This is a genomic window from Kitasatospora sp. NPDC041917 (genome assembly GCF_055589745.1).
Genome location: NZ_JBVJBI010000016.1, coordinates 1 through 57,671 on the forward strand (window position 1 = coordinate 1; position 57,671 = coordinate 57,671).

Annotated in this window: 42 protein-coding genes and 2 pseudogenes (1 of these 44 running past the window's edge); 24 read left to right on the forward strand and 20 right to left on the reverse strand. The window is 71.5% G+C overall.

Annotated features, from left to right (window positions below; genetic code table 11):
- Positions 1–132: 132 nt before the first annotated feature.
- From ACZ6EM_RS20650 to ACZ6EM_RS20675, 6 genes are all read right to left on the reverse strand, one after another.
- Positions 133–1,650 carry an MFS transporter gene (locus ACZ6EM_RS20650; protein WP_401051750.1) on the reverse strand — a complete coding sequence of 506 codons (1,518 nt, stop codon included), beginning with the start codon at positions 1,648–1,650 and terminating at the stop codon, positions 133–135.
- A 295-nt stretch (positions 1,651–1,945) separates the two neighbouring features.
- Positions 1,946–2,734 (reverse strand): SDR family oxidoreductase, encoded by a 789-nt coding sequence (locus ACZ6EM_RS20655; RefSeq protein WP_401051747.1) that lies wholly within the window; start codon positions 2,732–2,734, stop codon positions 1,946–1,948.
- 85 nt (positions 2,735–2,819) lie between these two features.
- Positions 2,820–3,188 carry a YciI family protein gene (locus ACZ6EM_RS20660; RefSeq protein ID WP_401051745.1) on the reverse strand — a complete coding sequence of 123 codons (369 nt, stop codon included), beginning with the start codon at positions 3,186–3,188 and terminating at the stop codon, positions 2,820–2,822.
- Between the two features lie 136 nt (positions 3,189–3,324).
- Positions 3,325–4,695, reverse strand: coding sequence for an FAD-dependent oxidoreductase (locus ACZ6EM_RS20665; RefSeq protein ID WP_452178525.1), 1,371 nt, complete (start codon positions 4,693–4,695; stop codon positions 3,325–3,327).
- A 41-nt stretch (positions 4,696–4,736) separates the two neighbouring features.
- Entirely contained in the window at positions 4,737–5,546 is an 810-nt protein-coding gene (locus ACZ6EM_RS20670; protein WP_452178526.1) for a TIGR03084 family metal-binding protein, read from the reverse strand.
- Between the two features lie 290 nt (positions 5,547–5,836).
- Positions 5,837–7,345 (reverse strand): MFS transporter, encoded by a 1,509-nt coding sequence (locus ACZ6EM_RS20675; RefSeq protein WP_465772945.1) that lies wholly within the window; start codon positions 7,343–7,345, stop codon positions 5,837–5,839.
- Between the two features lie 208 nt (positions 7,346–7,553).
- Between ACZ6EM_RS20675 and ACZ6EM_RS20680 the strand changes: the two genes are divergently transcribed.
- Together ACZ6EM_RS20680 and ACZ6EM_RS20685 are read left to right on the forward strand one after the other, a co-directional pair.
- Entirely contained in the window at positions 7,554–8,228 is a 675-nt protein-coding gene (locus tag ACZ6EM_RS20680) for a TetR/AcrR family transcriptional regulator (RefSeq protein ID WP_401044340.1), read from the forward strand.
- Between the two features lie 467 nt (positions 8,229–8,695).
- Positions 8,696–9,421 carry a helix-turn-helix transcriptional regulator gene (locus ACZ6EM_RS20685; RefSeq protein ID WP_359915572.1) on the forward strand — a complete coding sequence of 242 codons (726 nt, stop codon included), beginning with the start codon at positions 8,696–8,698 and terminating at the stop codon, positions 9,419–9,421.
- 142 nt (positions 9,422–9,563) lie between these two features.
- Here the strand turns inward: ACZ6EM_RS20685 and ACZ6EM_RS20690 are convergent, their stop codons facing one another.
- Positions 9,564–10,940, reverse strand: coding sequence for an MFS transporter (locus ACZ6EM_RS20690; protein ID WP_465772946.1), 1,377 nt, complete (start codon positions 10,938–10,940; stop codon positions 9,564–9,566).
- Between the two features lie 666 nt (positions 10,941–11,606).
- Here ACZ6EM_RS20690 and ACZ6EM_RS20695 point away from each other — a divergent pair.
- The 13 genes from ACZ6EM_RS20695 to ACZ6EM_RS20755 all read left to right on the forward strand — a co-directional run bounded on the left by ACZ6EM_RS20695 (position 11,607) and on the right by ACZ6EM_RS20755 (position 39,203).
- Positions 11,607–17,645, forward strand: a complete 6,039-nt coding sequence (locus ACZ6EM_RS20695) for an acyltransferase domain-containing protein (protein ID WP_465772947.1) — start codon at positions 11,607–11,609, stop codon at positions 17,643–17,645.
- Positions 17,642–19,468, forward strand: coding sequence for a non-ribosomal peptide synthetase (locus ACZ6EM_RS20700; RefSeq protein WP_465772948.1), 1,827 nt, complete (start codon positions 17,642–17,644; stop codon positions 19,466–19,468). The genes ACZ6EM_RS20695 and ACZ6EM_RS20700 overlap by 4 nt, the downstream gene beginning before the upstream one ends.
- Before the next feature lie 37 nt (positions 19,469–19,505).
- On the forward strand, positions 19,506–21,290 hold the full coding sequence (locus ACZ6EM_RS20705) for a beta-ketoacyl synthase N-terminal-like domain-containing protein (protein WP_452178529.1): 1,785 nt from the start codon (positions 19,506–19,508) through the stop codon (positions 21,288–21,290).
- Positions 21,287–22,528 (forward strand): cytochrome P450, encoded by a 1,242-nt coding sequence (locus ACZ6EM_RS20710; protein WP_401044325.1) that lies wholly within the window; start codon positions 21,287–21,289, stop codon positions 22,526–22,528. Before ACZ6EM_RS20705 ends, ACZ6EM_RS20710 begins: the two co-directional genes overlap by 4 nt.
- The gene (locus tag ACZ6EM_RS20715) at positions 22,525–22,722 is read left to right on the forward strand and encodes an MbtH family protein (protein ID WP_359906749.1); all 198 of its coding nucleotides are present in this window, start codon (positions 22,525–22,527) and stop codon (positions 22,720–22,722) included. The genes ACZ6EM_RS20710 and ACZ6EM_RS20715 overlap by 4 nt, the downstream gene beginning before the upstream one ends.
- A gap of 50 nt (positions 22,723–22,772) precedes the next feature.
- A complete protein-coding gene (locus ACZ6EM_RS20720; RefSeq protein WP_359906746.1) occupies positions 22,773–23,468 on the forward strand; it encodes a formyltransferase family protein in 696 nt (231 codons plus the stop codon).
- A 278-nt stretch (positions 23,469–23,746) separates the two neighbouring features.
- The gene (locus tag ACZ6EM_RS20725; RefSeq protein ID WP_401049518.1) at positions 23,747–24,169 is read left to right on the forward strand and encodes an XRE family transcriptional regulator; all 423 of its coding nucleotides are present in this window, start codon (positions 23,747–23,749) and stop codon (positions 24,167–24,169) included.
- 109 nt (positions 24,170–24,278) lie between these two features.
- The gene (locus ACZ6EM_RS20730; protein ID WP_359906740.1) at positions 24,279–24,794 is read left to right on the forward strand and encodes a ParH-like protein; all 516 of its coding nucleotides are present in this window, start codon (positions 24,279–24,281) and stop codon (positions 24,792–24,794) included.
- Positions 24,787–26,058 carry an MAB_1171c family putative transporter gene (locus ACZ6EM_RS20735; protein ID WP_465772949.1) on the forward strand — a complete coding sequence of 424 codons (1,272 nt, stop codon included), beginning with the start codon at positions 24,787–24,789 and terminating at the stop codon, positions 26,056–26,058. The genes ACZ6EM_RS20730 and ACZ6EM_RS20735 overlap by 8 nt, the downstream gene beginning before the upstream one ends.
- A gap of 580 nt (positions 26,059–26,638) precedes the next feature.
- Entirely contained in the window at positions 26,639–31,027 is a 4,389-nt protein-coding gene (locus tag ACZ6EM_RS20740) for a LamG-like jellyroll fold domain-containing protein (RefSeq protein ID WP_465772950.1), read from the forward strand.
- A gap of 91 nt (positions 31,028–31,118) precedes the next feature.
- Positions 31,119–37,526, forward strand: coding sequence for an RHS repeat domain-containing protein (locus ACZ6EM_RS20745; RefSeq protein ID WP_465772951.1), 6,408 nt, complete (start codon positions 31,119–31,121; stop codon positions 37,524–37,526).
- A gap of 141 nt (positions 37,527–37,667) precedes the next feature.
- Positions 37,668–38,357 carry a hypothetical protein gene (locus tag ACZ6EM_RS20750; protein WP_465772952.1) on the forward strand — a complete coding sequence of 230 codons (690 nt, stop codon included), beginning with the start codon at positions 37,668–37,670 and terminating at the stop codon, positions 38,355–38,357.
- 447 nt (positions 38,358–38,804) lie between these two features.
- The gene (locus ACZ6EM_RS20755; protein ID WP_465772953.1) at positions 38,805–39,203 is read left to right on the forward strand and encodes a hypothetical protein; all 399 of its coding nucleotides are present in this window, start codon (positions 38,805–38,807) and stop codon (positions 39,201–39,203) included.
- A 91-nt stretch (positions 39,204–39,294) separates the two neighbouring features.
- On the opposite strand, the gene tgmC is transcribed toward ACZ6EM_RS20755, so the two are convergent.
- Positions 39,295–40,443, reverse strand: a complete 1,149-nt coding sequence (gene tgmC, locus ACZ6EM_RS20760) for an ATP-grasp peptide maturase system methyltransferase (RefSeq protein WP_465772954.1) — start codon at positions 40,441–40,443, stop codon at positions 39,295–39,297.
- 129 nt (positions 40,444–40,572) lie between these two features.
- On the opposite strand from tgmC, the gene ACZ6EM_RS20765 reads away from it, so the two are divergent.
- The gene (locus ACZ6EM_RS20765) at positions 40,573–41,166 is read left to right on the forward strand and encodes a DUF4291 domain-containing protein (RefSeq protein ID WP_465772955.1); all 594 of its coding nucleotides are present in this window, start codon (positions 40,573–40,575) and stop codon (positions 41,164–41,166) included.
- Between the two features lie 31 nt (positions 41,167–41,197).
- Here the strand turns inward: ACZ6EM_RS20765 and ACZ6EM_RS20770 are convergent, their stop codons facing one another.
- The 3 genes and pseudogenes from ACZ6EM_RS20770 to ACZ6EM_RS20780 form a co-directional block, all read right to left on the reverse strand.
- Positions 41,198–41,395 carry a DUF397 domain-containing protein gene (locus tag ACZ6EM_RS20770; protein ID WP_465772956.1) on the reverse strand — a complete coding sequence of 66 codons (198 nt, stop codon included), beginning with the start codon at positions 41,393–41,395 and terminating at the stop codon, positions 41,198–41,200.
- The gene (locus tag ACZ6EM_RS20775; RefSeq protein ID WP_465772957.1) at positions 41,392–41,622 is read right to left on the reverse strand and encodes a DUF397 domain-containing protein; all 231 of its coding nucleotides are present in this window, start codon (positions 41,620–41,622) and stop codon (positions 41,392–41,394) included. Before ACZ6EM_RS20775 ends, ACZ6EM_RS20770 begins: the two co-directional genes overlap by 4 nt.
- Before the next feature lie 13 nt (positions 41,623–41,635).
- Positions 41,636–42,433: pseudogene (locus ACZ6EM_RS20780) on the reverse strand (helix-turn-helix domain-containing protein); the annotation flags it as partial.
- 186 nt (positions 42,434–42,619) lie between these two features.
- Here ACZ6EM_RS20780 and ACZ6EM_RS20785 point away from each other — a divergent pair.
- Together ACZ6EM_RS20785 and ACZ6EM_RS20790 are read left to right on the forward strand one after the other, a co-directional pair.
- The gene (locus ACZ6EM_RS20785) at positions 42,620–43,030 is read left to right on the forward strand and encodes an ATP-binding protein (RefSeq protein ID WP_465772958.1); all 411 of its coding nucleotides are present in this window, start codon (positions 42,620–42,622) and stop codon (positions 43,028–43,030) included.
- 15 nt (positions 43,031–43,045) lie between these two features.
- The gene (locus ACZ6EM_RS20790; RefSeq protein ID WP_465772959.1) at positions 43,046–43,600 is read left to right on the forward strand and encodes a hypothetical protein; all 555 of its coding nucleotides are present in this window, start codon (positions 43,046–43,048) and stop codon (positions 43,598–43,600) included.
- A gap of 281 nt (positions 43,601–43,881) precedes the next feature.
- Here the strand turns inward: ACZ6EM_RS20790 and ACZ6EM_RS20795 are convergent, their stop codons facing one another.
- A complete protein-coding gene (locus ACZ6EM_RS20795; RefSeq protein WP_452179971.1) occupies positions 43,882–44,628 on the reverse strand; it encodes a phosphotransferase family protein in 747 nt (248 codons plus the stop codon).
- A gap of 363 nt (positions 44,629–44,991) precedes the next feature.
- On the opposite strand from ACZ6EM_RS20795, the gene ACZ6EM_RS20800 reads away from it, so the two are divergent.
- From ACZ6EM_RS20800 to ACZ6EM_RS20810, 3 genes are all read left to right on the forward strand, one after another.
- Entirely contained in the window at positions 44,992–46,200 is a 1,209-nt protein-coding gene (locus tag ACZ6EM_RS20800; protein ID WP_401054545.1) for an alpha/beta hydrolase family protein, read from the forward strand.
- Between the two features lie 236 nt (positions 46,201–46,436).
- On the forward strand, positions 46,437–46,742 hold the full coding sequence (locus ACZ6EM_RS20805) for a hypothetical protein (RefSeq protein ID WP_465772960.1): 306 nt from the start codon (positions 46,437–46,439) through the stop codon (positions 46,740–46,742).
- A gap of 148 nt (positions 46,743–46,890) precedes the next feature.
- Positions 46,891–47,100, forward strand: coding sequence for a hypothetical protein (locus ACZ6EM_RS20810; protein ID WP_401045781.1), 210 nt, complete (start codon positions 46,891–46,893; stop codon positions 47,098–47,100).
- A gap of 110 nt (positions 47,101–47,210) precedes the next feature.
- Here ACZ6EM_RS20810 and ACZ6EM_RS20815 read toward each other — a convergent pair whose 3' ends face one another.
- The 4 genes from ACZ6EM_RS20815 to ACZ6EM_RS20830 all read right to left on the reverse strand — a co-directional run bounded on the left by ACZ6EM_RS20815 (position 47,211) and on the right by ACZ6EM_RS20830 (position 51,046).
- Entirely contained in the window at positions 47,211–48,710 is a 1,500-nt protein-coding gene (locus ACZ6EM_RS20815; protein ID WP_401045783.1) for a glycoside hydrolase, read from the reverse strand.
- Positions 48,711–49,028: 318 nt separating this feature from the next.
- Positions 49,029–49,571 (reverse strand): GNAT family N-acetyltransferase, encoded by a 543-nt coding sequence (locus ACZ6EM_RS20820; RefSeq protein ID WP_465773006.1) that lies wholly within the window; start codon positions 49,569–49,571, stop codon positions 49,029–49,031.
- A gap of 130 nt (positions 49,572–49,701) precedes the next feature.
- On the reverse strand, positions 49,702–50,007 hold the full coding sequence (locus ACZ6EM_RS20825) for a GNAT family N-acetyltransferase (protein WP_465772961.1): 306 nt from the start codon (positions 50,005–50,007) through the stop codon (positions 49,702–49,704).
- A gap of 532 nt (positions 50,008–50,539) precedes the next feature.
- Complete coding sequence (locus ACZ6EM_RS20830) at positions 50,540–51,046, reverse strand: hypothetical protein (RefSeq protein ID WP_401045788.1); 507 nt, start codon at positions 51,044–51,046, stop codon at positions 50,540–50,542.
- A gap of 180 nt (positions 51,047–51,226) precedes the next feature.
- Between ACZ6EM_RS20830 and ACZ6EM_RS20835 the strand changes: the two genes are divergently transcribed.
- The gene (locus tag ACZ6EM_RS20835; protein WP_401045791.1) at positions 51,227–51,805 is read left to right on the forward strand and encodes a hypothetical protein; all 579 of its coding nucleotides are present in this window, start codon (positions 51,227–51,229) and stop codon (positions 51,803–51,805) included.
- A gap of 286 nt (positions 51,806–52,091) precedes the next feature.
- On the opposite strand, the gene ACZ6EM_RS20840 is transcribed toward ACZ6EM_RS20835, so the two are convergent.
- Both ACZ6EM_RS20840 and ACZ6EM_RS20845 read right to left on the reverse strand, forming a co-directional pair.
- Positions 52,092–52,562 (reverse strand): DIP1984 family protein, encoded by a 471-nt coding sequence (locus ACZ6EM_RS20840; RefSeq protein WP_359911388.1) that lies wholly within the window; start codon positions 52,560–52,562, stop codon positions 52,092–52,094.
- Between the two features lie 130 nt (positions 52,563–52,692).
- Positions 52,693–52,801, reverse strand: a pseudogene (locus tag ACZ6EM_RS20845) (AraC family transcriptional regulator); the annotation flags it as partial.
- A 432-nt stretch (positions 52,802–53,233) separates the two neighbouring features.
- On the opposite strand from ACZ6EM_RS20845, the gene ACZ6EM_RS20850 reads away from it, so the two are divergent.
- Positions 53,234–54,475: a hypothetical protein gene (locus ACZ6EM_RS20850; RefSeq protein WP_465772962.1), complete on the forward strand. Its 1,242-nt coding sequence runs from the start codon at positions 53,234–53,236 to the stop codon at positions 54,473–54,475.
- A 51-nt stretch (positions 54,476–54,526) separates the two neighbouring features.
- Complete coding sequence (locus ACZ6EM_RS20855; RefSeq protein WP_465772963.1) at positions 54,527–54,961, forward strand: hypothetical protein; 435 nt, start codon at positions 54,527–54,529, stop codon at positions 54,959–54,961.
- A gap of 3 nt (positions 54,962–54,964) precedes the next feature.
- On the opposite strand, the gene ACZ6EM_RS20860 is transcribed toward ACZ6EM_RS20855, so the two are convergent.
- Both ACZ6EM_RS20860 and ACZ6EM_RS20865 read right to left on the reverse strand, forming a co-directional pair.
- Positions 54,965–56,044, reverse strand: coding sequence for an NAD-dependent epimerase/dehydratase family protein (locus ACZ6EM_RS20860; protein WP_465772964.1), 1,080 nt, complete (start codon positions 56,042–56,044; stop codon positions 54,965–54,967).
- Positions 56,041–57,671, reverse strand: partial view of a DUF362 domain-containing protein gene (locus ACZ6EM_RS20865; RefSeq protein WP_465772965.1) — the 3' portion only. 487 nt of this gene lie beyond the right edge of the window; the window shows 1,631 of its 2,118 coding nt (coding positions 488–2,118); the start codon falls outside the window, past its right edge — the gene reads right to left on this strand; the stop codon is at positions 56,041–56,043. Before ACZ6EM_RS20865 ends, ACZ6EM_RS20860 begins: the two co-directional genes overlap by 4 nt.

The window sequence follows — 57,671 nt, forward strand, 5'->3', positions numbered from 1 at the left end:
AGGATGGCGGGAGGGGAGTACCAGACCCACATCCTGCCCTGAAACGAGAAGTAGAATTTTCCGGGAGAACCGGACGGGACGGGCGCGGCCCCCTTGCTCCCCCCCCCGGCCCCGTCGGGTCGGCCGGTCAGGTCACTGACCGCTGTTGCGGCCCGCCCGCTGGAAGTAGACCCCGGCCAGCACGGCCAGCAGGACGAAGACCCCGGTGGAGACGGCGGCGACGGCGTTCAGCCCGCTGACGAACGCCGCGTGCGCCGTCTTCAGCAACGCCGCGGAGGCGTCGGCCCCGAGCTGCGCGGCCTCGGCGGCGGCGCCGGCGACGGTCTCCCGGGCGCGGTCGGAACCGACGCCGTTCATCTCGCTGCTGTAGACCGCGGAGCCGATCGTGCCGAGGACGGCCAGACCGAGCGCACCGCCGAGGTAGTTCGCGGTCTCCGCCATCGAGGCGGCCGAACCCGCGCGCTCCGGCGGCACCGAGCCGACCACCAGACCGATGCCGAGCGCGAACATCGGACCGGCGCCCAGACCGATGACCGCGGTGCCGAGCACGATCGGCCAGGGGCCGTGCTCACCGTTCACCAGGATCAGCACCGCCGCGCCGATCGCGGAGAGGAACATGCCGCCGACGATCGCGGTCCGCGGCGTGATCGAACGGATCAGGGCCGGCGTGGACATCGTCCCCACCGCCATGCACAGGCCCATCGGGACGAACCACAGCGCCGAGGCCAGCGGGGAGTAGCCGAGCACCGTCTGCAGCAGCTGGGTGACGTTCAGGGCGGTGCCCGCGAGGATCATCCCGGCCAGCGCGAGCGCGGTCAGCATGACCGTGAACGAGCTGTTGGCGAAGAGCCGCAGGTCGAGCAGCGGGTCCTCGCCCTTCAGCTGACGGCGCACGAACACGGTGCCGAACAGCAGGCCCACGACCAGCGCCGCCACACCGGTGACGGTGCTCGCGGTGCCCAGCGTGAGGACCTTGATCGCGTACACCACCGGGAGGATCCCCAGCAGGGAGAGCACGACGCTGGTGAGGTCCAGGCGGCGGGACTGCTCGGGGCGGAACTCCGGGAGCAGGATCGGCCCGGCGATCAGCACCACGGCCGCGACCGGGACGGCCAGCAGGAACACGGCGCCCCACCAGAACGGCGCGAGCAGCACGCCGCCGAGCACGGGCCCGAGCGCGGCACCCGTGAAGGTGCAGGTGGCCCAGATCGAGATGGCCTTCCCGCGCTGCTTGTCGTCACGGAAGATGTTGGTGATCAGGGCGAGGGTGGAGGGCATCAGCGTGGCGCCCGCGATGCCCTGCACGCCGCGCGCCGTGATCAGCATGATCGGGCTGGTCGCCCAGGCGCAGGCCAGCGAGGCCAGGGCGAACACCGCCATGCCCGCCATGAGGAGTCGGCGGCGCCCGATCCGGTCGCCGATGGTCCCCATGGTGATCACCAGACCGGCGACCATGAATCCGTAGGCATCGGTGATCCACAACTGCTGGACACTGCTGGCGCCCAGGTCGGCGGTGAGCTTGGGCAGCGCCAGGAACAGGACGTTCGCATCCAGCGCGACCAGCAGGGTCGGCAGGGCGAGAACCGCCAGTGCCAGCCAGGGCCGCGCGCTCGTGCGAGGGAGGTCGGTTTCCGCTGTAGTGACGGACATGGCCGTGATGCGTCCTTTCGATCATTTCGGAATGTCGCTCACTACGTTGTCGAAGCAGCGGGCCGATTCTTGCGCCGGTTCGCGGAACTTTTTTGAGAAGACTTCCGCGACGCCCGGCGAATCCACGGTCTTCGCTGGTCAGACGCGTGGAGCCGATGGTGATCGACACCATCGGCTCCACGTGAGGACACTTGTTCGAATGTTCTCGGACACCTGGGTCCGTCGGGAGCGTCAGGGTGCTCCGGCCGGCGCTCCGGCCTGCGGTCCATGGGTCGCCTGCGGGACGGACGCGGGATCAGTGGTGGTACTCACCGCAGTTGACGTCGAGGCAGTGGCCCGTGACGGCGCGCGCCAGGTCCGAGGCGAGGAAGAGCACCGCGTCGGCGGTCTCCTCCGGGGTCTGCAGGCGGCGCAGGTCCATGTCGGCGGCCACCTCCTGGTAGCCCTCCTCCAACGACAGGCCGCGCATGGCCGCGAGTTCGCCGATGAACCCCTTCACCTTGTCGGTCCACATCGGCCCGGGCGCCACGGTGTTCACCCGGATGCCCTCCGGGCCCAACTCGGTGGCGAGCATCTGGGCCGCCGCGAGCAGGCCCGACTTGGCGATCTTGTAGGCCCCGCAGGCACGCTTGGAGTGCCGCAGGACGGAGGAGTTGACCATGACGATCGAGCCGCGACTGTCCCTCAGCGCCGGGGTGAACAGCTTCGACAGCCGCAGCGCCGCGTAGACGGTCACCTCCATGCCGAGGCGCACGTCGTCCAGGTCGGTGTCGTGGAGTTCCGTGTGCGGCGGCTCCACGAGCGCGTTGTTGATCAGGGTGTCGACCCGGCCGAACGCGTCGAGCGCGGCGGCGACGAGTGCGCCGGCGGCATCCGGATCGGTGATGTCGGTGGGAACCGCCAGCGCGCGGCGACCGGTCTCCTCGACGGCCTTGGCCACCTCGTCGAGGTAGGACGCGGTGCGCGCCACGAGTACGACGTCGGCGCCCGCCTCGGCACACCGCACGGCGAGCGTCCGGCCGAGACCGGATCCCACGCCCGACACGACGACGACCTTGTCGCGGAGCAACTCCGGAACCTTCATGTGTTCGTCCTCTCGATGCACAGCACACGGACTGGCGAGGGCGCGGGGCGGAGCCCGGGGGCCGCGAGGCCCCCGGGCGACCGGGTCAGGCGGAAGCGCCCTCGCTGAAGACGATCGGACGGACCTCGATGCCGAGGCCCTCGACCGCGGCATCCGGGATCATCGCGGCGACCTCGTGGGCGCGCGCCAGGTCCGCGACCTCGATGATGTAGGTGCCGCCCACGTATTCCTTGGCCTCGGCGTACGGGCCGTCGGTCACGGCGGGGACGCCGCCGCGAACGCGCACCACGGAGCTCTCGTCCGGGCCGGCCAGAGCGAGGGTCCCGACGAACTCACCGGTGGCCTTGATCTTCTCCATGAACGCACCGTGGCCCTGGAAGACCGCGTTGCGCTCCTCCTCCGGCAGCGCGGCGAGGACATCGGCGTTCGGGTACATCATGATCAGGTACTTCATGGTTCCGCTCCTTGCGACGTGAGGCGCCCGGTGGGGCCTTCACTCCTAAGTCGGCGCTGATCCGCCGATCTCGACATCTGGCGACATCCTCGCGAAAAACTTTTTTCCGCACCAGCGGAACCCCGTACCGGCCGGCTCACGGAGCGGGCACACCGAAGGCCGAGGGCGGTACCGGACGGCGGGCCGCGCGCAGCACGCGCAGCAGGATCCGAGGGTGCATCAGGGACTGTGGGGAGGCCACGAGTCCGGCGATCCGCACCAGCGCGTCGGTCACCCGGGGGTCGTGCACCGCCGCTCGCTGCGCCAGCGCGGCGTACCGGTTGACCAGGGCGGTCTGGAGGTTCCGCTTGCCCTTGACGCCCCGGTAGCCCAGGTCGGTCACCGCGGCGAACGACCACGGGGAGCGGATCTCGCGGGCGATGTCCCGGAAGTACGCCTGGGGCCTGGGCAGCCGCCGCCCGGCGGCGTGCCGGCGCAGCACCAGCGCCTGCAGGGCGGCCGAGGTCATGCCCTGGGCGTAGGCGGGGTTGAAGCTGCAGACCGCGTCGCCCATCACCAGCAGTCCGGCCGGAAAGCGCTCCAGCCGGTGGAAGTCCCGGCGGACGCTGGCCGGAAAACGGAAGCGCAGCGGTTCGTCCAGGGGTTCGGCATCGCGGATCGCCTCGTAGATCTCGGGGACGGGCAGCGACCGGACGTAGGCGTGGAACCCTTCCGGGTCGGTGGGCGGGTGGTCGCCCAGCAGCCCGGTCACCGACAGCTCCACCTTGTTGTCGTCGCCGGGCACCCGGTAGAAGAACGCTCCGCGCGGGTGCGAGGGCGTGGCGGCCGGGATGATGGCGATGTCACTGTCGAACGGGTCCTTCTCCAGGCGGTAGTGGCGGGTGGTGTACGCCAGGTCGATCTCGATCCGCTCCTCCGGCGGCGCCTGGTACCCGAGGTCGGCCAGCCACCGCGGGGTCCGCGAGCCGCGGCCGGTGGTGTCGACGACCAGGTGCGCGGAGAGCGTCTGTTCCTCGGCCCCGGGCGTGCGTGCCTGCACCCTGACCCCGGTGACCCGGTGTCCGGAGGCGTCCGTCACCGGGGCGACGATGTCGTGCTCCTCCAGGAACGACACCTCCGGCAGCGCCCGCACCCGCTCGCGCAGATGGTGTTCGAGCACCGGCCGGGTGGCGGGCACGGACGGCAGGCCGGTGCGCGCGGGGCTCAGCCGCAGCCCGTTGAAGTACCACTGGATGTCGTTGCTGAAGTCCCCGGGCCGCACCCCTGCGGCGATCAACTCGTCGGTGAGGCCCGGGAACAGCGACTCCATGATCTGGTGGCCGCGGGCGACCAGCCCGTGGGCGTGGTTGCCGTGCGGGACGCCGCGGCGCGGGCCGCGGACCCCGAGGATCTTGTCGCGTTCGACGATCACGACCCTCGGATAGGACTCGGAGAGCACCCTGGCCGCCAGCAGGCCCGCAATGCTTCCGCCGAGAACCACGGCACATTCGTCGGTACGGGTGGCCATGAAGGTCCCCTCTCTCGGATTTCCGGACGGGTGACGGAAAGTCAGTTCCCGGACTGCGAACGGAACTGGCCGGGCGCGCGGCCCTCTCCGGCCGGGCCGCGGTAGGCCTGGGCGAGGTCGAGCCAGGCGTCGGCGTCCTTGCCCTCGGCCGTCAGGGCCAGGTCGTCGCGGTGCCGGCGCCGGGTCACCAGCAGGCAGAAGTCGACGGCGGGGCCGCTGACGCGCTGCTCCGCGTCGGCGGGACCGAACTCCCACCGGGCTCCCGACGGGGCGGTGATCTCGAAGCGGAACTCGACCTCGGGCGGCGTGAGCCCGCGCGCCTGGTACCCGAAGTCCCAGGTGCGGACCGCGAATTCGACCAGGTAGCGGAGCCGGTCGGTGTGCTCGCGGTGCACTCCGAGCGTGTCGGCGATGTCCTGGCCGTGGCCGAACAGCTCCATCATGCCGGCCGCGGCCAGCACGGGCGCCGGCAGCGGGCGGACCAGCCACGGCACCGGTTGGCCGGCCGGGACCGCCGCCAGGGCCTGCTCGGCGGTCCGGCGCTCGGCGTTCCACCGCTCCAGCAGGAGCTGCGGCGTGCCGGACGCCAGGTAGGGCTTGAGGGACTGCTGCACCGCGCCGTCGAAGTCCTGCCCGATGCCGGCGACCATCGCCTTGAACGCCTCGGGGTCGCCCGCGGCCGTTCCCGCGATCTTGAAGGTGGCCGCGAGGTGGGCGATCTGGTGGGCGACGGTCCAGCCGGGCGCGGGCGTGGGCCGCTTCCAGTCGGCGTCCGTCAGGTTCGCCACCAGGGCGTCGACGGCGTCGCCGTCCGCCGCCAGTGCGGATATCACGTCCTGCGAGTCGGGCATGCCTGTTCCTTCCATAGGGGGGACCCGGATGCCGACGCCGTCTCGACGCACGCTGCGGGGCGTCGGATCGGGGGCCAGCCCAGTATCGGCCGGGCGCCGATCGGCGGGCTTCTCTGCTCGTGCTGAGCGCTCGGCCCGCTCCGCGGCGCTCCCGTCCCCTCGGGTGTCCGCACTCCCCTGCGTCCGCTCCCGCGGTGGAACACGGCAGGCCGGCCGGCCGACGGGTTCGTCGGTCGGCCGGCCCGCGTACTCCCGGTCGGTCGGTCAGTCAGCCGGTCGGTTCAGTCGGTTCAGTCGGTCACCGGCTCCAGGCCGACCAGGGCGAGCCGGTGCCGGCGGCTGATGTACCAGGCGGCCGCGCCGCACAGCAGGGCGAGGGCGGAGACCGCCACCAGGACGGCGGAGGGCGAGGACACCAGGCTCGCCAGCAGCAGCGGCCCCATCAGGCCGCCCAGTCGGTTGAACAGGGAGACCCATCCGGTGGTCCGGCCGCGCCGTTCCGGATCCGCCAGGTCGGCCGCGATCGGGAGGAAGATCGCGGCCATCGAGTTCACCGAGAACAGGGCCGCCACCAGCGCGCCCGCGGCGATCCAGCCCACCTCGGCCACCGCGCCGCTGGCCGTGAGCGCCAGCAGCAGCACCGCGGTGACGGTGGCCAGGCCCGCCGCCATGGAGGTCGGGCCGAAGCGGCGGTAGCCCAGCATCAGCAGCAGGGCGCACGGGATCATCACGATCGCCGCGATGGTGAGCATCAGGTTCGCGGTGTGCACCGGCACGCCGCCGATCCGGGCCAGGCTCGGCACCCAGGTGGTGAGGCCGAAGGTGAGCAGTCCGATCAGGGTGGCGAAAGCGCGCTGGAGGCCGTGGGTGAGGGCCCGTGAGGACCTGGGCAGGTGCCGGACGGCCGACGGTGCGCCCGCGGCCACCGGGGCGGGGGCCGAGGTGCGGTTGGGGACGAAGGGGGTGAGGAGGGCCAGCGCGGCACCGGTGGGGGCGCCGATCAGCCACAGGATCCGCCAGCCGAACACCGGTTCCAGCCACAGCGCCGAGCCGGCGGCGACCAGGTAGCCGACCGCGGTGGCGACGACGGAGAGCGCCACCACCACCGATCCGCGGACCTTTCCGCCGACGGTCTCGGTGAGCAGGGTGATCAGCAGCGGGGCGAGGCCGCCGACCGCCACGCCCATCAGGGCGCACATCACCAGGTTGCCCTCGAAGGTGGGCATCGAGCCGCACATGCTGGTGGCGGTGAACCCGAGGGTGGCGATCAGGTAGGAGCTGCGGCGGCCGATCCGGTCGGTGAGCACGCCGAACAGCAGCGCCCCGGTCGCCGTCCCGGTCAGTCCGCAGACCGCCAGCAGGGAGGCCGCGCGGGGATCGAGCCCGTACTCGGCCCGCATGCCGGGGATGACGAAGCCCAGGGTGGAGGTCTTGCTGATGTCGATGGTGAGGGCGGCCGTACCGATGAGCAGGATCAGCAGCCGGCCGCGCCGCCCCGTCCCGGAGTCAGCCTCGACGGATTTCGGCCGCCCGCGCAGGGCGGCGCCGGCCACCACGACCAGCAGTCCGGCGAGGGCGGTGAACATCTCCGGCATCTCCGACAGGGCCATGCCGTGCAGCTTCCGCCCGTTGTCGGCGGGCATGTGGTCCATCGGCATCGCGGGATCCATCGGCATCGCGGGATCCATCGCGAAGGAGTGCCGGAAGGCCACCGCGGAGGAGACCAGCACGATCAGGCTGCCCAGGGCCAGGAGCAATGTGGCGCCGGTGATCCGGCCGGGGCGTGTGGTGGTGGACAAGAGCGACCTCCGTCGAGCGCTGGTGTGGTGGTCGCGCGACCGGGCGTCGACATTTCTCCTCCGGCCGTCGGCCGCCCCTGGAATGTCGCGCTGAGTGACTGGAAAGCTATGCCCGGCGCCGCGCGGGCCGCTTCTCGCATTGTGCGGGGATCGGAGGGTTGTGGGCGCGAACGTCCCTGACATAAGGGCGTTTTGCTTGACTGAGGGAATGAGTCCGCGTCGCACGGATCCCGGTGCCCGGCCCGCACTGGTGGACATCGCCGCCCGGTTGCTGGCGGAGGAAGGGCCGCAGGCGCTGTCCGCCCGCCGCATCGCGAGCGAGAGCGGCACCTCCACCATGGCCCTGTACACCCACTTCAACGGAATGCGCGGGCTGGTGCGCGCCATGGTTCATGAAGGGTTCACCCGGCTCCAGCACTACTTCACCCTGGTGGAGTTCAGTGACGACCCGGTGAGCGACCTGGCGTTGCTGGGTCGTGCGTACCGGTGCAATGCGCTGGCCAACCCCCACCTGTACGCGGTGATGTTCGGGGGCTCCTCGCTGGCCGGGTTCTCGCTGGGCGAGGAGGACCGGCAATACGGCCGTTACACTCTGGCCGGCGTGGCCGAGTGCGCCGCCCGCTGCATCGAGGCGGGCCGGTTCCGCTCGGAGGACGCCGAGCTGGTGGCGCATCAGATGTGGTCCGCGGTGCACGGTTTGGTGGTCCTGGAGCTCGGCGACTACCTGACCGAGCCGTGCGACGCCGATCGGCTGCTGGAGGCGCAGTTGGTGGGGCTGATGGTCGCGGCCGGCGACATCCTGGAGGCCGCGGTCGCATCGGTGGCGGCCTCCGTGGAGCGACTGTGGGAGGAGGTGGACCCGGCGACGACCGACTCGGACTGAGGGCGGGGCCGGCGCGATCCGCGGTGAATTCCCGAACGGTTCCGCTCCGACGCCGGACCGGCGCAGCCGTCACATGAGTACTCCTGAATCACATCCGTCCCGTCCGTGACATCCGTATGCCCCCCTCCGGCGCATCTCGCCAATTGCTTCAATAGTTCAAACGCATACCGGCCGGTATTCCACCTCTCGACTTTGCCAAATCAACGCGCGAGGAAGTCGTTGAACTTGTCATGTCCGCCTGCTACGGTCATCAGTCGTTATCACGGTGCCACGGTGTGTCACCGTCGCTTAACAGAAGGGAGAGGGTAAACCTCGCGCGCTCCGGTATCTCAGGCCGCCCGCCCCCCTCGGCCGCGTTCCAGGACGCAATACCGGAGTGGAGTTTCCGTCGTCCACCGGTACTGCGAGAACCTGGAGTCATTGTGAAGCCCGCAATCGAAGAGGCCGTGGCCCGAGCCATCGAGGTCATGCACGAGAACATCGGCGAAATACTGACCATAGACGACATGGCGCAGGCGGCCGTCTACAGCAAATTCCACTTCTCCCGGGAATTCCAGCGGGTGACCGGGGTCTCACCGAGACGCTTCCTGTCCGCCATCCGCATCGAGGCCGCCAAACGTCTGCTCATCGAGACGGACCTCAGCGTGACCGAGATCAGCCACCGCGTCGGCTACAACAGCGTCGGCACCTTCAGCTCACGGTTCGCCAGCAGCGTCGGCACGTCGCCCACGATGTTCCGCCAGTTACGCGGCTTCACCACCAGCATCGAACTCGAACGGCGGCGCTGGGCCCGACCCACGGATCTCGCCACCGTCCGCGGCGAGATCCGGGCTCCCGTCGCCGACGGCCTCGGCCGCGTCTTCGTCGGGCTCTTCCGCACCCGCATCCCGGAGGGCCGGCCGGCCGCCTGCACCGTCCTCCCCCGCCCCGGCGCCTTCCTCCTCGAACACGTGCCGCCCGGGACCTGGTACCTCCTCGCCCACTCCGTCCCCGCCTCCTTCGACGAAGTCCTCACCGGCGAGGTCTCCGTCGGCTCCGTCGGCCCCGTCGAGATCAGGGCGAACGTCCCGCCGAAGCCGCTCGAACTGCGCCTGCGACCCGTGCACGCCCTCGACCCGCCCGTCCTGCTCGCGCTGCTGGACGTCCGGGCGGCGGCCCTCGCCAGGAACGAACGGCTCTCCGAGGCCGGTTGAGCCGGCGCCGGGGAGCCGGCCGCGCGGCCCGGGGGCGGGGCTCCGGGCCCACGGGGGACGGCGGCCGACGCGCCACGGGCTCCCCGGACATGACGAAGGGGCGGCGGCCGGCTCACGCCGGCCACCGCCCCCGGGAGGAGACTCAGGCCCGTCGCCTCACGGCGATGACCGCCGCACCCACCACGCACGCGACGGCGGCGGTGACGTAGGCGAGGTGGTACCCGGCGAGCTGGTCGCCGCTGGTCCCCGCGACCAGGACCATCACCGCCACGCCCGCGCTGGCGCCGATCTGCTGCGTCACGACGTTCACCGCGCCGGCGACGGCCTGCTGCTGCTCCGGGACGCCGGAGAGGCCGGCGGACGTCATCGAGGGGAAGTTCAGCCCCTGGCCGATGCCGCTGACCACCAGACCGGGCATCACGTGCAACAGGTAGTTCCCGTCCTGCGGCGTGCCCAGCCACAGCCCGGTGCCCACGCCGATCAGGACGAGGCCGACGGCCATCAGCGTCCGCGGGGAGTACGTGGCCAGCAGGCGGCCGGTGGCGAAGTTGGCGGTGAGGAACACCGCCAGGGACATCGGCACCAGGGCGATGCCGGACTCGAAGGGCGAGTAGTGCAGCATCCCCTGCAGGTACAGGGGCGCGAAGAACAGCATCCCGACCGAGCCCATGTACTGGAGGAACGCGGCCAGGCTCGCCTCCCGCACCGAGCCGATCCGGAAGAGGCTTAGCGGAAGCACCGGGTCGGCGGTGCGGTGCTCGCGCACCACGAACAGCACCAGGGAGAGCACCGCGGCGCCGAGCACGATCCACGCCGTGGCGCCGCTGCTGCTCACGCCGACGACGAGCAGGGTGAGGCCGAGCGTGCCCGTGATCGCTCCGGGCAGGTCCAGTCGACCGCGGTGCCCGACGCCGTCGGGCAGTCCGATGCGCGTCGCGCCCAGCACACCGAGACCCACCAGCACCGAGAACCACAGCACCGAGCGCCAGCCGAAGAACTCGGTCAGGACGCCGCCCAGCAGCACCCCGCCGCTGAAGCTCGCGGCGCCGACGGCCGCGTACACCCCGAAGGCCCGGTTGCGCGCCGGACCGGCCGGGAACGTGTCGGTGAGCAGGGCCAGCGCGGCCGGCCCCGACAGGGCGGCGCCGATGCCCTGGACCGCTCTCGCGCCCAGCAGCGTCACGGTGTTGGGGGCCACCGCCCCGATCAGCGCGGAGACGGTGAACAGGGCGACGCCGGCCTCGAACACCCGCCGCCGCCCGATCACGTCGGCCAGTCGGCCGCCCACCAGCAGGAAGCCGGCGAACGTGACGGCGTAGGCGGTCATCACCCACTGGAGCGTGCTCTCGTCCAGGTGGAAGCGCTCCCCCACCGAGGGCAGCGCCGCGTTGAGCACTCCGAGGCCGCTCACGTCCAGGGCCAGCGCCCCGGCCAGGACGCCGAGTGCGAGTCCCGGCCGGCGGACCCGTGAGGCCGCGGCGCCGGTGGTGTCGCCGGTGGTGTCAGTGGTGTCGGTCATGCGGGCCTGCCGTGGAAGTCGCGGCCGGCGAGTGCCCGCCCGAGGTGGTCGCTGCGTCCGGGTAAGGAGCTGCTGGCATCGGCTGACGCCCTATCAAATTTGTCAACTGCCATGCGGACAGCTTGCATTGGTCGATCGTCCGCTGTCCACTCCGCCCCGCGCCCGCAGATGGAACTGAACGGTACCGTCCGAGGAGATCGAATCGGACACTTTGGCGATCAAATCTCGCCAGCGCTTCAACCGGCCCGCAAAGTGCGCAATCCTGGAGTCGCTGGACTCTCCGCGCTCAAGGGCGGACGAAAGAAAGCGGCACTGCGAAATCCCGGCAGCGAGATTGCACGACAGATCCACCGGCAGGGCCGCACGGGGGCGGTGAGAATTCCACAGTGAGCCGCTGAATCGCGACCACCCGAGTCACCTCGAAGTTTGCCGTCGTCACACCATGCACGGCCGCACCGCACAGCCGGAACTTCGGGCAGCCATTCCCCCCTCCCCGCGCGAGGAGCAGTGTTGCCCCATCGCATGTCCATGCATGTCATGTACAGGTCGGATCTAGCATTCGTCGTCGAACTGCCTTGATGCGGAATCACTGACGAGCCCCCCTTGTGAACGATCGGTTGTGAAGCTCCACCCGCCCATTTCACCAGCCCTGCTGAGGGAGTCGCCATGCCCCAAGAGCGCGCAGCGCGAGACATATCCGCCGTCACGGACTTCCTGCTATCCCGTTTTGCCGAGCTGTTGGACCTGTCCCCGAACTCGGTGGACCGGTGGGCGCCGATGCACCGGTACGGACTGGACTCGCTGAAGTCGGTGAACCTCGCGGCCGCCCTGTCCGAGTTCCTCGGCTGGCAGGTCCCCGCCACCTGGATGTGGCAGTACCCGACCGTCGACGGCCTGGCCCGGGCACTCGTCGAGGGCCCGCGTGCCGCTGAGCCCGCCCCGACCACCCGGCGCCGCACGCCCTCGCACGAGCCCGTCGCGGTCGTGGGCATCGGCTGCCGGTTCCCCGGAGGGCCGGACCCGTCCGCGTTCTGGCGGCTGCTGGTCGAGGGCGGCGACGCCGTCGGACCGGTACCGGGCGCCCGCCGCGAGCTGCTGAACGACCGGGTGCGCTGGGGCGGATTCATCGACGGCATCGACCGCTTCGACCCGCTGTTCTTCGGCATCTCGCCCCGCGAGGCCGTCCAGATGGACCCGCAGCAGCGCCTGATCCTGGAGCTGTCCTGGGAGGCGCTGGAGGACGCGGGCATCGCGCCGCACAGCCTGGTCGGCAGTGACACCGGCGTGTTCATGGCCTCCTGTTGGGGCGACTACGCCGCCCTGGCACACTACCGCGGCCCCGACAGCCAGATCACCCCGCACACCGCGACCGGCATGCACGACGGCATCATCGCCAACCGCGTCTCCTACATCCTCGGCCTGCAGGGCCCCAGCATGGCCATCGACTCCGCCTGCGCGGGGTCTCTGATCTCGGTGCACGTGGGCTGCCAGTCGATCCAGCTGGGCGAGAGCGACCTGGTGCTCGCCGGTGGCGTGAACCTGAGCTTCGTCTCCGACTACTACACCGCCATGGACGCGATGGGCGCGCTCGCCCCGGACGGCCGCTGCAAGTCCTTCGACGCCCGCGCCAACGGCTACGTCCGCGGCGAGGGCGCCGGCGTCGTCGTGCTCGCCCCGCTGAGCGTGGCGCTGGAGCGCGACCTGCCGGTGTACTGCCTGATCAAGGGCAGCTCCTCCAACAACGACGGCCTGAGCAACGGCATGACGGCGCCCAACCCCCAGGCGCAGGAGAAGATGCTCCGCACCGCCTGGCAGCGGGCCGGCATCTCCCCGGACCTCGTGGACTACATCGAGTGCCACGGCTCCGCGACACCGCTCGGCGACCCGATCGAGGCCAACGCCATCGGCGCCGTCCTGGGCGGCGACCGCCCGCAGCCGCTGCGGCTCGGCTCCGTCAAGTCCAACGTCGGCCACCTGGAGGCGGCCGCCGGCATCGTCGGCCTGGTCAAGCTCGCGATGTCGATGCGCAACGGCGTGCTGCCGCCGAGCCTGCACTACACCGCGCCGAACCCGCAGATCCTGTTCGACGAGTACAACCTCACCGTCCAGGACCGGCTGGAGCCGTGGCCGCGGCACTCCGACGCCCGCCGCGGCGGCGTCAGTTCGTTCGGGTTCGGCGGCTCGATCTGCCACGTCGCCGTCGAGGAGCTGCCGCGCCCCGAGGCCTCGCTCCTGCTGCTGGCCGCGGACTCCCGCGAGGCGCTGGCCGAGCGGGCCCGGGCGCTGCGCGACGCGACCGACCTGCGCGCGCTCTGCCGCCGCACGCCCGGCGACGGCCCGTTCCGGCTCGCGGCCACCGCCCGCGACATGGCCGAACTCAGGAGCAGCCTCGACGCCTTCGGCAGCGGTGCGCAGGCCCCCGGACTGAGCGTCGGCGAGCAGGCCGGCCGCCGGCCGCGGGTGGCGTTCCTGTTCTCGGGCAACGGCTCGCAGTGGGTCGGCATGGGCCGGCAACTGCTGGCCGGCCAGCCGGTGTTCCGCCGGTCGATGATGAAGTCCGACAAGCGGATGCGGGAGCTGCTCGGCTTCTCGCTCGTCGAACAGCTGCTGGCCCCCGACGGCCGCCTCGACGACATGGACGTCTTCCAGCCGCTGCTGTTCTCCCTGCAGGTCGCGCTGGCCGAGACCTGGCGCTCGCTGGGGGTGGAGCCGGACGTCGTCGTGGGGCAGAGCGTCGGCGAGTTCGCCGCCTCCCACATCGCCGGCGCCCTCGACTTCGACGACGCCTCCCGCCTGGCCGCCCACCACGGCCGGCTCCTCCAGCTGCTGGCCGTGGGCCGCGGCGAGGGCATCGTGGTGATGACCCCCGCGGACGAGGTCCGGCCGCACCTGACCGGCGGGCTCACCCTCTCCGGCTACAACGGCCTCAACTCCACGCTCGTCACCGGCACGCCGCAGGAGATCGACGACCTCGTCGAGCGGCTGACCGCGGCCGGCGTCACCAACCACCGGGTGCGGATGGGCCACGCCCCGCACTCGGCGCTGGTCGACCACGTCCTCGCCCCGCTGAAGGTCGAGCTCGACGGCATCAGGCCCCGGAGCACCCGCATCCCGATGATCTCGACGGTCACCGGCGAACTCGTCGACGGCGCGGAGCTCGGACCGGACTACTGGGCGGACAACCTGCGCCGGGAGATCCGGGTGGTCGACGCCCTGACGAAACTGCGCGACCACGACGTCGACGCGGTGATCGAGCTCAGCCCGCACCCCCTCCTGCTCAAGTCGGCCTCGGAGATCCTGCCGGCGACCACCCTGCCCTCGCTGCGGCGCGGCGCCGACGAGGCCTCGACCCTGCTCGGCTCGCTCGGCGCCCTGTACACCGCCGGGCACCCCGTCGCGGCCCACCCCTTCCTGGCCGGCGACCGGGGACGGCACGTCGCGCCGAGCCCGGGCGACGCCGCGGCCGACGGGCAGCTGCACCTGGTGCCCGTCACCGCCCGGACCGCGGGCGCGTTGACCGACACCTGCCGCGAGCTGTCCAACCACGTCGAACGCGACCCCGGCCTGCGGGTCTCCGACCTCGCCTACACCCTCGCCGCCAGGCGCACCCACCACGGCCACCGGATCGCGCTGTTCGCCCGCGACCGGCAGGACGTCCTGGACGGACTCGCCCGGGTCGCCGCCGGGCAGCCGCACCCCGACGTGGTCACGGGCACGGTCTCCGGCAACGCCGACCGGCGGGTGGCGCTGGTGTTCTCCGGCGGCGGCACCCAGTGGGTCGGCATGGGCCGCGAACTGCTGCGCTCCCACGCCGGCTTCCGGGCCTCGATGCACGCCTGCGACGCCGCCGTGCGCGCGGCCGGCGGCTTCTCGGTGCTCGACCACCTCGCCGCCCCCGCGGAGGAGGCCCGGTACGAGGAGATGGACTTCCAGCAGCCCGTGCTGTTCGCCCTGCAGGTCTCGCTGGCGAAGGTCTGGATCGACCTGGGCATCGAGCCGGCGGCCGTCGTCGGGCACAGCCTGGGCGAGGTCGCGGCCGCCTGCGTGGCCGGCGCGCTGTCGCTGGAGGACGCCGCCCGGGTCGTGGTCGCGCGCTCGCACCTGCTGGAGCGCAAGGCCGCCGAGGGCGCCATGATCTCGGTCGACCTGCCGGAGGAGGAGCTGCGGCCGCGGCTCGCCCCGTACGCCGAGCACGCCGCCGTCGCCGTGGTCAACAGCCCCACCAGCGCGGCGGTCTCCGGCTCGCCCGAGGCCGTCGACGCCCTGGAGGCCGACCTCAGGCGGGACGGCGTCTCGGTCCGGCGGATCCGGGTCGAACGGCCGGTGCACAGCCCCGGCATGGACCCGCTGATCGAGCCGCTGCGCGAGAGCATCGACGGCATCACCCCGCTGACGCCGGCCATCCCCTTCCACTCCACCGCGCTGGCCGACACGGTGAACCCGGTCGCCGACGTCGACTACTGGGTGCACAACCTGCGCAACCAGGTCCGGTTCGCCGAGACGATCGGTGCGCTGGTCGACCGGGGTGTCTCCACCTTCATCGAGATCGGCCCGCACGAGACGCTGCGCGGCGCGGTCGAGGAGATCGGGCTGTCCCGCGGCGTCCAGGTGCACGCGATCAACTCCCTGCGGCGTGAGGAGAGCGACGTCCGCTGCCTGCTGGGCGCCGCCGCCTCGCTGTACGTCAGGGGCCTGCCGCTGACCTTCGACCCGCTCTTCGCCGACGACGTCGAACTCGTGGAGACCCCGCTCGTCCAGTGGCAGAAGGAGCGCTACTGGATCGACACCGACACCGAGCCCCGCGGCGCGACGGCGCCCGCCCCGGCCGTCGGGACCGCGGCCGTGGCCGCGACGGTGGCCGCTCCGGTCGAGGTGCGGCCGGCGGCGGCGCCGGCCACGGCGGACCGGCCGGTGGCGGAGGTCGTCCTCGCCGAACTGGCCGACGCGCTGGGCGTGCCGGTGAGCAGGTTCGACGAGAACGCCGGTCTGCGCGACTTCGGCCTCGACTCGATGCTGGCGATCCGCCTCGTCAACAAGATGCAGGCGGTGCTCGGGCACCGGGTGTCGCCGGTGGTGTTCCTGGACGGGCGCTCCATCGCCGAGGTCGTCGGCCACTTCGTCGGGCTCTCCGGCGGACCGGCCGCGCCCGCCCCGGCGGTGCCGGCGCCCCAGGCGCCGGCCGCGGCCGCCCGGCCCGCCCCGGTCCCCGAGGCCGCGCCGAAGCGGTCGTTCCTGGAGGACCTGTCCGAACTGGACGCCGAGGAGCTGGTGGAGGAGCTGGACGCGCGCGGGCTGCTGGAGGCCACCGACGCGCCGGCGCTGGAGCAGCTGCGCGCCGAAGGCCTCGGTCTCGAAGTGGCGCCGGCCTCGCACGGCCAGGCCTCGCTCTGGTTCATGCAGATGGTCGCGCCGGACGCCGTGCCGTACAACTTCATGGTGACCGCCCGGATCCGGACGGCGGTCGACGAGGAGGCCCTGGAGCACGCCGTCCGGGCCGTGCTGGACCGGCACCCCGCGCTGCGCACCGTCTTCGTGGAGGCGGGCGGCAGCCCGTACCAGGTCGTCCTGGACGAGCCGGTGTACGAGTTCCTCGTGGTGGACACCTCCGACCTGGACGACGAGCAGGCCCGCGAGGAGCTGGCCCAGTACGGGCACGAGCCGCTCGACATGGACAACGGGCCGCTGGTGCGGATCGTCCTCATGCGGCGCGGACCGTCCGACCACTACCTGATGGTGCTCGTCCACCACATCGCGTCGGACGCGGCCTCGGCCGACGTCATGATCCGCGAACTCCAGGAGTACTACGAGGGCGCCGACCCCGCCCGCAGCGCGCCGGTCGCCCCGTACACCGAGTTCGTCGAGTGGGAGCGGCAGTGGCTGGCCGGTCCGGCGGCCGAGGCGGCCCTGGACTGGTGGTCGCGGAAGCTGGCCGACCCGCCCGCCCACCTCGACCTCTCCAGCAAGGAGCGGCCGCCGGGCGTCACCTACGAGGGCCGCGACATCGCGTTCCGCTGGAGCGCCGAGGAGACCCGCCTGCTGCGGGAGTTCGCGGTGCGCGAGGGCGTGTCGGTGAGCACCGTCGTGCTGGCCGGGTTCTTCGCCACGCTCAACCGCGCGGCCGGGACCGAGGACTCGGTGCTGGCCACTGCCATCGCCCAACGGGCCGAGCCCGGTTGGGAGTCCGCCATCGGCTACTACCTCAACACCGTGCTGGTGCGGGCGAACCCCTCCGGCGGGCGGAGCTTCCGCGAGCTGCTGAGCGAGGTCCATGCCTTCTCGCTCGGCCTCCTGGAGCACATGAACTACCCGCTCGACCTGCTGGCCTCCCAGCTGAAGCCGCCGCGCGCCGAGGGCCGCTCCCCCTGGTTCGACGTGGTGGTCAACTGGCTGTCCTCGGACGCCTTCCCCCGCTCCGTCAAGCTCTTCCACGGCATCGGCGAGACCATCGCCCCGGACGGCGCGCTGCCACTCGAACCGCTCCAGGTGCGCCGGCACCTCGCCAAGTTCGACCTGGAGATCTCGATGGCCGACATCGACGGCAGGGTGGCCGGCCACGTCCAGTTCAAGCCGAGCTACCTGGAGCGGCGGACCGTGACGGCCCTGCTCGCGCTGTACCGCACCGTGCTCTTCGACTCGATCGCCCGACCCGACCAGGCCCTCGGCGACATCGCGCCGACCGGCCTCCCCAAGGAGACGGACAAGTGACCGAAACCCTGCACTCCGAGTTCATCGCCCAGGCGGTCAAGAACCCCGACGCGACCGCGGTCTACTCCGACGCCGGCGTCCTGACCTACGGCGAGCTGAACGAGCGGTCCCGGGTGCTGGCCGAGCGGCTGGCCGCCGACGGCGCGGGCCCCGGCGTCCCGGTCGGCATCTGCGTCGAGCGCACCCCCGACCTGCTCGTCGCCGTCCTGGCGGCCCTGCGCTCCGGATCCTGCTACCTGCCGCTGGACCCGAACTACCCCGCCGACCGGCTGACCTTCATGGTCCAGGACAGCGGGACCCGCCTGCTGCTCACCACGCCCGCGTCCCGGGCCAGCTGCCCGCCCGGGCCGACGGTCGTCGTGCTCGGGGACGGCGTGACCACCGAGGCCGGCGCGAAGCCCGTCGCGGTCGTGCCCGAGGACACCGCGTACGTCATCTACACCTCGGGCTCCACCGGCAGGCCCAAGGGCGTGGCCGTGCGGCACTCCGGCGCCGTGGCGATGCTCGCCGAGATGGACCGGGTCCTGGAGGGCTGCGACCTGAGCGGCGTCTCGGCCGCCAGCTCGATCTGCTTCGACCTGTCCGTGATGGAGGTCTTCAACGCCCTGTGCCGCGGCGGCGCCGTGGTGCTCGTCGAGAGCGCCGTGCACCTGCCGGAGAGCCGGTACGTGGACCGGGTCACCCACCTGTCCGTCGTCCCGTCGGTGATGAACGGCCTGCTCGACGCCGGCGCCCTGCCCCCGAACGTGCGCTCGATCGTGTTCGGCGGCGAGGCCCTGCGCCGCAAGCTGGTCGACCGGGCCTACCAGGAGACCGGCGCCACCCGGGTGTTCAACGCCTACGGCCCTACCGAGGGCACCGTCTTCTGCTCGTTCGGGCTGGTGCCCGAGGAGGGGACCGACGAGCCGACCATCGGCCCGCCGACCACCACCGACCTGGTCTACGTGCTCGACGACGAGCTGAAGCCGCTGCCGGTCGGCGAGGCCGGCGAGCTCTACCTCGGCGGCGTCGGCCTCGCGCACGGCTACGTCAACCGGCCGCGCACCACCGCCGAGCGGTTCCTGCCGGACCCGTTCCGCAGCGGCGAGCGCATGTACCGCACCGGGGACGTCGTCAAGTTCACCGAGAGCGGCGAACTCCAGTTCCTCGGCCGCTCCGACCACCAGGTCAAGCTGCGCGGCTACCGGATCGAGCTGGAGGAGGTCGAGGCCCGGCTGACCGCCTGCCCCGAGGTCCGGGAGGCCGCCGCCACCGTCCGGGGCAACCGGCTCGTCGGCTACGTCGTGCCCGCGGGCGACGGCGCGCCGCAGGACGGCCCCCGGCTGGACGCCGCGCTCCAGAGCGCCGTCACCGGCAGGCTCGCCGTCGAACTGCCCGACTACATGGTGCCCGCGACGCTCGTGTTCCTGGACGCCCTCCCGCTGGGCCCGGGCGGGAAGCTCGACCGCAACGCGCTGCCCGAGCCGCCGGCCGCCGACACCGACGGGCCGCTGACCGCCGCCGCCACGCCGACCGAGATCGCGCTGTCGGAGATCTGGGGCCAGCTGCTCGACCTCGAACCGTCGACCATCGACGTGCAGTCCGCCTTCTACGACCTCGGCGGCGACTCGCTGCTGCTCGTCCGCCTCGCCCGGCTGATGACCCGGCGCTTCGACCGCCGCGTCCGCGTGCCCGACCTCTTCAGCTTCCGCGACATCGCCTCCCTCGCCCGCTGGCTCGACGACGAGTTCGGCGCCACCCCCGAGGTGGTCCAGTCGGCCCGCCAGCGGGCCGGTGCCCGCCGTGCCGCCCTGCGCGGCCGCGGCGGCGCCACCGGCCGCTGAGTCACGCCCCCTACCCGACACGAAGCAGGAGCCTTCCATGACCGACAGCCCCGAGCAGGAGTACGACCCGGGTGACGTGGCCATCATCGGCATGTCCCTGCGGGCACCGGGTGCCCGCACCAAGGAGCAGTTCTGGGACATCCTCGTCAACGGCCGGGAGACCGTGTCCTTCCTGGCCAAGGAGGACATCCACGTCGACGAGACCCTGATCCACAGCCCGTTCTACGTACGGGCCTGCGGCGTGCTCGACACGTACGACAAGTTCGACCCGTCGGTGTTCGGCATCAGCGACCGGATGGCGGCCGCGATGACCCCGGAGAACCGGCTGTTCCTGGAGAGCGCCTGGGAGTCGCTGGAGGACGGCGGCTACGACCCGGACCGGCTCAAGGCCGAGATCGGCATGTACGGCGCCAACAACCCGCAGACCGCCGCGCTCTACAGCTCCCCGCCGGACCGGGTGTCGGTCGGCCCCGAGGCGATCGAGGCCAGCCTGGCGTGGTCGCCGGACACCATGACCTCCAACGCGCTGTACTACATGGGCCTCACCGGCGAGGCCGTCACCGTCGCCGCCGTCTGTGCGGGCTTCCACTACTCGGTGCACCTGGCCTGCCAGTCGCTGCTGCTGGGCCAGAGCGACATGGCGATAGCCGGCGGCTCGATGGTCCGCCTGCCGCACCCCCGCGGTCACCTCTGGGAGGAGAACCGCATCCTGTCGAAGGACGGCCACTGCCGCCCGTTCGACGCCAACGGCACCGGCACCGCGCTGTCCAGCGGCGTGGTCACCGTGCTGCTGAAGCCGCTCGGCCAGGCCGTCGCCGATCGCGACCACGTCTACGCCGTGGTCCGGGGCTCGGCCGTCAACAACAACGGCGTCAGCGCGATGGCGTACGGCCTGGCCCAGCCCGAGCGGCTGAGCGCCTGCATCGCCGCCGCCATGGAGGTGGGCGGCGTCACCCCGGACACCGTGTCCATGTACGAGGCCAACGGCCTCGGCCTGCCGATGACCGACGAGCTCGAAGTGCACGCGGCGACCATGGCGTTCGGGAAGCAGACCGCGACCACCTCGATCGGCGGGGTCAAGGGCAACGTGGGCCACGGCGGCGTGGTGTCGGGCGGCTTCGGCGCGATCAAGGCCGCGCTGTCGCTGTACCACAAGACGCTCCCGGCGACGATCAACCTGACGGAGGTCAACCAGGACCTCGACTTCCCCAGCACCCCGTTCGTGCCGCAGATCGAGGGCGCGGCCTGGGAGCCGGAGGCCGGCATCCGCCGCGCGGGCATCACCTCGATCGGCGGCGGCGGCTACAACGCCCACCTGCTGCTGGAGGAGGCGCCGGCGCCCGCCGAGCGCGCTCCCGAGGAGGCGGGCCGGCCGCGGCTGGCCACCCTGTCCGCCCTGGACGACGACGCGCTGGGCCGCCAGCGCACCCGCCTCAAGGAGTGGCTGGAGGCGAACCCCGGCCTGCGCCTGGACGACGTGTGCTTCACCCTCAACCTCGGCCGCAAGGTGATGGCCCGCCGGTGGGCGGCCGTGGTCCGCAGCCGCGAGGAGCTGATCGCGGCGCTGTCCGACGACGCCGCCCGCGGCGCGGCCACCACGACCGCCGCCGCCCCGCGGACCGACCCGGGCGCCTTCTCGCGCAACGACAGCGGGATCGTGCCGGCGGGCCGGGACCACGAGGCGCTGTCCGACCTGGCCGCCGCCTGGGTGACCGGCCAGCAGGTGGACTTCGACGCCCTGCACCTCGGGGAGGCCGGCCGCCGCGTGCCGCTGCCCACCTACCCGTTCCAGCCCCGCCGGTTCTGGCGTACGGACTGGTGACCATGAGCACACCGGCACTGGACACCTTGGACCTGGGAGACCCGGCCACCTTCGCGGACCACGACCTCGTCGGGTTCTGGCGCACCCTGCGGGACACCGCACCGATGCACTGGAACCCGCCGGTCGGCGGCCGCCGGGGGTTCTGGGTGCTCTCCCGCTACGACGACATCATGGCCACCTACCGGGACAACGTGAACTTCACGTCCCAGCGCGGCAACGTGCTCGTCACCCTCCTGGAGGGCGGCGACGCCGGGGCCGGCCGGATGCTGGCCGTCACCGACGGACCCCGGCACCTGGAACTGCGCAAGATCCTCCAGCGGGTGCTCTCGCCGAGGGTGCTCGACGAGGTCGCGCAGACCGTCCGGGTCAACACCCGGCAGTGGATCCGCGAGGCGGTCGAGTCCGGCGGCTGCGACTTCGCGGAGCAGATCGCCAGCCGGATCCCGATGACCACGATCTCGAACCTGCTCGGCGTGCCCGAGCGGGACCGGGACTACCTGCTCTCCCTGACCAAGACCGCGCTCTCGGCGGACGACGAGGACGTCGACGAGGTCGACTCCGAGATGGCCCGCAACGAGATCCTGATGTACTTCATGGACATCGTCGAGGAGCGGCGCGAGTCACCGGGCGAGGACGTCATCAGCATGCTGATCGGCAGCGCCATCGACGGGGTGCCGCTGACCGACGAGGACGTCGTGCTGAACTGCTACAGCCTGATCATCGGGGGCGACGAGACCAGCCGGCTGACGATGATCGACTGCGTCCGCACCCTCGCGGCCCAGCCCGAGCAGTGGCGGCGGCTCAAGCAGGGCGAGGTCGCCGTCGAGACCGCCGTGGACGAGGTGCTGCGCTGGGCCTCGCCCACCATGCACTTCGGGCGCAGCGTCGAGCGGGAGACCGAACTGCACGGCGTGCGGCTGCGGAAGGGCGACATCGTCACCCTGTGGCACGCCTCCGGCAACCGCGACGAGCGGGTCTTCGCGCGGCCCGAGGAGTTCGACCTCGGCCGCACCCCCAACAAGCACCTGGCCTTCGGCTACGGCCCGCACTTCTGCGTCGGCTCGTACCTGGCCAAGGTGGAGATCGCCGAACTGCTCAAGGCCCTGCGGGACTTCACCGTCGGCTTCGAGCAGACCGACGAGGCGCTGCCCATCCGGTCCAACTTCCTGACCGGGTTCTCCACCATGCCGGTGCGCTTCGATCCCGATCACTCCGGACTGAAAGAGGTCGACCGATGAGCGGCAACCCCTTCGACGGCGGGGAGGGCGACTGGCTGGTCGTCGTGAACGCCGACGAGCAGTACGCGCTGTGGCGGCCGCACCTGGCCGTCCCGGACGGCTGGCGGATCGTCCACTCCTGCCCGGACCGTGAGGGTGCCCTCGACTACGTCGAGCAGCACTTCACCACCGCGGTGGGAACGCCGGCGGCCTGACGGCGACCCGACGGCGACCACCACCCGAACCAGCGACCGCAGGAGTGCGGATGAACATCTACATGTCAGGACAAGGGGCGTTCGCGGTTCAGGTCGCGGAAGCCCTCCTGGACAACGGTCACAAGATCGTCGGCGCGGCCGCGCCCCGGCTGCGCAAGGGCAAGTCCGACGAGAGCGACGCGATGGCCTGGGACCGCCTGCGCGCCTGGGCGTTCCCCCGGGACATCCCCTGGACGGACTCGGCCGAACTGCGCGCGATGCACATCCCGGACGGGGTGGACATCATCGTCGCCGCGCACTCGCACGCCTTCCTCGGCCGCAACACGCGCGCCAGGGCCACCGTCGCCACCATCGGGTACCACCCCAGCCTGCTGCCGCTGCACCGCGGCCGGGACGCGATCCGATGGACCATCCGCGACGGCGACAAGGTGACGGGCGGGAGCGTCTACCACCTCACCGAGCGCACCGACGGCGGCCCGCTCGCCGCCCAGGAGCACCTGTTCGTGCCCCCGGGCTCGACCGCGCAGAGCCTGTGGCGCGACCACCTGGCTCCGCTGGGCGTGCGACTGCTGCTGAAGGTGGTCGCCGACCTCGCCGCGGACCGGCGCATCGAGGTCCCCCAGGACGAGAAGCTGGCGACCTGGGAACCCGCGATGGACACCCAGCCGCTGTTCAAGCCGGAACTGATCGCCCTGCCCGGCAACACCCGGGTCGACAGCAACAAGTGGGCGCTGCACGAGGGGTGACAACCGGGCCCGACGACCGAACGGAATCGATCCGGTCGACTCAGCAGGTGTCCCCGGGTGTTCGGCACTCCGGGGGCACCTGCCGCGGCGCCTCCCTCGGCCGCCGCCGTCCCGCGCGCGACACCCCCTCCCGCCCGGGAGGGGGCCGGGAAGCGGCGCGGCCCGACACCGGCGCCGTGCCCGAAGCTACGATGGTTCCCCGGCGGCCGACCCCGTGCACCAGCGCCGCCCGAACCGGCAGTGGTGACGCAGGAGGCCAGGTGGCGCAGGAGGCGGAGATGGCGGGAGCCGGGGCGAGTTCGCTCGCCGAGAAGATCGAGACGCTGTTCCGCACGGTCCGGCGCCCCAACCGGGAGCAGTACAGCAACGAGGACGTGGCGCGCGCCTGCCGCGAGGCCACCGGCGAGACCTTCTCGGCCACCTACCTGTGGCAGCTGCGCACCGGCAGGCGCGACAACCCGACCAAACGTCACCTGGAAGCCCTGGCAGGGTTCTTCCAGGTCTCGCCCGCCTACTTCTTCGACGACCGCTCCGAGGAGATCCTCGCCGAACTCGCCGTCCTGGAGGCGCTGCGGGACGCCGGCGTCCGGAACATGGCGCTGCGGGCGGTGGAACTCTCGCCCGAAGCCCTGGACACGGTCTCCGATGTGATCGAGACTATCGCTCGCCGGGAGGCTGCCAGGGGCAAACCCTCCCGGTGAGCACGACGCGGTGCCACCGGGAGGCACCCCGCGACGGCTGACCGGCCACGCCGGCCCCGGCGGACAGGTGAGGCGCGCATTGCGGTGGATCCGACGGCACGGCGGACTGATGCGGCGCTGCCGCGCGATCAGCGACTCGCTCGAACTCCCCGACCCGTTCGACGCCGCCGAGCTCGTCGCCCGCCTCGCCCGCGACCGCGGCCGGCCCATCGACCTGATCGCCGTACCCGCACGGCCCGGGGCTCCGTGCGGACTGCTGGTGACGACCGGTCAGGCCGACTACATCGTCTACGCCGAGGACACCAGCGAGGTGCACCGCCAGCACATCCTGGTGCACGAGTACGCCCACCTCCTGCTGGGCCACACCGACGGCACCCCGGCCGACCCGGGACTCACCCGCGGCCTGCTGCCGCACCTCTCCCCGGCACTGATCGGGAAGGTCCTGGGACGCACCGTCTACCTCGAACCGCAGGAGCAGGAGGCCGAATTGCTCGCCTCGCTGATCCTCAAGCGCGCCCTGCTGCCCGGCGGCCGGCCGTCCGGCGCGGAGCCCCGCGACGCCGAGTGGGCGCACCGGCTCTCCCCCCTGCTGGGCACCCGCCGCCCGACCGGCCCGCATGACTGACCCCGTCCTCGCCCTCGCCGCGGCCTTCCTGCTCGGCCTGGGCACCTACCGCTTCCTCGCGGGCCGGCGCCGCGGGCGCTCGCCGGCCCTGCGCTTCACCTGCTGCTTCGCCTGGTGCTTCGGTGCCTTCCTGGCGCTGACGGCCGCCCGGGGCAGGGTGGACATCGACCACGGAACCGGCCTGGCGGGCCTGTCCGGCATGCTCACCGACCACCTCAGGACGGGCTCCGCCGGATTCCTCGCACTGACCGCCGTCGCGCTGCGCCGCCCCGAGGCCGACGCCCGCGCGCTGCGCCGCCGCTGCGTCGGCACCGCCCTCGCGGTCCTCGCCGCGACCGTCCTGTTCCTGCTCGCCCGGCCCCGGGAGGACGGCGGCCAACTGGTGGCCACCGGCGCCCTCGGCCCCGTGGCGCTGGCCGGCTACGACCTGGTCATCACCGGCTACGTGGTCGGCTGCCTGGTCACCCTGCTGCGCCGGACGACGCACTGGACCCGCCGGGCCGACGACACGGCCCTGCGCACGGCCCTCGGCCTGGTCACCCTCACCACCGCCGTCGGCCTGATCTGGGCCGCTTGGGGCCTCGACGACGTCCTCGGCGCCCTGCGCACGGGCCGTCAGCTGACCACCGAGGACCCCGTCTCGCTGGCGCTCGGACGCGTGTGCGCGATCCTGCTGCTGGCCGGCGCCACCACGCTGCTGTGGGCGCGCGCCGGGCGCGCCGCCCGGCGGTGGCGGGCCGCGTACCGCGGCTTCCGGTCGCTCGGGCCGCTGTGGCGGGCTCTGCACGCGGCCTTCCCGCAGATCGCCCTCACCACGGGCCGGATCACCCCGGGCCGGATCACCGCGGGCCGGATGCCACCCGCCGACGCCGAACTCGCCCTCTACCGGCGGGTCATCGAGATCCGGGACGGGCTGCTGATCCTGCGTCGCTACCGCACGGCCGAGGACTCCTCCGCCCCCGGCGTCTCCTCCGCCGATGCCGATGCCGACGCCGACGCCGACACCGACGCCGACACCGACGCCGCCGCGCGGGCCGAGGCCGTCCGGATCGCCGCCGCCCTGCGCCGCGCCCGCACCCGGGCTCCCGACGGCCCCCTCCGCGGCGGCCCGCCGCCGGCCGAACCGCACCTGCCGCACACCGGCGGCCTGGAGGCCGAGACCCGCTGGCTGGGGCAGATCGCCCGGGCGCTGCGGACCCTGCCACCGCTGCCGACCGGCCCGGCGGCGGACTGGAGCCCGGACGCCGCGCCTTCCGCTCCTTAATCGGCTTTTCCCGGAATCCGATTCGGCATTTCCGATTCACCGACCCGACGACAACTTGACCACAACAAGGCCGAGTTATTCCGCTGAAAAAATCTGACGAACAGCCAGGCGGAAAGAGTGGAAATGTCCCGAAGGCCGCTCCCCCTCGGCCGCTCCGCGCCCGGGAACCGTCCACCCCCGCCCCGGCGTCCCGCTTCCGGGGCACGTCGGTGACCGCCCGTGGCCCCACTGCCGCCCGGACCGCGCCGCCTCCATCCATGACACCCCGGGTGACCAGCACCGACGACCAGGAGATGGGATGCCCGCCACTCGTCGCGGCGTCGCATCGAAGCTGTCGGTCACCGTTCGCCGCCGCCACCCGGGGGCGAGAACCCACCGCGGCAGCCCTTCAGGCCTGTGACTTCCGCCACAGTGCATCAAGTGGTTTGTCCGGTTTTACCTGCGCTGCTCCCCTTCTGACGACGCATCGACACGGGCATGCATCCTGGCGGATTTCTCATGAACCTTTGACACCTGATTAAGCGTCCATAAAGATCCGCTCAAACTTCGCCCACATATCGGAAGTCGGAGCTTACGCACAGTGAGAACAGCAGCAAGACGGTCGGGCAGTCTGCTCGCCGCGGCACTCGCCGCGGTCGCCCTGACCGCGACCGCGGTGGTGCCGGCCGCCGCCGCGACCGGCGGAACGCCACCGCCCGGCCTGACGGGCTCCCAGGACACCGCCGAGAGCCTGGCCGTCAAGGAGGCCGCCCACAGCGGCAAGCCGGTCGAGGTACTCGCCAAGCGCAGCGAGACCAGTGACACCGTCGCCCAGCCCGACGGCAAGCTGAAGACCACCACCTACGTCCAGCCCAAGCGGGTGCGCAAGAACGGCGCCTGGGTGGACCTCGACCCGACGCTGCAGGCACTGCCCGGCGGCGCCGTCGCCCCCAAGGGGTCCACCGCCGACCTGCGGTTCTCCGGCGGTGGCAGCGAACCGCTGGTCACGATGGCCCGGGCCGGCAAGGAGCTGAAGCTCAGCTGGCCGAAGCCGCTGCCCAAGCCGAAGGTCAACGGCGCGACCGCCGAGTACGCGTCGATCCTGCCGGACGTGGACCTGCGGCTGTCCGCCACCAAGACCGGGTTCACCCAGGTCGTCGTGGTGCACACCGCCGAGGCCGCCAAGAACCCCGAGCTGGACCAGCTCCGGCTCGGCCTGCAGGGCACCGGCCTGACGGTCAGCCAGGAGGCGGACGGCACGCTCAAGGCGAAGGACCCGTCCGGCGGCGGCACCGTCTTCGAGGCGCCCGTCCCGGTGATGTGGGACTCCTCCAAGCCGGCCGCCGTCACGCCGGACGCCCCGGCGACCGCCACGCCGAACGCCCCGGCCGCCGCCCCGAAGACGTTCAAGGCCGCCCCGCAGGCGGCGCCGCAGGCCGAGGCCCCCGCCCCGGGCGCTCCCGCCGCCGGTCGGAACGACCTCGCCGCCGCCGGCTACGGCGACCTGCCCGGCGAGGGCGCCAAGATGACCCGGCTCAAGGTCGACCTGCCCAAGGACGGCCTGGTCCTGTCGCCCGACCAGGGCATGCTGGACGCCGCGGACACCGTCTACCCGGTGATGATCGACCCGGCGTGGAACACCCCGCACGCCGGTGACTGGGCGGGCGTCTCGCGCAGCTACCCGAACCAGGCGTACTGGCACTTCACGTACAACAGCAGCTACGTCCACGACTGGGGCGTCGGCTACTGCGGCGACACCTCGCGGTGCGCGCCGACCGACGTGAAGCGGGCCTTCTTCCAGGTCTCCAACCCGTTCGTGGGCAAGCAGATCCTCAGCGCCACCTTCGGCACCTACGAGAGCTGGTCGTACTCCTGCGACGCCCGGCCCGTCGAGCTGTGGAACACCGGCTACATCTCCCCCGGCCTGAACTGGAACAGCCAGAACGCCTCCGGGTTCTGGAGCCGCTACCTGCAGACCATCAACACCGCGAAGGGCTGGAGCGGCAGCTGCCCCGGCGGCTGGCTGGAGTACGGCCAGGACGGCGCGGTGCGCAACCTGGTCCAGGACGCCGCCAACTGGGGCTGGCCGACCATCAGTTTCGGTCTGAAGGCCCAGAACGAGGGCGACACCCTCGCCTGGAAGCGCTTCACCGACGACGCCTACCTGTCGGTGTACTACAACCTGCGGCCCAACCAGATCCCGATGTCCGACATGACGATGTCGCCGGGCTCGGTCTGCCAGTACCCGGGCATCAAGATCAACAAGATGCCGCAGGTCACCACCCGGGCGAGCGACCCGGACGGCGAGGCCATCGGCGTGCAGTTCGCGGTCGGCTGGGACGACGGCAGCGGCCTGCGCCGCCGCTGGTGGTCCACCGGCTCGGAGGACGCCGCACCGGGGTGGGACACCTTCAAGGCCTCCGGCTCGATGTTCTCCTGGCCGCTGCCCACCGGCCTGCCGCAGAACCTCCAGCTCGACTGGGAGGCCCGCGCCTGGGACGGCGCGCAGTGGGGGCCGTGGTCCTCCGACGGTGACCCGACCGGCTGCTACTTCATCGTCGACACCTCCGCACCGGACGGCCCGGCGATCACCTCGGACGCCTACCCGGGCTCCAAGGACGCCACCGCCGCGCTCCCCTGGACCGACGGCGTCGGCAAGAACGGCTACTTCACCCTGAAGTCGGCCGCGACCGACGTGGTCAAGTACCAGTGGGGCCTGGACACCTCGCCGTCCGCGGCGAACGAGATCGCCACCGGCGGCGGCGCCGCACAGACCGTCCGCGTCCAGCCGCAGACCGCCGGCGTGCACTTCCTCTCCGCCCGGGCCGTCGACGGCGCGGGCAACGCCTCGCAGCCCGAGACGTACTACTTCAACGTGCTCTCCGGCCAGACCCAGCGCACCGGCTGGTCGATGGACGACGCCGCCGGCGGCACCTCCGTCGCCGGCACCGGCGGCAGCTTCGAGGCCACCCTCGGCTCCGGCACCACCCCCGGGGCGCCCGGTCACCTCGCCGAGGGCCTCGCCTTCGACGGCACCGCCAACGGCTACGCCGAGACCCAGGGCACGGTGCTGAACACCACCCGCGGCTTCGCCGTCTCCGCCTGGGTCAACCTCGCCGAGAACACCCGCAACCGGGTCGCCGTCAGTGAGAACGGCAACTCCGCGGCCCGCTTCGCCCTCGGCACCTTCGGCGGCAAGTGGAGCATGTGGACGTCCAGCCGGGACAACCCCACCGACTACGCCCTCGAAGCGGCGAGCTCCGACGCCCCCGTGGTGCTCGGCCAGTGGACCCACCTGGTCGGCGTCTACGACCCGGTGGCGAAGACCAGCACCCTGTACGTCAACGGCGTGCCCGGCACCCCGGTGAACGTGGTCGCCAACTGGGACGTCCACGGCGCGCTGGAGTTCGGCCGCTCCAAGTACTTCGGCAACTGGACCGACCCGTGGAAGGGCTCGGTCGACGAGGTCCGGCTCTGGGACCGCTCCCTGAGCAAGGCCGAGGCCGCCGACGTCGCCGCCGACAAGCAGCTCGCCACCGGCCTGCCCGCCACGTCGGTCTGGCACCTGGACGGCGCCTCCGCCAAGCCGGTCGGCACCGCCGAGACCGACAACCTGACCGCCTACAGCGGCGTCGCACTCGGCCGGCCCGGCATCGCCGACAAGGCGATCCACCTGGACGGCGTCGACGACTACCTGCGCGGCACCCGCCCGCAGGTCGACGGCAGCCGGGACTTCTCGGTCTCCGCGTGGGTCAAGCTGCCCGCGCCGACCCCCGGTGACACCACCGCGAAGATCGCCGTCACCCAGATCGGCCAGCACAACAGCGAGTTCTCGCTGTACTACTCCACCTACTGGAAGCGCTGGATCTTCGGCCGCTACAAGGAGGACACCTCCGCCGACACCCTGGTCCGCACCTGGCAGCCCGACTGCACCCCGGGCACCCAGATCAACGGCGCGCCCTGCTTCGCCGGCACCACCGGCGAGTGGACCCACCTGCTGGGCGTCTCCGACACCGCCGCCAAGAAGCTGCGCTTCTACATCAACGGCTTCCTGGTCGGCGAGTCCGACTACACCCAGAACGCGCCGTGGGCCAACCCCGGCCCGCTGCAGATCGGTGCCGTCAACCGCGAGGGCGCCAACGGCGAGTTCTTCGGCGGCGACATCGACGACGTGCGCCTCTACGACCGCGTCGTCACCGGCCCCGAGGCCAGCGCGATGGTCCAGCAGCGCCCGCAGCTGGCCGGCCGCTGGAAGCTCTCCTCGGCCACCGGCACCCCGGCCGTCACCCCGGACGAGGGCCCGGCCAAGGCCGGCGCCCAGCTCGGCGGCGGCGCCTCGATCAAGGCCGACGGCGGCGTGCTGCCCGCCCCCGGCACCCTGCTGCTGGACGGCTCCACCGGCTACGCGGCCACCGGCTCCGTCCCGCTGCACACCGGCCAGAGCTTCACCCTGGCCGGCTGGGCGAACACCGCGGGCGTCCCGACCCGGGACATGACGGTGCTGTCCGTCGCCGGCGCCAACAACAGCGCGGTCACCCTGCGCTGGCACACCCTGGGCAAGGACGCCAACGGCCAGCCCACCGGCCAGTGGCAGGCCGAGGTGCGCGACTCCGACGCCACCGGCGCGGTCCGCACCCTGACCGCCCACACCCCGGCCACCTCCGTCCTGGAGAACTGGACGCACCTGGCGGTCAGTTACGACGCCTTCGCGGACCGGCTCGCCCTGTACGTCGGCGGCCAGATCGAGAACCAGGGCTGCCCGGACGGTTCGACCGGCTGCACCCCGCACATCTCCTGGACCGGCGCCCCGCAGCCCTACGAGGCGACGGGCGGCGTGCAGTTCGGCCGCAACCGGGCGGCCGGCGCGTGGGGCGAGTACTTCTCCGGTGAGCTGGACGACGTCTGGCTGTACCAGGGCGTACTGAGCCCCGCGCAGATCACCAAGCTCGCCGACTACAACGTCGAGCTGAACACCTCCACCGGGGTCTGATTCCCCCCTCCGTTTCGCGGGCCGGGCGGCTTCCTGCCGCCCGGCCCGTGGTCCGTCACACCCGTTTTCTCCCAGAGGAGTTGTCCCACCCATGAGCAGGAAGAGGTCGGTGCCGCGGCCGACCCGCACCAGAATGTCCGCGATCATCGCGGGCACCCTGGTCGGGTCGCTGCTGCCGGCACTGCCGCTGGCCGCCGTCGCGGCGGCCGCGGAACCGTACACCAAGCCGTCCGCGGTCTCACCCGAGAAGCCCGTCAAGGGCTCCGACGCCAAGGCCAAGGGCCGCAAGGCCGACACCACCGTCAGCAGGACGGACGGCAAGCAGGGCGCCCTGCCCGGCGCGGGCAGCGCCACCGTCGACGTGCCCGGCGAGAAGGGCAAGGCCGTCAAGGCCGGCAAGCTGCCGGTCGCGCTCTCGTCCTCGGGCGCGGCGGGCAAGGCCAAGGTCGAGCTGCTCGGCCAGGACGCCGCCGCCAAGGCCGGCATCAACGGCGTCCTGCTGACCGTCACGGGCGCCGACGAGAACAGCGGCCTGGCCGTCGACTACTCGTCCTTCGCCCAGGCGGCCGGCTCCGGCTTCGGCTCGCGGCTGAAGCTGGTCCGCCTGCCCGAGTGCGCGCTCACCACGCCCGACCTGCCCGAATGCCGGGTGCAGACCCCGCTGCCGGGCGGCAACGACGTGGCGAAGCAGACCGTCGCCGCCGACGCCCTGACCACGGCCCCGGCCGGGTCGATGCGCCTGCAGTCCGCGCCGGGGGCGATGGTGCTGGCGGCCACCACCGGCAGCGCCGGACCGAGCGGCGACTACAGGGCGACGCCGCTGTCGAGCGCGTCTTCCTGGTCGACGGCGCTGAACAGCGGCGCGTTCACCTGGTCCTACGACATGCCGCTCACGGCGATGCCGGGCGGGCTGACCCCGAAGGTCGGTCTGTCCTACAACTCCGGTGCGATCGACGGCCGCACGGCCAACAGCAACAACCAGGCCTCCTGGGCCGGTGACGGCTTCGACCTGTCGCCGGGCTTCGTCGAGCGCAGCTACAAGGCCTGCGCCGACGACGGGGCGCCCAAGACCGGCACCAACAACCCGGGCGACCTGTGCTGGGGGACGGACAACGCCACCATCAGCTTCGCGGGGCACTCGGGTGAGCTGATCCCGGTCTCCGGCGACGAGTGGCGGATCAAGAACGACGACGCCACCAAGGTCGTGCGCGTCCGCGACACCGGCCGCGGCAACGGCGACAACGACGGCGAGTACTTCCGCGCCACCACCACCGACGGCACCACCTACTACTTCGGCTACAACCGCCTGCCGAACTGGTCGGCGGGCAAGCCGGAGACCAAGTCCGTCTACACCGTGCCCGTCTACGGCAACAACGCGGGCGAGCCCTGCAACGGCGCCGACTTCGCGTCCTCGTGGTGCCAGCAGGGCTGGCGGTGGAACCTGGACCTGGTGGTCGACGCCCACGGCAACGACATCACCTACTGGTACACCCCCGAGACCAACAACTACGGCCGCAACCTGAAGTCCACGGACCGCACCCCGTACATCCGGGGCGGGCGCCTGGACCACATCGAGTACGGCCAGCAGCAGGGCGACCTGTACTCGGCCACCGTCAAGCCGATGGGCCGGGTCGACTTCGGCACCGCCGAACGCTGCCTGGAGACCGGCGCGGGCGTGTGCGACCCGGCGAAGATCGACGCCAACCGGCAGTACTGGTACGACACCCCGTGGGACCAGAACTGCAAGGACGGCACCGACTGCACAACGCAGTACTCGCCGACCTTCTTCACCCGCACCCGCCTCACCCAGGTCCTCGCCAAGACCCTTCAGGCCGACGGAAGTTACGCCACCGTCGACACCTGGGACCTGACCCACAAGTGGGGTACCGCCGACTTCGACTACCAGCTCCTGCTGGACTCGATCAAGCACACCGGGTCCTCCGCGTCCCCGTCCGTCGCACTGCCGAAGACCACCCTCGCCTACAAGCAGATGGCCAACCGGCTCGACAAGGTCGGCGACGGCCGGATGCCGTTCATCAAGCAGCGGCTCGGCACCGTCACCGACGAACAGGGCGGCCAGCTCGACGTCAACTACTCGGCCGCGGCCTGCGACTGGAACAACCTGCCCACCCCGCAGTCCAACACCACCCGCTGCTTCCCGCAGATGTACCAGGCCTCCGACGAGACCCCGGTCACCACGGAGTGGTTCAACAAGTACGTCGTCGACGCGGTCATCGCCACCGACCGCACCGGCGGCGCACCCGACATGGTCACCCACTACACCTACCTCGGCGACGCCGCCTGGCACTTCGACGACGAGGACGGCCTGACCAAGGACAAGCTCAAGACCTGGTCCCAGTGGCGCGGCTACGCCCGCACCCGGGTCGAGACCGGTGGCGTCACCGGCATGACCACCCAGGCCGACCACTGGTTCCTGCGCGGCATGGACCAGGACCGCAACAACCCCGCTGACAAGAACAGCAAGCGCACCGTCACCGTCGACGACGGCCAGGGCACCGTCCTGACCGACGACCAGGCGTGGGCCGGCGTCGAGTACCGCACCGAGCAGTACGACAAGCCCGGCGGCGTGATCCTCTCCACGTCGGTCAACACCCCGTGGAAGAAGGAGACCGCCAAGCGCTCCAACACGTGGGGCACCACCACCGCCAATATCATCGGCATATCCGTCAAGCGGGGCTTCACCTCGCTCGACCAGGGCGCCGGATCGGCGTGGCGCGAGACCCGCACCAACACCTCGTTCGACGGCTACGGCCGGGTCACGCAGGTCGAAGCCCTCGGTGACACCGCCACCGCCGACGACGACAAGTGCACGCGCAAGACCTACGCCGACAACACGGCGGGCTGGCTGTTGACCGGAACCGTCCGGACCGAGACGGTGGCCGCCGACTGCGCCGCCACCGTCGGTCGCGAGACCCGGGCCGACGGCACCTCGGCCGTCCTGTCCGACATCCGGGTCCGCTACGACGGCCAGGCGTTCGGCGCGGCGCCCACCAAGGGCGACGCCACCCTGACCGAGACCCTCAAGTCGCAGACCGGCAGCAGCGCCACGTACCTGGACAGCTCGGCTGCCTACGACGTGTACGGGCGCAAGCTGACCACCGTCAGCCTCTCCTCCACAACCGTCTTCGACACGACCGGCGTGTCGGCACCCGTCACCACCGCGTCCTCGTCCGCGCCGGCCGCCACCACCGCCTACACGCCGGCCACTGGACGCCCCACCAAGTCGACCACCACCACGCCGCCGGCCGTCGTGGGCAATGCGGCCACCGCGCAGACCACGACCGTCGAGTACGACCTCCTGCGCGGCCTGAGCACCGCCACCGTCGATGCCAACAACCGACGCACCGACCTGCTCCAGGACGCCCTCGGACGTTCGCTGAAGGTCTGGCTCCCCAATCGCTCGAAGGCCACCGGCCAGAGCCCGAACCACGAGTTCGCCTACTCGGTGGCGGACGGGCAGATCACCGCCGTCACCACCAGGACGCTGAACAGCGACGGCAGCCAGCAGACGGGCTACACGCTCTTCGACGGCTTCGGCCGGGTGCGGCAGGTCCAGTCCGCCGGGGACAACGGCGGCCGCCTCCTGACCGACACCTTCTACGACGAGCGCGGCCAGGCCGCCCTCAGCTACGCGCCGTACTACGCCACGGGTGCGCCTTCGGCGACCTTGTTCAAGATCGAGGACGCCACCGGCGTCGAGACCCAGACCGCCAACACCTACGACGGCCTCGGGCGGGTCACCAGATCCACCACCCTGGCCGGCAACGGCGTCGGCACTCCCATCGCCACCACGCTGACCGAATACGGTGGCGACCGGGTCACCGTCACCCCGCCCACCGGCGGCACCCCGACGACCACCGTCACCGACGCCGCCGGACGTACGACCGAGCTGCGCCAGTACAAGTCCCGGACCCCGACCGGCGCCTACGACGCCACCAAGTACACCTACGACGCGGCAGACCACCTCACCAAGCTGACCGACCCGTCCGGCACGGTCTGGACCTGGGGCTACGACCAGCGCGGCCGGCAGACCCGATCGGTCGACCCGGACAGCGGGACCTCGGTCAAGACGTACAACGACCGCAGCGAACTCGTCAGCATGACGGACGGCCGCGGCAAGACCGTCGCGTACAGCTACGACAACCTCTCCCGCCAGACCGAGACCCGCGACGGCTCGGCGAGCGGCCCACTGCTGACGGCCCAGACCTGGGACCCGTCCGGGAACAAGGGGATGCCCGCGTCCTCGACCCGCTACAGCACGGTCAACGGCACGACGTACCCGTACACGACGACCTACTCGCTCTACGACCCGCTGGGGCGGCCGACCCGCACGACGGTCAGCATCCCGTCCGTCCCCGGGCAGGAAGCACTCGCCGGCAACTACATCAGCGGCACGATCTACCGGCTCGACAACGAGGTGCAGAGCGTCAGCTACCCGGCCGCGGGCAACCTGCCCGCCGAATCCGTCGCCTTCACCTACGACCCGCTGCGCCGCCTCACCGCGGCCCAGGGCCTCAGCACCTACCTGACCGCTCAGACCTACAGCCTCACCGGCAAGCCGCTGCAGTCCACGTTGAGCAACGGAACCGCCGGCAAGGACATCTACGTCACCAACGGCTACGAGTGGGGCACTCAGCGCCTGGCCTCCAGCCGCACCGACCAGTACGGCATCGTCGGGGCCGCCCGCGCCGCCACGTACACGTACGACCAGGCCGGCAACGTCACCTCCGTCGCCGATGCCTCACGGCTCGGCACCGACCGCCAGTGCTTCCAGTACGACACCCTCGGACGGCTCACCGAGGCGTTCACCCCGAGCGGCACCAGCTGCCCGGCCACGCCCGACGGCGCCGCGCTCGGCGGCCCGGCCCCCTACCGGACCAGCTACACCTACAACCCCAACGGAACCCGGGCCACCGAAACCCGTCACGACCCGGGCGGCAACACCGCCCAGGACAGCACCACCACCTACACCTATCCGGCGCCCACGGCCGCCCAGCCCCACGCGCTCACCAGCACCAGCACGGTCACCGGAGCCGTCGGCGCTCCGGTCGTCCAGAGCTACGCCTACGACGCGGCGGGCAACACCAGCGCCCGGCACCTCAAGCCGGGTGGCGGCGGGACCAGCGACCAGGCGCTGACCTGGGACAGCCTGGGCAAGCTCCAGACGGTCACCGACTCCGTCACGTCGGGCACCGGCAGCACCAGCAGGACGACCGACTACGTGTACGACGCCGACGGCAACCGCTTGCTCGGCCACACCCTCGACGCCGCGAACCCGTCGGCCGAGAACTGGACCCTGTACCTCGGCAACAGCGAGCTCAACCTGGTCAAGGGCGCGGCGAAGCCCACGGCCACCCGCTACTACAAGCTGGGCGATTCCGCCGTAGCCGTCCGCACCGACGACGGCAAGGTCGCCTTCCAGGTCACCGACCACCACAAGACCGCCGAACTGAACGTCGACGCCGCGAGCGGCAACCTCGCCATGCGTCGGAGCACGCCGTTCGGTGGTCCCCGCGGTGCGTCCCCCAGCGCCTGGTCCGGGACCAGGGGATTCCTCGGAGGAACGCTCGAGGCCACCGGCCTCACCCACCTCGGGGCGCGCGACTACGACCCGGGCACCGGCCGGTTCGTCTCGGTCGACCCGGAACTCGACGTCACCGACCCGCAGTCCATGACGGGCTACGCCTACGGCAACAACAATCCGGAGACGCATTCCGACCCCACCGGCCGCCGCAATGACGACTACGGCCCGGGCTGCTACCGCGAATGCATCACCCAGACGGACAGGGTCAACTGCATATTCGTCCTGCTGAACCCCTGCTCGGGGGTTCAGCAGTCCACCCCCTCGACCAGCACGATGGCCAACCCGACGCCCCGAGCCGTCACGCCCAAGGTCACGAACACCAAGTTCCAGAGCATCCTTGACGAAATCTACCCCAAGCCCGAATACCAGTCGGTCACCGGAAGCGGAAAGGCGGCCGAAGCACTCAAGGAGGAGCTGCGGACCGGAAAGCAGACCAAGGGGAAATGGCATCTGGAGGACAATGCCGACCTGATGACCAGGCTCACCAAGCTGCTGGAGGGGGATCGGAAGGGACTCAAGGATTTCCAGCTCACCGACGACGAACGGAAGCTGGCGCTCAAGGAGGCCGAGGAGCTGTGGGACGCCCTCAACAACACGGAGGACAAGGCCGGAAACCTCACCAAATTCATGAAGAGCGACGAGCGGCTTCGAACCAAGCTGGTCAAAATGGGTGACATGGTGGTCGATGCCCCCGCTCTCCGCACCGTCAGCGGATCGACCTTCGAGGAACGCCCGTTCAAGGCCCCGACGCGCACCGGAGGGTCGAGGCTGTCCGGGATGATGGGGAAGATGGGGGCGGCCGGAGAGGTGCTGACTTTCGTGGACGGCCTGATCCAGTTCTTCAACATGGAGCAGACGTACGGTCAGTGCGAGAGGAACTGCGGACCAGCCTGAGCCACGACCTAGGATGAGAGCGTCGGCCCGGCCCGTTCGCCGGGCCGGGCCGGCGCTTTCGCTTCGGACCGCCCGGGCGGAAGACCGGATCAGGGGCGGTCGAACACCCTGTCATCGATAACGTTTCAAGCAGGTGGACGAGTGGAATCTGAACGCCAGAAGGCCGATGCCTGGGATGACCGACTGAGTTGGTCCTACGGATTGATCTCCGACAGCCGAACAGAGCGGGAAGCGGCCGCGGCCCACCTGGCGAGGAATCAGGAATACGTCCGGGCGGCACTCGACAGGTACAACCACCTTCTCCTTCAGAGCCATCACACGGCCGGACCTCAGCTCGATGCGGCAATGACGGAAGCACATGACGTCTGGGGCGCCGGTCAGGCACGCTCCTTCCCCGACTGCCTGTGGGAACGCCCTGTTCCGGCAGATCTCATGAACTGGCCGGGACTGCCCTACGCGCTGCTGTTCCTCGAATGGGAGGCACGGTACCCCGAGGACTGGACCCGGTCCGCCAAGGCCTGGGGGACGAAGCAGCAGCTGATCAAGGACTTGGCCTGCGCCCACCCCGACGACCGAGTCCGGGCGAAGCTCGTCGAACTCGTCGGGATCGTCGTTTCACGGCCGTACCGCTGCAAGGACCGCGAGTACGTCCGTCTCGCCAGGTCCGTCGACAGCGAGGACCTCCGGCGCGACATCGCGACCGCAGCCGAATCCGACGGCCCCTGGGCTCGAACTCACGCGGGCTATGTGCAGTGGATGCTCGATCACCCCGAGATCCCGAACACCCGCCACGTCTGGCGCACCTGGCTTGCCTCGACGCCGGGGGACTGATGCCCTGACATCAAGCGGAGACCTTTCCGCCCCCCGGAACTCCGGTACGCGCCAAGGGGCTTGGTGCCACGCCCGGCGAGGGTGGGGCACCACGGCGGGGTCGTCCGCAGAGGTCCCCGACCGCACCCCGCGGTCGGAGACCTCTGCGTGCTCCGCCCTGTCGACCCCGCCGGAAGCCCCCGACGGGAGCCGTCGCCGGGAGCCGCCCGCCTTGACGGTGGCGGGCCGGATCCACCAGGGTGTGCTCCACTCCCTCGCACCGCTGTCCCATCGGCACTCCCCACCCGGAGACGGCATGCGTGCACCCAGCCCCGGTCATCCCCGACCCACCCGCCGGATCCGCTCCCCAGGGTCGACCTGGTCCTCAACGGGGCGTTCGACTCGTACCCGTGGATCTGGACCTGCGACCCCGGTGTCTCGCCCAGTCACATCCCGCACGACCACTACGTGTCGGGCCGTCCGACCGCCGAGGGCACCGCGGGCTGCGCCCAGCGGGTGCGGGTGCTGCCGAACTCGGCCTACACGCTCCGCGCCACGGTGCGCGGCGCGTTCGCCTTCGTCGGCGTCACCGGAGCGGGCGGCGAGAGCGCCTCCAGCTGGTCGAGCGAGGGCAGTTGGAACGATCTCTCGGTGCCGGTCAGCACCGGGCCGGACACCACCGAGCTGACGGTCTACTTCCACGGCTGGTACGAGCAGGCGTCCTACGACGTCCGGCGGGTGTCCTTCATCGGCCCCGGGTACGAACCGCTGCCGTGCGGCGGGGCGGACACCCCGTCGCCGACGGCGACCGACGGCACCGCGTCCGCCTCGCTGTCCCCCACCTGCCGGCGCACGTACCTCCCCTGACGGCCGCACCGCCCCTGCGCCGTCCGACCGTCACACCTTCCTCGGGGGCCGGGCCCCGACCACGCCTGTGGCCGGGGCCCGGCCTCTCCGGTCAGATCGGCAGGTTCCAGCCCGGTCCGTCCTCGCTTCCGATCCAGACCCGCTGCCCGGTCGGCGAGACGGTGAGGCCGAAGCCCTCCTGGTGCGGCTCGCCGGCCCGCTGCCAGGCTTCGACGGCGCTCTCCACCTGGTCCCAGAGCCGGAGCGGGCCGCGCTGCACCACGGTCCACCCGCCACCGGGGACGGGCGCGGTCCGGGCCTGCGATCCGGTGGCCACGTCCCAGAGGATCTGGTGCCCAACGGCTCCCATCCGTTCGGCCGAGGGCGCCGCGAGCTGGGCGACCCAGCTGCCGGTCCAGGTGCTGATGATCTCGGGGTCGATCCGGGACGGGCGCTCGTCCCCCGGGAGCAGGGAGATGCTCTGGCGCGGCGGTCGGTCGTGCGGGCGGGCGATCATGAAGCTGGTCCAGCCGGGCATGAACCGCCCCGTTCCCTCGCCGGGGGCCGTCAGGACCAGGCGCACGAGCCCGAAACCGAACCCCCACCCGGACAGGGTCGCCAGGATGACGCCGCCGGGCTTCACCTGGTGCAGCCAGCCGGGCGGCAGGTACCGGACGGCGCAGGTGGCGATCAGCCGGTCGTACGCACCCTCGCCGCCCTCCGGGTCGCCGAGCAGCCCGTCGCCGATCACCAGCCGGGGAGCGAACCCGGCCGCCCCGATCGCGGCGGCGGCACGCTCGGCCACCAGCGGGTCGTACTCGATGCTGGTCAGGTTGGCGTCCCCGAGGCGATGCGCGCCGAGGGCGGTCGAGTAGCCGGTGCCCGTGCCGATCTCCAGCACCCGGTGCCCGGCTACGGCATCGAGCTGCTGCCACATGCCCAGCACCAGGGACGGCAGGGTGGACGACGACGACGGCGTCCCGGTCACGGTGCCCCCGGTCACGTCCTCGGGGCGGACGTGACCGTCGAGTTGGGTGATCAGCGTCTCGTTCGCGTAGACCTGCCTCAGCCATCCGGGGTCGGTCCGGTGCACGGGCCGGTACGCGGTCGGATTGCTGCCCGGGACCGGCACGAAGAACGACCCGACGAACAACTCCCGCGGCACGGCGAGCGCGGCGGCCCGCCACGCCGGGTCGCTGATCGCGTCATCCCCGGTGAGGCCGTCCACCAGGGCGGCGCGGAGCCGGTCCGATGTGCTCATGATTCGATGTCCTTCTCCGGGAGGTCGGCGATGGCAGAGCGGAGCGGCTCCACGGCCGGCACCGGGGAAACCCACGCCGCCCGGAAAATCCGCTGGCGCAATGCTCGCGGAGGATCGACCCTGGTCAGCGTGTCAGAACCCAAGTATGAGATCCGCGCCCTCCACACCGCCTCCACGGTAACCGTCTACCAGGCGTACGCGCCGGAGATCGGGCTGCCCGCCGCACGGGACGGCCGCTTTCCGGCGGCGTGGAAGCGGGACCGGATGACGTGGATCAAGCCGTCGTTCCTCTGGATGATGTACCGCTGCGGATGGGCGACCAAGGAGGGGCAGGAGACCGTCCTCGCGATCGAGATCACCCGCGAGGGCTTCGAATGGGCCCTGGAGAACAGCTGCCTTTCCCACTACAAGCACGGGCTGCACCCCGACCAGGCCGCCTGGAAGCGGGACTTGAGGCGGTCGCCGGCCCGCGTGCAGTGGGATCCCGAACGCGGCCTGCATCTGGAGCCGCTGCCCCATCGGTCGCTTCAGCTCGGCCTCACCGGCGAGGCCACCGAGCGCTATGCGGACGAGTGGATCGTCTCGGTGGAGGACGTCACCGCACTCGCGCACACGATCCACTCCCACGTGCGGGCCGGGGAGTTGGAGCACGCCCGGCAGCTCCTGCCCGCCGAACGCCCGTACCCGTCGGGCGACACCCTGCTGACCCACCTGGGCGCCTGAGCCCGGCCTATGTCGTGTACCGAGTTCCCGGTCAGCCCTGGCCCGGCAACTCGCCGTCTTGGACGGCCGCAACGAATGCTTCCCAAGAAGCGGCCGGGAAGACGAGGGACGGGCCGCCGGGGTCCTTGGAGTCACGCACGGGGACGAGGCCGGGGAACCCGGGGGCCACCTCGATGCAGTCGCCGCCGTTGGGAGCGCTGTAGCTGCTCTTCCGCCAGACCAACATCATGCAGGGAACTCACCCTCCCGGATCGCGGCGACGAAGGAGCCCCACGCAGCAGCCGCGAAGACCAGAGCCGGGCCATGGGGGTCCTTGGAGTCACGCACGGGGACGAGGCCGGGGAATCCGGGGGCCACCTCGATGCAGTTGCCGCCGTTGCCGCCGCTGTAGCTGCTCTTGCGCCAGACGGCCCCGTCGAGCCTGTTCCTCGTCATCCTTGAACCCTTCCAGCGCATCCGCGATCAGCGCGAGCGAGGCGGCTACTGGCAGTGCCGTCCCATGGAGCAGATCATAGCTCCAGCGATGCCGCGCAACGATCTCCGGAGCATCGCTGGAATGCCCGCGATCAAGGCTCTCGGAGTACACACAGGTTCGCCCATCAGGCATGTCCAGCAGCACCATTGAGACGTCAACGCTGGCCTGTCGACACGCGAACGGCGCGATCTGGATCACGATGTTCGGGAGCTTTGCAACCGCCAGCAAGTGTTCCATCTGGCGCCTCATCACGCCCGGTCCGCCATAGACGGTTCGAATGCAGCTCTCATCCAGGATTGCCAGCAGCGGCGGCCCATCCGGCTCCAGGAATCGCTTCTGTCGCGCCAACCGAGCCTGCGTTCGTTGCTCGATCACCTCCGGCCTGCCAGCTGCATCACTGACCGCGAACACGGCCTCCGCATACTCGCGGCATTGCAGTAGCCCATTCATCACAGCAACTTGGAAGACCCTGGCCGCCAGCGCCTCGGCCTCCGCATCGACATGGGTCTGGAACCAATCCGGATGCTCGACCCCCGCGCTCCAGTCCACCCGGTCCCAGAGTCGCTTCAGCGATCCACCTGTGTCGAGCAACAGGTCCGCCTGCACGACCATGTCCGGCGACATGCGCCTCTGGCCGGACTCGTACCTGGTGATGTTCGGCCTGGTGCAGTGCAGCAGCTTCGCCAACTGCTCCTGCGTGTAGCCGGCCATCTCCCGGTAGAACCGCAGCTCTTCGCCGAAGATCCGCGCCGAACTGGCCGTCACTTCGCTCTTGAGTCGCCGGTGTGCCATGCCTGACCCCCTGACGTACCGCGTGTGCGTGGTACCCGATTTCGGCCATCACCGTACCTCCGCGACCCGGATCATTGAGACCGGAACGCAATCATCTGCATGCGCAGCGTGATTGTGCGCGCTCCTGTCGCACGCCCCTCCGCCCCTCCGAGGTCCCCCATGCTCAAAACGCACCGTCGCCCCCGCATGTTCGTCGCGCGCCTCGACTCGCGGACCGAGTCCACGCCGCTGGCCCGGTACTTGCTCCGGGCGTACCTCTCCGCCCTCCCCGCCGGCGACCGGTACTCGGACACCGCCGAACTGTTGCTCGGCGAGTTGTTCGCCAACGCCGTCCAGCACTCCGACGCCCCCGACGACTGTCACATCGAGGTCCGCTTCACCGTCACCGGCTCCCGTCTGCGCCTGGAAGTCCACGACGCCGGCACCGACCACCCCACCCTCCACGCCCCGACCCCCGACGACGAACACGGCCGAGGCCTGCTCCTCGTCAACGAACTCGCCGAACGCTGGGGCAGCGCCAACCGCCCCGGCGGCATCGGCAAGTACGTCTGGGCCCTCGTCGCCCCCGCCCCCACGCCCGTCCTCGTCACCGCCTGAAAGCCCCGAACCCCCATGCACCTCACCACCCTCGCCGGCCACGCCCTCTCCCGCGGCCGCACCCCCGCCGACACCTACGCCCTCCTCGCCCGCCGCACCCACAAACCGGTGCCCTCGGCCCGCGCCGTCTGCCTCGCCCTCACCATCCCCCTCGCCGAGACCGTCCGCCGCCTCAACGAGTGCCACGACGCCCTCCTCGCCAACCCCCGCCCCAACTCCGAGACCGACACCGGCGAACTCCTCGAAGCCCTCGGCGTCTTCGACGTCCCCGCCTCCCTCACCGACACCGAACTCACCGTCGTCGACCACTTCCTCACCGCCATCGACGCCATGGGCGGCATCCGCCCCGGCCACCACCACGGCCTCACCCGCTGGTTCACCACCGGCAACCTCACCGCCGCCTACCTCTCCCTCGCCGCCGCCCGCCCCCTCCCCCGCACCGGCAACCCCACCCTCTACTGGACCGCCCTCGTCACCGCCGGCGAACTCCTCACCACCACCCCCAACCCCGACACCCGCCTCAAGTACGCCCTCGCCCACTGCCGCACCCAAGCCACCATCCACGCATAGGAAGTCGACCCCACCGACTTCCTGCGCAGGAGCGGCGGTGCACATGCCGTTGCCGCTTCGGCCCTGCCGAAGCGGCAACGGATGGTGAGGCGACGCGAGTGCTGCTTGATGGTGGTTTCGGCGGGCCTGGCCAAGCTTGGCCAGGCCCGCCGTTGCTCTTGCGGTTCCTGGAAGGGGCGGGCGGGTGGGCGACCTGTGCGAAGGAGCGTGGCGGCTTCAGCTCTCCCGCACAGGAAGTCGGCTGGGCCGACCTCCTGTGCACAAGGCGGGCCCGCGTGGCTTCACATCCGGGATCTCAGCGCGTCGACCTCGCAGCCCGGCGCGAAGGGGTCGAAGCCGTGCTCGATCAGCCAGCGAACCGCCAGCAGGCTTCGCAACGACCACCACGCGCGGATCACGTCGAGGTCGACGTCGGTGCCGTACCCGGCGATGACGTCGTCGAGGTGCTCCTCGTGTCCGAGCGTGAAGGTGGCGAGGTCGTACAGGGCGTCACCCCGGCCCGCCTCGGACCAGTCGATGATGCCGGTGACCTCGCCATCGTCGACGAACAGGTGCGCGACCTGCAGGTCTCCGTGCGTGAACGCCGGAGTCCACGGCCGGAACGCGGCCTCGGCGACCTCGCGATTGCGGGTGACCAGGTCGGCGGGCAGGACGCCGTTCGTCACGAGCACCTCGCACTCGTCGTCGAGTTCCGCCGTCAGCGCGACGACGCTCCGGCCGGCCCGGCCGGGCCTGGGCGGCAGCGGCGCGTCGTGCAGCTTCCGGATGGCGGCGCCCGCCGCGGCCCACTCCGCCGGTGACCCGGTCGACGGCCCGCCGAGGCGCCCGAGGGTCCTCCCCGGGAGCGCGGCGATCGCGAGCACGGGCGGCTTGCGCCACAGGACCTTCGGGGTCGGGACCGGTGCGAGGGACATCGCCTCGACCTCGACGTCGATCCGCGCCTGATCGGCGTCCACCTTCAGGAACACGTCTCCGACGCGCAGGGTCGCGCGCTCGGAATGGGCGACGACGACCGTGACCTCATCCATGGGCGACCAGTATCCCGGGGACGGCCGCCGGTGTCGCCGGGTTTGTCACGTGCGACGACGCGGCCGACCGCGGCCCGCCACCCGGCGGCCCCGTGCACCGCACCGCACCGCCGCGCGCCAGAAGTCGGCCCCGCCGACTTCCCACGCGCACCACGGGCCAGTGCAGCGGCAGGGCTCGGCGTCGTGTTCGTCGTAGGCCAGGACGAAGGTGGCGCTCGACCATGCCGGCGAAGGGAACCTCCGCGCCGCACGACATACTCCCGGCGGATTACTCCGGTACCTCGCGGGGGCTACGAACGACACCGGAGTGTTTACATCCACGGGCCGATTCGACACGGAGCTGCGGAACCTAGCGTCGATCCCATGAAACGCAATCGCCGTATCAGCGCTGTCGCGGTGCTGGCGCTCGCCGCCCTCGTCACCGGAACCGGCGCCGGGTTCGCCGCCACGACCACACCGTCGGGCACACCGGTGGCCACGCACGCGTTCGACACCGCACCGGCCACGGGCACCGCGCCCACGCCGTCCTTCCACGGCACGCTCCCCGCGCCGACCGGCCCCTACGCCGCCGGCGAGGACGTCATCCACCTCACCGACGCGGGCCGTCCCGACCCGTGGGTGCCGTCGTCCGGCCCCCGCCAACTGGCCGTCACGATGGTCTACCCGGCCGTCCCCGGGACCGGGACTCCGGCCCCTTACATGACCCTCGCCGAGGCAGCCGGAGCCATCCAGTTCCGGGGGATGCCGGCGAGCTCCGGCGTCACCGCACAGAACCTTTCCGGCGTCACCACTCACGCCTTCGACGGCGCGTGGCCGCAGCGCGGCAAGTATCCGCTGGTGGTCCTCTCACCCGGGTTCGAGGACCAGCGCATGACGCTCACCTCGCTCGCGACCGACCTGGCCAGTCACGGCTACGTCGTCGCGCTCGTCGGCCACACCTACGAGGACAGCGGCGAGACGCTGGCGAACGGCCGGACGCCGACGTGCGCGATCTGCCACAACCCGGCGCTCGACTTCGACTCCGTCGCCGCCAGCCGCGCGCTGGACGTGTCCTTCGTGATCGACCAGTTGACGCATGGCAATACCGCGTGGCCCCTGGCACACCTCATCGACAAGCACGAGATCGGCATGGCCGGACACTCCATCGGCGGAGCGGCGGCCGCCGCCACGATGATCGCCGACCCGCGAGTACGGGCCGGGGTGAACATGGACGGCAGCTTCCACCCGGCCCCGATGCCCGGCCAGATCGACCGGCCGCTCCTCATGCTGGGCGCGGCCGCCAACCACTTGCCCAGCAGCCACGACACCACGTGGGGGCAGGCCTGGGCCGCCCTCGGCGGCTACAAGAAGTGGCTGACGGTCGCCGGCGCCGACCACACCAGCTTCACCGACCTGGACCTGCTCCTGGACGAGGCCGGGTTCCCGGCGCCGGGGCCCCTCTCCCCGGAACGCGGGGTGGTGATCACCCGCGAGTACGTGACAGCGTTCTTCGACCGGACGCTGAAGGGGATCCACAGTCCGCTGCTGGACGGCCCCTCGCCGAACAATCCGGAAGTACTCTTCCAGTACTAGCGGTGCCATCGACACGGTGAGCCGGCCGGCGTGTTCGGGGGTGTGGTGGATCGACCTCCCCCACCGAACACCACAGCTGCCGCCCGGTGTTCACCGTATCGGGCGGGTGGGGAGCCAGCAGTGCCCCCTCGACCCCGGTGCACGAGCGCCCAAGGCCTGACACCCGACCACCTCGCACAGGAAGTCGGCCCCGCCGACTTCCTGCTCACCTCCACCGGTCCCCCATGATGGTGATCATGACTGATGAACCCCTGTCCGTGTCCTTGGCCGAGCTGCGCAGCTCGTTCGACGTCGTACTCCGTCATATGGAAGCCGCTGCGGCGGGCGATGCCGTCGCCCTGGACAACGACTACTTCTGGTCCATCCCCCCGAACGACCTCTACGACGTCACCCGGGAGCCGGACGACCTCACCATCGGACAGCTCTCGGAATCCTGGCAGCACCTGCGGGACGTAGTCGCCGACCCGGACCGCGCGCTGAGCCACCACCTGACGTGGCTCGCCGACGTCCTCCGGGCCATCGCCCACGAGCACCCGGCATAACCCCCTCCCGCCCCGCGCGGGAAGTCGAGCCCGTCGACTTCCCGCGCACGTCAACGCTCCGAAACAGCTGGACCCCGAGCGGTCCGGGAAGCCCGACCCCGCTTCTGAAGTCCGGCCTTGTCGGGACTGCTCGGGACAGTGTTCGACCGTGAGCCTCGAAGAGCTGCGCGGCCAGTTCTGCTGGTTGACGTCACTCGTCCTGCGGACCGACCTGCAACCCGGCGAAGCCGTCCTCGTGCCGCCCGAGGCTCGTCATCTCCTGCATCACCACGCCAACCGCTGCGTGCTGCACCGGCTGACGATCACCGGCCCGGGCGAGGAGGTGGAGATCCTCGCCGAGGAAATCAGCGACCACTGAAGGGTGTTCCAGGAGACCGGATGCGGGACACTTCCTCGATCCGGTCCGGGAGTTCGACCGGGCCGACGGACGTCCCCGGCCGGGGTGGGCCCGGCCGGGGATGCGAGCGGCTACAGGTGGACGTCGGAGACCTCGAAGGTCTGGACGCTGTAGGCACCGCAGTCGGACCAGAACCGCCCGCCGTTCATCACGGTGTCCGCGTAGTACTGGTAGCGCTGGCCGTCACCGGCGCCGACGCCGGTGACCCAGCGCTTGACCGCGGCACCGTGGACGCCCGGCTGCGAGAACGCCGACAGGTCGAACGTGAGCCACTGCGCGTCCTCGAGGAGGTAGGCGACCACGACCAGCTTGTGGTTGACGGCGTCGTAGGCCGCGACCGCGTTGTTGTGGCCGGTGTCCATGATCGTCATCCCCGGGCGGATGTGCCGCATGTACTGGGCGAGCACCCAGTACTTGGGGTTGACCCCGACCAGCGCCCCGTCGGTGAAGTCGATCGCGCCGAAGCCGTGCCAGTCGAGGATCTGCCAGGCCACCCAGGCCGAAGGGTGGAGCAGGCGCAGGTCGGCGTGCAGGTTCTCGGCGAGGGCCAGGCCGTGCGCCCACCCGTCGCCGTACTCGGAGTTCCAGATCCGCTTGCCGTCGGCGGACACCGCGTCGTACAACCCGACCCGGTCGCCGCCGAGTTCGTCGTAACCGTGGACGTTGACCCGGCCGACGGCCGCCTTGGTCACGGCGTCGAACTCCGGGCTCGTCCAGGTGTTGCGGGCCAGCGCGGTGCCGTTCTCGTCGAGGCCCGCCACCAGCGTCCCCGTCAGGCCCCGGACGTTCAGCTGGGCGCGGGTCCGCCGGATGAGGTCGGCCTGCTGGGCGTGGGTGTAGAAGCAGCCTTCCTGGGTGGTGTCCATCACCGCCTTGTTGCCCCAGTTCAGGCCTGGCTCGTTGAACGGCTGGACCGAGGCGAAGTCGATGCCCCAGTGGTCGTGCGCATACCGTGCCACCGTCGCCAGGTAGGCCGCGTGGCGGTCGAAGTTGCCGTCCTGGAGGTTGCAGAGGCCGTCGGCGGCGCCCTCCGGGTCGTCGTTCTTGAGCATCCACCACATCGGCGAGTTGGCGAAGAGCTCGAAGGTGTCCACGCCCCGGGCCTTCGCCTGCTGGAGCACGCCCCGCTGCTTGGCGTCCAGGCTCCAGTCGAAGCTCGACGAGGACGGATCGTCGGAGTTCCAGTCGAGCTGGAAGCCCTCGATCTTCTTGAACCCGTCCAGCGAGGACGCCATCTTCCGGGAGCCGATGGTGTTGCTCCCGGACCCGCCGGCACAGTACCGGACGATGTTCATGCCCAGGCCCGGCAGCTGGTGCCCGAGGAACGGGACGGTGTCGCGGGTGAACAGCAGGTCGGCCAGGTCGTCCCGGGGCCCGATCCGGTTCGCCCACCAGCCCAGCGTGGTGCCCCACCCGTCCCAGCGGCGGGTCCACTCCACGTTCGGCGCCGGCGGCTTGACCTCGATCGTTCCGATCGGCTCGCCCGCCCAGGAACGCCCGGTTCCGGAGATCAGCGTCATCGCGCCGAGCGGCACTCCCACGAGTCCGCGCAGCAGCGTACGTCGTTCCATCGGTTCCCCCACAAGTCGTCATCCCCCCCGCAGTCGCGGGGGGCCAGTTGTCTCGCGCACCATCGACATCGCGATGGGCTCGGCCCGGGGCGGACCCCGGGCGGCTGGTCGGCACAGGTACCGATCGGTCGGCGTGCCGCCGTCGTCGATGCCGGTGCACCGGCGGAATCCGTCTCCGCCGGTCACCCCGGGAGGAGTCTGCCTTGTCGTTCACCGTGGTGGGCCGACCGCTCCTGAGGGAGTACGCAATGTCAAGAAACCGACGACGCTGGGCCTGAAAGATCGCCCGGAGGAGCGCCCGGACCAGCGCCCGGACCGTCAGCGAGTGGCCGCGGCGTACTGCTCCGACGACAGCTCGAACACCCGGACCCGCCGCCCGCTGGTGGGGTTGACGGTCTCACGGGCCGGATGCATCCCCAGTTTGGTCGTGATCCGTTCGGAGGCGTCGTTGCCCACCTGGGCGATGCTGACGATCCGCTCCAGCCCCCGCTCCTCGAACCCGAACCGGACAGCGGCCACGGCCGCCTCCGTGGCCAAGCCCTGCCCCCAGTGGGACCGTCCCAGCCGCCAGCCGACCTCGACCGCCGGCAGCACCTCCGGCAGGAATGCGGGCACCGAAAGCCCGGTGAACCCGGCCAGCTCGCCGGTGGAACGGACCTCCACGGCGAACAGGCCGAAGCCCCGCGACTCCCACTCGCCCTCCCACGCCCGGATCCCGGCGCGGGTCTGCTGCTCGTCACGGACGCTGCCGTCCCGGATCCACCGCATCACCTCGGGATCGGCATTGACGGCAGCCATGGGCGCGACGTCCGCCTCGCGCCAGCGACGCAGGATCAACCGGGGAGTCTCAAGCGTGACCATTCCGTCATTCTGGATCAGCGAGTGGCTCTCCGCCATCCTCATCGGACACTTTCGATCCACGCCTGATGCTGCGTCAGGCGGCGGCCGCCGCCGACACGGGTGAGCGCGGCTCGCACGAGGTGGCACCCCGTCACGGTCGCGGCGGGTCCGCTCGCAGGAGCCAGCCCTCGCCACCGGCGAAATCGATGCCCTGGAAGGAGGCACCCACCTCCACCTGCTCGAAGCCGAGTTCCCGGTGCAGGTCGAGCGAGGCGCGGCTCCTGGCGGAGATGAAGCACCAGACGGCCGACCCTCCTCCCCAGGCCCATTCCATCCGCCGCCGGGTCAGCAGCCTCGCGATTCCACGGCGCCGCCAGTCGGGATCCACCGTGACACCGGTCAGGTAGTGGCCGGCCGGGGCGCCGTCCCCCGGCGTGCTCGGGCAGGAACGCCGCACTCGCGTACCCGACGGCTTCACCGGACACCTTCGCGGTGATCACCAGGCTGCGCTCAGCACGCAGCGCCCGCCGGATGCGGTCCGCCCAGTCGCCCGCCGAACCACCGCGCGCCCGGGCCTGGATCGCGGCCAGCCCCGGCACATCGTCCCCGGTCGCCTCCTAGACCACCGCGGTCACCGGAGCGGGCCGCTCGGCCGGGTCCGGAGCGTAGGCGGCGAACCGCGCGTCCTGCCCTGCCACGTCGCCTCCCCGCCGTCCGACGTCGTCCCGAACCCGCACGCTACGGCGGCGGGCACGGCCCCCGCCACCCGGCTACGACGCACCGGGCCACGATGTCGGAGCACTGCTCGCACGCGCGGACGACGATCCGCTGCGGGCGGCCGAACTGGTCTCCGGCGACCACCCGGCGACGCGGTCGGACCTCACCGCCACTGGTCACCGGAAGGATGGAACTCCCGTAAGAGCGAGAGACGTTGGCGATCGAGTGGAGGCCGGTCCAGCTGCGGCCCGAGGAGCCGGGCCGGCCGCCCGTCAGCAGTCAGGGCAGTCGGGAACCGGGGGAATCGTCGGGAAGGTGTCGTTCCCGAGGAGCCAGTCCGTGAGCCATTCCGCCAGGGTGACGTCCTGCGGGGACACGTAGTGGTGGTCGCAGGCGTTCTCGTCCATGCCCCACATGGCGCCCTGCGGAGTGCTGAGGTCGAGGCACCACCAGATGACACCGCCGAGGGTCACCAACGGCACCACGCTGGGCGGAAAGCCCGGCTCGGAGGCCCATTTCCGGTAGACACGCGCCAGGGACCCTTCGTGGCTGAACCGCCGCTTCGACTCGGTGAGCGAGACGACGCCGCCGTACGGCCCGAAGCCGCCGTCGGCGACCTCGCAGTAGATCCTCCGCAGCAGCGGCGCCATCGGAAATCCGGTGAGGGCCTCGAACTCGTCGGCGGCCTTCGTCGGTGCGGGCAGGGGAAGACCGCGGGCCTCGGCGAACTCGTGGAGGCCGGCGACGATCTCGTCATCGGTCCAGGCGGGAGAAGTCACGGAGGAACCGTAGCGGCATGATCGCCGGTACGTCCTCGCAGGTCGTCACGGCTCACCGCGCGGGGATCCGGTCCGGCAGCCGGTGCCCGTCCGCGTACCGGCCCCGGGTCCGCTCGGCTCTCCGACGCCGGATCGGTGGCATCGGGCCGCGCCGCCCGTCCAGTTGATAGCGTGATCGCCGTGACGGAGCTGGAAGAGTCGGAAGAACTGGAAGCGCTGGTCCTGACCCCCGACGAGCGGGCGCGGGGCGTCCGGGTCGACCGGGTGATGTTCACGATGGACTGGACCGGCGAGGACCACCCGGGGCAGCTGGCGGCATTCGTGGCCGGCCGGGTACGGGCTTTCGGGGCAGAACCGGCGGGCATCGGCACGGAGGTCGTCCACCGGGCGGCCGAGGACGACCCGACGCTGCGCCGCGGTGACGTCCCGGTCCGTCAGCTCGATCACCTCGCCGCCGTGCTGGCGGACCTCGGCCGCACGCTCCTGGTGTGGGAGAACGGCACCGACACCTATGAGCTGCTGGTCGCGCTGACCGGTGGGCGCGAACCGGCCGGGTTGCTGCACGAGGGCCTCCCGGTGCGGGCCTGGGGCTCGGAGCCCGAGGAGACCCTGGTCAGCCTGAACTGCCCGGACTGCTCGCAGATGCTGGTGTGGGAGCTGCCCCCGACCGAGACCCTGGCCGACGAGCACTGCGACTGCGGGGCCGCGTTGTTCGACGCCGAAGGCCGCCCGCTGCCCAACGTCACGCTCCACGCCTGAGCCGGGCCGACGCTCCGCGCAGGAAGTCGGCCCAGCCGACTTCCTGCGCGGAGCTGCGATGTGGAATGCCCCGAACCCGCCCTCACCGCCTCGGACCTGCACGTGGTGATGTGCTGTGTGCTGTGCACGGTTACCTGTACGCGGTGCTGAGCTGCACTGTTGATGGGGAGTCGAACCCCGCGTTGCTCTTCACGCGCCAGGAGTGGGCCGGAATACCGCCGGCCCTCGGTGTGTGCACGCCTCCGAAGCTGCTACCTGCTCCACATCGTCCGAACCTGCCGGACTGTCAGTCCAGCAGATCGACCTCCCAGTTCGTGCGCTGGATCCGCACATCGACCTCGCGGATCTCCCGCGCGAGCGCATCCGCCTGACCGCGCAGTTCGGCGACCGGGAGCGCGGAGAGCATCATCAGCTCGGACCGGAGCTGCCGACCGTATCCCCGGTCACCCGTCCCCGCCGCCGCGTCCGCCGCCGCGGTGACCACGGAGTGGCGCAGCCGCAGGACGTCCCGGCGGGCGAGGGCATCGGTGAGGGTGCCGTCCGGACCCATCTCCACGGTGGCGTTGGTCCGGTTGATCCGCCGGATCAACGTTTCCAGGGCGTCCAGCACCTCGCCGACCTCGGCCAACAGCTGGGCCGCGTCCTCGGCGGGCGTCTCCCCCTCCTGGTGCCGCGCACTGCTGACGATGCGCGCCCGCAGCTGTTCCGTACGGCGCGTCGCCTCCGCGCGTTCTGCCAGTGCCTCGGCAAGCTTCACTTCTGCACCTCCTCCTCCAGAGCTCGCACGAGTATACGAGTGCGAACCGGCCCGTCCGCACCTGGTTTTCCGCTCCGCCAGGGCCCTGACCAGCGACGGAGCCGGAGCGCGGAACCGGGTCGACGGCCGGTCAGGCCCCGCTCGGGGCGGCGGCCCGGCCGCGGAAGGTGGCGCGGTGGGCCTGGGGGCGACACCCCGATCGCCGCGTGCAGGTGCTGGCGCAGCGAGACGCCGGTGGCCCTGCGGGGCTACGGGACGATGGCCCAGAGCGCGCAATCCGCGGGGAGCGGCTGGGTCCCACCAGTGACGTGCACCTTTCCGTCCTTTTGTGTGGCTCATTGGCAGGACCCATGGGAACACTTTCCTGCGCAAAGGCCACTGTTTTCGCAGGGGCTGTGGCGACCGGCGCTTCAGGCGTCAGCGTGGCGGTCGGCTGCGCAGGCATCATCGAGATCAATCCACCTTTCTCCGAGGATTCTCCGCGAGACCAACGGAGGGCGATCACCCAACGTCACGACTCGATGACAGAACCCCTCGTCGGGCTTGCACACCTGGATCGCACACGCACGTCGCAAGGCGACCCTGTACGCACTCACCGTGTCACAATCAGTGCGCATCGCATGCGATCAAACCGTGCCCCTCATACGATGATCAGTGGAGGCCACGACACGATGGGAACCTACCCCTACGCCTTCCACATCGCCCTGGACGGGAACGGCATGAACGGTCTGGAGGGCGCGGCCGGCGTCTGCGTCTTCCGCTACAACCCGGACAGTGGCGAGTACGCCTACCGGGTGCGGTACTACGACGGCATCTCGGGGGGCCACGCCGTCAGCATCACCCCCGACCGCAGGTTCGGGTTCCTCGGCAACGCCGGGCAGCAACTCCTGTTCTACGACGTGCAGTCCCTGGACGAGAGCGAACGCGTCTCCACCCTGCGCTTCGAGCCCCCCGACGCGGCCATCAAGAGCAGCACCCACATGGTGTGGCTGGACGGCACCCACGGCGTCACCGCGATCGGTGACGGCCTGTGGCTGATGGACCTCGACCGCCCCACCGAGGCCGAGCGCATCGGCGACCACCTGCTCAAGCTGCCGCACGCCATGAAGCGCACCGCCTCCGGCCGGTACCTCGTCTACGGCGGCATGGACCACCCGGGCCGGGGCGAGGCCGCCGAAGTGGGCATCTTCGACCTGGAGAAGCGCACCGCCCGGCGGGTGCGGCTGCCGACGACCTGCTGGCACGTGGCCTGCCACCCGGGCGACGAGCGGTTCTACGCGCTCTCCTTCCGTGTTCTGCCGCAGGAGGGCCGGGACTGGCACGAGTGGGCCATGGCCTACTTCAAGGAGTACGTCTACGAGATCGACGCCGGGACCGGGCAGATCCTGCGGCACTGGGCGTGCGGGCAGAGCTTCCCCGCGCACATCAACTCGGACGTCTGCGTCTCCGACCGCGAGCTGATCTACTGCAACGGCGGCAGCGGCACCATCGTCATGATCGACCTCGCCGACTTCGCCTCGTACCGGGTGATCGACGAACGCCCGCGCCTGGCCGCGCAGTTGCGCTCCGCCCGGCAGGCGGCGCGGCAGGTCACCGACGCCTTCACCCGGGGCTCGCCCGGCCGAAGCAGCAAGCACTTCGTCGGCGCCCTGCGGGTCACCCGCGGCACGCTCGTCGACGGCGTCTACGCCTGCCAGCTCTCCGCCGACCAGTCCCTGCTGTTCACCGCCAACCGGGGGCTCAACACGATCACCGTGTACGACTACCCGGCCAACACCGTACGGCTGCGGGTGGCGATGCCGGAGCTGCGCACCCACGTCCCCGACCTGCCCGTCTGGACCGACCCCCGCCTGGGGTTCCACCACAGCACGCTGCTGAGCCCCCGGCCGGCCGATGCCGGAAACCCGAACTGAGAAACCCGAACCGAGAAACCCGAACCGAGAAGCCCGAACCGAGGAGTGCTCATGAGCCCCGATACCCCCGAGCAGCTGAACGAAGAACTCCAGGCGGGCTGGGAGAACCTCCGGTCCACCGCGGCCAACATCGCCCAACTGCAGACCACGATGTGGGGCGACTGGGCGGAGCTGACGGCCGGGCTGGCCACCGGCAGGCTCGCCTGGGGGGAGGTCACCAGCGAGTTCTGGAAGTTCGTCGCGGACGAGGACCTGAGGTTCGCCCAGGAACTGAGCGGGCTCGGCATGGACTACTGCCAGCGGGTCGCGGAGGTCACCTGGGAACACGAACAACGCCTGCGCGACCGACTCCGCACGACCGCGCGGGGAGGCGACACCGCCCCCGCCGCGGAGGGCGACGCACCGACCGGAGGCGACACGAGCGGCGACACGAACGGCGCCGACACCGCCGCCACGCCCTCCCGCGCCAGGAACTCGAAGCAGTGACGCTCAGCCCGCCGCCGGTCCCCCCTCCTCCAGCGGACGGGGAAGCAGTTCCCGCGCGCCCGTCACCTCCGGGTGCGGCCGCAGCCCGGACCTGACCCGGTCCGACAGGTGCGGGCTGGTCACCAGCCAGCCGAGCGCCTCGACCAGCGCCTGCCGCGCGGGCCTCGGCCGGTAGCCGAGGTCGGCGGCCTTGTCGTGCCGGTACCAGTAGAAGCGTCCCATCGTCCGGGCCTCCGCCCGGGTGGTCGCCGGGGCCCGGGCGGTCAGCACGGCGCGGATCTCCCCCAGCGTCGCCGCCAGGTACGCGCCGGTGTGGCTGGCGGTGGCCCACGGTCCGCGGGTGCCGCACAGTTCGGAGACGGTCTGGTGGATGGTCCGCCAGGCCCAGTTCTCGCCGCCGAGCAGGTAGCGCTCCCCGGGCAGGCCGCACTCGGCGAGCAGCACGTGGCCCGCCGCGACGTCCCGGACGGAGACGATGTTGCAGCCGCCCGGGTAGGTGGTGCGCAGCGAGTCGGCCAGGTACCGGGTGATCAGCGCGTTGCTGGGCACCAGGCGCCAGTCGGGCCCGCCGACCACGATGGTCGGGCAGGCCGCCACCACCTCCAGGCCGAGTTCGGCGCCCAGGGCGAACGCCGTCCGCTCCTGGTCCAGCTTGGTGACGAAGTAGTCCGGCAGGTACTCCTCCCCGGGCGTCCACGCCTCGTCCCGGGCCACCGGTCCGCCCGACGAGCCGCAGGTGATGGAGGAGGAGGTCACCACGACCCGCCGGACCCCGGCCTCCGCCGCCGCCCGCAGCACCTCGCAGGTACCCTCCACGTTGGCCCGGGCCAGTTCCTCGCGGCTGGTGTCCCAGTAGGCGAACACGGCGGCGCAGTGGAACACCGTGTCGCAGCCCTCGAACGCGGGCCGCAGGCTGAGCGGGTCGCGCAGGTCGGCGTTGACCAGGGGCACGTCCAGGCCGTGCAGCTGCCGGAGGTCGCTGCTGCGGCGCACCAGTGCCCGCGCCTCGTGGCCGGCGGCGCGCAGCGCGCGCACCACGTGGGACCCGACGAGCCCGCTGGCGCCGGTGACGCACGCCCTCACGGGGCCCTCCTCGACCGCCGGTCCCGGGCCGCGGCCTCGCGCAGCCCCTGCCAGAAGCCGGCCACGGCCGGGCGCAGCGACTCGCGGAACTCGTCCAGCAGGGGGGAGCGGGTGGGGATGTCGCCGGGCGAGACGTGCCAGAAGCCGTCCGGTCCCAGGCGTCCCGGCGGTGTCGGCACGGTCAGGGCCTGGGAGGCGACGGTCCGCACCATCCGGGCGGCCTCGGTGAGCCGCTGGGTGGGCAGCTCGGCCGCCTCCAGGTCGTCGAACTCCTCCCAGGGCCGGCCGATCCGGTAGGGGCGTCCCTCGTACTGGGCCTCGAAGTTGTCGAGGGTGCGGGTGAAGAAGCGCTGGTAGGAGTCCTGGACGAGCGGGTCCCTGAGTTTGGGCCGGGTGTCGGGGCGGATCACCTGCCAGGTCAGCGGGAGGGTGAACCGCTGGCGCACCCGGATCACGATCCGGGTGCGGCCGCCGTCGGCCGCGGGGAGGAAGGTCACCGAGCCGTCGTCGTACTCGGCGGAGCCGTTCGGGCTGCGGACCGTGCGCCAGGAGATCCGCTGCCGGTGTTCGCGGTAGTCCACCGACTCCAGCTTGCAGACGTCGATGGGCGGGCCGCCGTGGTACGCCAGGTAGTTCGGCTGTGCCAGGTACAGGTTGCGTTCGATCTGGCGGGTGGGCCGGCCCTGGTCGTCGCGGGTCACCACGTGGACCCGTCCGCCGAGGTAGTCGGTCATGTAGCTGATGGACCGGCTGATGTCGACCCGCCGGACGAACTCCCGGTAGGGCGCGTTGACGGTGCGCTCGCAGCCGAACAGGATCGAGTGGCCGACGTGCTGCCACCGCATCTGCCAGGCGTCCGCGGGCAGCGCGTCGATCACCGTCTCCAGCGGCCGGAGGAGGTCGGTGATCCGGTCGAAGTCCTCGTGGGTGTAGGCGTCGGGGTCGACCGCGAGGGAGACGTCCCGGCGCCGCAGGCCGTCCTTGGCGTTGCCGGTCCGCCAGGCGCGGACGGTGGAGGAGGCCGAGGCCGCCGCGCCGACCATCGCGCACAGGGTGGCGGCGGCGGCCGGGTTGGTGTCCGCGGCGCGGATCAGCGAGGTGAGGAGGCGGGAGAGGCGGGCGAGCGCCGGGTCGGTGACCTCCGTGCCCGGGGCGACGTGCCAGGCGGCGACGCTGAACAGCCGGTGGGCCCGTCCGTCCGGGGCGAGCCGGCGCACCGCCTCGACCAGGGATCTCGGCGGGTTGCGCCAGCCCGGGTAGGGCGTCAGGTCGCCGTCGATCCGGTAGGCGTCCGGCAGGCCGCGGTCGCTGAGCACCCGGGCGTTGAGCGGCGAGGAGACGGGGTCGACGCCCATGAGCAGGGCGCCGACCAGGTCCGCCAGGGCGCCGTCGGGCGCGGCGATCACCGTGTCCGTCCGCAGCGGCCGGCCGACCTGCGATCCGGCGCAGCCGTGGCTGCTCACCACGGCGTCGATGAGGTGGAAGTCCGGCGGGTAGGAGCGCAGCAGGTCCAGGATGACCTCGGCGCCGTCGCGGCGGGCGCGGTAGTGGTGGTGCTTGTCGTCCTGCGGGAGCACGCCGAACAGGTTGGCCAGGCACAGGGCGTAGCCGAACTCCGGGTGGGTGC

What these genes read in the sequence shown, in the direction of transcription:
- ACZ6EM_RS20650 (WP_401051750.1), bottom strand. Translation starts at nt 1,650, where the DNA reads ATGTCCGTCACTACAGCGGAAACCGACCTCCCTCGCACGAGCGCGCGG.
- ACZ6EM_RS20655 (WP_401051747.1), bottom strand. Translation starts at nt 2,734, where the DNA reads ATGAAGGTTCCGGAGTTGCTCCGCGACAAGGTCGTCGTCGTGTCGGGC.
- ACZ6EM_RS20660 (WP_401051745.1), bottom strand. Translation starts at nt 3,188, where the DNA reads ATGAAGTACCTGATCATGATGTACCCGAACGCCGATGTCCTCGCCGCG.
- ACZ6EM_RS20665 (WP_452178525.1), bottom strand. Translation starts at nt 4,695, where the DNA reads ATGGCCACCCGTACCGACGAATGTGCCGTGGTTCTCGGCGGAAGCATT.
- ACZ6EM_RS20670 (WP_452178526.1), bottom strand. Translation starts at nt 5,546, where the DNA reads ATGCCCGACTCGCAGGACGTGATATCCGCACTGGCGGCGGACGGCGAC.
- ACZ6EM_RS20680 (WP_401044340.1), top strand. Translation starts at nt 7,554, where the DNA reads ATGAGTCCGCGTCGCACGGATCCCGGTGCCCGGCCCGCACTGGTGGAC.
- ACZ6EM_RS20685 (WP_359915572.1), top strand. Translation starts at nt 8,696, where the DNA reads ATGCACGAGAACATCGGCGAAATACTGACCATAGACGACATGGCGCAG.
- ACZ6EM_RS20690 (WP_465772946.1), bottom strand. Translation starts at nt 10,940, where the DNA reads ATGACCGACACCACTGACACCACCGGCGACACCACCGGCGCCGCGGCC.
- ACZ6EM_RS20695 (WP_465772947.1), top strand. Translation starts at nt 11,607, where the DNA reads ATGCCCCAAGAGCGCGCAGCGCGAGACATATCCGCCGTCACGGACTTC.
- ACZ6EM_RS20705 (WP_452178529.1), top strand. Translation starts at nt 19,506, where the DNA reads ATGACCGACAGCCCCGAGCAGGAGTACGACCCGGGTGACGTGGCCATC.
- ACZ6EM_RS20715 (WP_359906749.1), top strand. Translation starts at nt 22,525, where the DNA reads ATGAGCGGCAACCCCTTCGACGGCGGGGAGGGCGACTGGCTGGTCGTC.
- ACZ6EM_RS20720 (WP_359906746.1), top strand. Translation starts at nt 22,773, where the DNA reads ATGAACATCTACATGTCAGGACAAGGGGCGTTCGCGGTTCAGGTCGCG.
- ACZ6EM_RS20725 (WP_401049518.1), top strand. Translation starts at nt 23,747, where the DNA reads ATGGCGGGAGCCGGGGCGAGTTCGCTCGCCGAGAAGATCGAGACGCTG.
- ACZ6EM_RS20730 (WP_359906740.1), top strand. Translation starts at nt 24,279, where the DNA reads ATGCGGCGCTGCCGCGCGATCAGCGACTCGCTCGAACTCCCCGACCCG.
- ACZ6EM_RS20735 (WP_465772949.1), top strand. Translation starts at nt 24,787, where the DNA reads ATGACTGACCCCGTCCTCGCCCTCGCCGCGGCCTTCCTGCTCGGCCTG.
- ACZ6EM_RS20745 (WP_465772951.1), top strand. Translation starts at nt 31,119, where the DNA reads ATGAGCAGGAAGAGGTCGGTGCCGCGGCCGACCCGCACCAGAATGTCC.
- tgmC (WP_465772954.1), bottom strand. Translation starts at nt 40,443, where the DNA reads ATGAGCACATCGGACCGGCTCCGCGCCGCCCTGGTGGACGGCCTCACC.
- ACZ6EM_RS20770 (WP_465772956.1), bottom strand. Translation starts at nt 41,395, where the DNA reads ATGATGTTGGTCTGGCGGAAGAGCAGCTACAGCGCTCCCAACGGCGGC.
- ACZ6EM_RS20775 (WP_465772957.1), bottom strand. Translation starts at nt 41,622, where the DNA reads ATGCGCTGGAAGGGTTCAAGGATGACGAGGAACAGGCTCGACGGGGCC.
- ACZ6EM_RS20785 (WP_465772958.1), top strand. Translation starts at nt 42,620, where the DNA reads ATGTTCGTCGCGCGCCTCGACTCGCGGACCGAGTCCACGCCGCTGGCC.
- ACZ6EM_RS20790 (WP_465772959.1), top strand. Translation starts at nt 43,046, where the DNA reads ATGCACCTCACCACCCTCGCCGGCCACGCCCTCTCCCGCGGCCGCACC.
- ACZ6EM_RS20795 (WP_452179971.1), bottom strand. Translation starts at nt 44,628, where the DNA reads ATGGATGAGGTCACGGTCGTCGTCGCCCATTCCGAGCGCGCGACCCTG.
- ACZ6EM_RS20800 (WP_401054545.1), top strand. Translation starts at nt 44,992, where the DNA reads ATGAAACGCAATCGCCGTATCAGCGCTGTCGCGGTGCTGGCGCTCGCC.
- ACZ6EM_RS20805 (WP_465772960.1), top strand. Translation starts at nt 46,437, where the DNA reads ATGACTGATGAACCCCTGTCCGTGTCCTTGGCCGAGCTGCGCAGCTCG.
- ACZ6EM_RS20815 (WP_401045783.1), bottom strand. Translation starts at nt 48,710, where the DNA reads ATGGAACGACGTACGCTGCTGCGCGGACTCGTGGGAGTGCCGCTCGGC.
- ACZ6EM_RS20820 (WP_465773006.1), bottom strand. Translation starts at nt 49,571, where the DNA reads ATGGTCACGCTTGAGACTCCCCGGTTGATCCTGCGTCGCTGGCGCGAG.
- ACZ6EM_RS20850 (WP_465772962.1), top strand. Translation starts at nt 53,234, where the DNA reads ATGGGAACCTACCCCTACGCCTTCCACATCGCCCTGGACGGGAACGGC.
- ACZ6EM_RS20855 (WP_465772963.1), top strand. Translation starts at nt 54,527, where the DNA reads ATGAGCCCCGATACCCCCGAGCAGCTGAACGAAGAACTCCAGGCGGGC.